The sequence below is a fragment of the Priestia sp. VA7 genome (genome assembly GCF_055710015.1).
The window spans coordinates 806,903-864,573 of sequence record NZ_JBVQPN010000001.1 but is presented as its reverse complement, the minus strand read 5'-3'; the positions used below and the strand labels follow the sequence as shown (position 1 = coordinate 864,573).

Annotated in this window: 57 protein-coding genes and 1 riboswitch; of the genes, 9 read left to right on the top strand and 48 right to left on the bottom strand. The window is 38.7% G+C overall.

What is annotated here, in order from left to right:
- Positions 1-64 precede the first annotated feature (64 nt).
- Positions 65-751, bottom strand: coding sequence for a hypothetical protein (locus AC0C45_RS04470; protein WP_013058721.1), 687 nt, complete (start codon positions 749-751; stop codon positions 65-67).
- Between the two features lie 202 nt (positions 752-953).
- Positions 954-1,169 (bottom strand): YozE family protein, encoded by a 216-nt coding sequence (locus AC0C45_RS04465; RefSeq protein WP_016765310.1) that lies wholly within the window; start codon positions 1,167-1,169, stop codon positions 954-956.
- Positions 1,170-1,577: 408 nt separating this feature from the next.
- Here AC0C45_RS04465 and AC0C45_RS04460 point away from each other — a divergent pair, with 408 nt between their 5' ends.
- The gene (locus tag AC0C45_RS04460) at positions 1,578-2,615 is read left to right on the top strand and encodes an acyltransferase family protein (RefSeq protein ID WP_047930732.1); all 1,038 of its coding nucleotides are present in this window, start codon (positions 1,578-1,580) and stop codon (positions 2,613-2,615) included.
- Between the two features lie 121 nt (positions 2,616-2,736).
- Positions 2,737-3,582 (top strand): D-amino-acid transaminase, encoded by an 846-nt coding sequence (gene dat / locus AC0C45_RS04455; RefSeq protein ID WP_047930733.1) that lies wholly within the window; start codon positions 2,737-2,739, stop codon positions 3,580-3,582.
- 35 nt (positions 3,583-3,617) lie between these two features.
- Here dat and AC0C45_RS04450 read toward each other — a convergent pair whose 3' ends face one another.
- The 13 genes from AC0C45_RS04450 to AC0C45_RS04390 all read right to left on the bottom strand — a co-directional run bounded on the left by AC0C45_RS04450 (position 3,618) and on the right by AC0C45_RS04390 (position 16,607).
- Positions 3,618-3,896, bottom strand: coding sequence for a YokU family protein (locus tag AC0C45_RS04450; RefSeq protein ID WP_013058725.1), 279 nt, complete (start codon positions 3,894-3,896; stop codon positions 3,618-3,620).
- Positions 3,897-3,910: 14 nt separating this feature from the next.
- Positions 3,911-5,323 carry a lysine 2,3-aminomutase gene (gene kamA, locus AC0C45_RS04445; protein ID WP_025750203.1) on the bottom strand — a complete coding sequence of 471 codons (1,413 nt, stop codon included), beginning with the start codon at positions 5,321-5,323 and terminating at the stop codon, positions 3,911-3,913.
- A gap of 67 nt (positions 5,324-5,390) precedes the next feature.
- Positions 5,391-6,239 (bottom strand): putative beta-lysine N-acetyltransferase, encoded by an 849-nt coding sequence (gene ablB, locus AC0C45_RS04440; protein ID WP_047930734.1) that lies wholly within the window; start codon positions 6,237-6,239, stop codon positions 5,391-5,393.
- Between the two features lie 25 nt (positions 6,240-6,264).
- The gene (locus AC0C45_RS04435) at positions 6,265-7,530 is read right to left on the bottom strand and encodes a peptidase (RefSeq protein ID WP_013084685.1); all 1,266 of its coding nucleotides are present in this window, start codon (positions 7,528-7,530) and stop codon (positions 6,265-6,267) included.
- 13 nt (positions 7,531-7,543) lie between these two features.
- A complete protein-coding gene (locus tag AC0C45_RS04430; RefSeq protein ID WP_034649363.1) occupies positions 7,544-8,206 on the bottom strand; it encodes a 3-oxoacid CoA-transferase subunit B in 663 nt (220 codons plus the stop codon).
- A complete protein-coding gene (locus AC0C45_RS04425) occupies positions 8,191-8,892 on the bottom strand; it encodes a CoA transferase subunit A (protein WP_047930735.1) in 702 nt (233 codons plus the stop codon). Before AC0C45_RS04425 ends, AC0C45_RS04430 begins: the two co-directional genes overlap by 16 nt.
- Positions 8,893-10,242: an aspartate aminotransferase family protein gene (locus tag AC0C45_RS04420; protein ID WP_016765316.1), complete on the bottom strand. Its 1,350-nt coding sequence runs from the start codon at positions 10,240-10,242 to the stop codon at positions 8,893-8,895.
- A 108-nt stretch (positions 10,243-10,350) separates the two neighbouring features.
- Complete coding sequence (locus AC0C45_RS04415) at positions 10,351-11,586, bottom strand: dicarboxylate/amino acid:cation symporter (RefSeq protein WP_014458546.1); 1,236 nt, start codon at positions 11,584-11,586, stop codon at positions 10,351-10,353.
- 180 nt (positions 11,587-11,766) lie between these two features.
- A riboswitch (cyclic di-AMP (ydaO/yuaA leader) is annotated at positions 11,767-11,921 on the bottom strand.
- 602 nt (positions 11,922-12,523) lie between these two features.
- Positions 12,524-13,993 (bottom strand): NAD(P)/FAD-dependent oxidoreductase, encoded by a 1,470-nt coding sequence (locus tag AC0C45_RS04410; protein ID WP_013084690.1) that lies wholly within the window; start codon positions 13,991-13,993, stop codon positions 12,524-12,526.
- Positions 13,994-14,211: 218 nt separating this feature from the next.
- Positions 14,212-15,612 (bottom strand): ATP-binding protein, encoded by a 1,401-nt coding sequence (locus AC0C45_RS04405; protein ID WP_013058734.1) that lies wholly within the window; start codon positions 15,610-15,612, stop codon positions 14,212-14,214.
- A gap of 153 nt (positions 15,613-15,765) precedes the next feature.
- A complete protein-coding gene (locus AC0C45_RS04400) occupies positions 15,766-15,939 on the bottom strand; it encodes a YjcZ family sporulation protein (RefSeq protein ID WP_080967524.1) in 174 nt (57 codons plus the stop codon).
- Between the two features lie 91 nt (positions 15,940-16,030).
- Positions 16,031-16,456 (bottom strand): hypothetical protein, encoded by a 426-nt coding sequence (locus AC0C45_RS04395; RefSeq protein WP_016765317.1) that lies wholly within the window; start codon positions 16,454-16,456, stop codon positions 16,031-16,033.
- On the bottom strand, positions 16,446-16,607 hold the full coding sequence (locus tag AC0C45_RS04390; protein ID WP_013084692.1) for a hypothetical protein: 162 nt from the start codon (positions 16,605-16,607) through the stop codon (positions 16,446-16,448). The genes AC0C45_RS04395 and AC0C45_RS04390 overlap by 11 nt, the downstream gene beginning before the upstream one ends.
- A gap of 214 nt (positions 16,608-16,821) precedes the next feature.
- Between AC0C45_RS04390 and AC0C45_RS04385 the strand changes: the two genes are divergently transcribed.
- The gene (locus AC0C45_RS04385; RefSeq protein ID WP_034649350.1) at positions 16,822-17,577 is read left to right on the top strand and encodes a DUF4397 domain-containing protein; all 756 of its coding nucleotides are present in this window, start codon (positions 16,822-16,824) and stop codon (positions 17,575-17,577) included.
- A gap of 31 nt (positions 17,578-17,608) precedes the next feature.
- Here the strand turns inward: AC0C45_RS04385 and AC0C45_RS04380 are convergent, their stop codons facing one another.
- From AC0C45_RS04380 to ilvA, 7 genes are all read right to left on the bottom strand, one after another.
- The gene (locus AC0C45_RS04380; protein ID WP_472927922.1) at positions 17,609-18,181 is read right to left on the bottom strand and encodes a YpmS family protein; all 573 of its coding nucleotides are present in this window, start codon (positions 18,179-18,181) and stop codon (positions 17,609-17,611) included.
- Between the two features lie 12 nt (positions 18,182-18,193).
- A complete protein-coding gene (locus AC0C45_RS04375; protein ID WP_234943464.1) occupies positions 18,194-19,081 on the bottom strand; it encodes an SGNH/GDSL hydrolase family protein in 888 nt (295 codons plus the stop codon).
- Between the two features lie 233 nt (positions 19,082-19,314).
- Positions 19,315-19,893, bottom strand: coding sequence for an SCO family protein (locus tag AC0C45_RS04370; protein ID WP_034649347.1), 579 nt, complete (start codon positions 19,891-19,893; stop codon positions 19,315-19,317).
- Between the two features lie 24 nt (positions 19,894-19,917).
- The gene (locus AC0C45_RS04365) at positions 19,918-21,534 is read right to left on the bottom strand and encodes an ATP-binding protein (protein ID WP_171776677.1); all 1,617 of its coding nucleotides are present in this window, start codon (positions 21,532-21,534) and stop codon (positions 19,918-19,920) included.
- A gap of 150 nt (positions 21,535-21,684) precedes the next feature.
- Positions 21,685-22,527: a DegV family protein gene (locus tag AC0C45_RS04360; protein WP_013058742.1), complete on the bottom strand. Its 843-nt coding sequence runs from the start codon at positions 22,525-22,527 to the stop codon at positions 21,685-21,687.
- Positions 22,528-22,696: 169 nt separating this feature from the next.
- Entirely contained in the window at positions 22,697-22,948 is a 252-nt protein-coding gene (locus AC0C45_RS04355) for a YpmP family protein (protein ID WP_013058743.1), read from the bottom strand.
- Positions 22,949-23,109: 161 nt separating this feature from the next.
- Entirely contained in the window at positions 23,110-24,381 is a 1,272-nt protein-coding gene (ilvA, locus tag AC0C45_RS04350) for a threonine ammonia-lyase IlvA (protein WP_472927920.1), read from the bottom strand.
- 231 nt (positions 24,382-24,612) lie between these two features.
- On the opposite strand from ilvA, the gene AC0C45_RS04345 reads away from it, so the two are divergent.
- Positions 24,613-24,831: a hypothetical protein gene (locus tag AC0C45_RS04345; RefSeq protein ID WP_034649345.1), complete on the top strand. Its 219-nt coding sequence runs from the start codon at positions 24,613-24,615 to the stop codon at positions 24,829-24,831.
- Between the two features lie 276 nt (positions 24,832-25,107).
- On the opposite strand, the gene AC0C45_RS04340 is transcribed toward AC0C45_RS04345, so the two are convergent.
- From AC0C45_RS04340 to AC0C45_RS04280, 13 genes are all read right to left on the bottom strand, one after another.
- On the bottom strand, positions 25,108-25,593 hold the full coding sequence (locus AC0C45_RS04340) for a dihydrofolate reductase (RefSeq protein WP_016765324.1): 486 nt from the start codon (positions 25,591-25,593) through the stop codon (positions 25,108-25,110).
- Positions 25,590-26,384, bottom strand: a complete 795-nt coding sequence (locus tag AC0C45_RS04335) for a thymidylate synthase (protein WP_013058746.1) — start codon at positions 26,382-26,384, stop codon at positions 25,590-25,592. Before AC0C45_RS04335 ends, AC0C45_RS04340 begins: the two co-directional genes overlap by 4 nt.
- A gap of 457 nt (positions 26,385-26,841) precedes the next feature.
- Complete coding sequence (gene purU, locus AC0C45_RS04330) at positions 26,842-27,744, bottom strand: formyltetrahydrofolate deformylase (protein WP_047930741.1); 903 nt, start codon at positions 27,742-27,744, stop codon at positions 26,842-26,844.
- Complete coding sequence (locus AC0C45_RS04325) at positions 27,741-27,899, bottom strand: hypothetical protein (protein ID WP_472927919.1); 159 nt, start codon at positions 27,897-27,899, stop codon at positions 27,741-27,743. Before AC0C45_RS04325 ends, purU begins: the two co-directional genes overlap by 4 nt.
- A 131-nt stretch (positions 27,900-28,030) precedes the next feature.
- Complete coding sequence (locus tag AC0C45_RS04320) at positions 28,031-29,836, bottom strand: IucA/IucC family protein (protein WP_034649342.1); 1,806 nt, start codon at positions 29,834-29,836, stop codon at positions 28,031-28,033.
- Positions 29,833-30,990 (bottom strand): MFS transporter, encoded by a 1,158-nt coding sequence (locus AC0C45_RS04315; protein ID WP_016765327.1) that lies wholly within the window; start codon positions 30,988-30,990, stop codon positions 29,833-29,835. Before AC0C45_RS04315 ends, AC0C45_RS04320 begins: the two co-directional genes overlap by 4 nt.
- A gap of 3 nt (positions 30,991-30,993) precedes the next feature.
- Positions 30,994-32,283, bottom strand: coding sequence for a lysine N(6)-hydroxylase/L-ornithine N(5)-oxygenase family protein (locus AC0C45_RS04310; protein WP_034649331.1), 1,290 nt, complete (start codon positions 32,281-32,283; stop codon positions 30,994-30,996).
- Positions 32,262-32,855 (bottom strand): GNAT family N-acetyltransferase, encoded by a 594-nt coding sequence (locus tag AC0C45_RS04305; RefSeq protein ID WP_472927918.1) that lies wholly within the window; start codon positions 32,853-32,855, stop codon positions 32,262-32,264. The genes AC0C45_RS04310 and AC0C45_RS04305 overlap by 22 nt, the downstream gene beginning before the upstream one ends.
- Positions 32,852-34,606, bottom strand: coding sequence for an IucA/IucC family protein (locus AC0C45_RS04300; protein ID WP_171776674.1), 1,755 nt, complete (start codon positions 34,604-34,606; stop codon positions 32,852-32,854). Before AC0C45_RS04300 ends, AC0C45_RS04305 begins: the two co-directional genes overlap by 4 nt.
- Complete coding sequence (locus AC0C45_RS04295) at positions 34,584-36,104, bottom strand: pyridoxal phosphate-dependent decarboxylase family protein (RefSeq protein ID WP_095378701.1); 1,521 nt, start codon at positions 36,102-36,104, stop codon at positions 34,584-34,586. The genes AC0C45_RS04300 and AC0C45_RS04295 overlap by 23 nt, the downstream gene beginning before the upstream one ends.
- 1 nt (position 36,105) lies before the next feature.
- Positions 36,106-37,470 carry an aspartate aminotransferase family protein gene (locus tag AC0C45_RS04290; protein ID WP_013084707.1) on the bottom strand — a complete coding sequence of 455 codons (1,365 nt, stop codon included), beginning with the start codon at positions 37,468-37,470 and terminating at the stop codon, positions 36,106-36,108.
- 262 nt (positions 37,471-37,732) lie between these two features.
- A complete protein-coding gene (locus AC0C45_RS04285; RefSeq protein WP_472927917.1) occupies positions 37,733-38,425 on the bottom strand; it encodes a copper homeostasis protein CutC in 693 nt (230 codons plus the stop codon).
- 251 nt (positions 38,426-38,676) lie between these two features.
- On the bottom strand, positions 38,677-39,408 hold the full coding sequence (locus tag AC0C45_RS04280; RefSeq protein ID WP_472927916.1) for a hypothetical protein: 732 nt from the start codon (positions 39,406-39,408) through the stop codon (positions 38,677-38,679).
- 165 nt (positions 39,409-39,573) lie between these two features.
- Here AC0C45_RS04280 and AC0C45_RS04275 point away from each other — a divergent pair, with 165 nt between their 5' ends.
- Together AC0C45_RS04275 and AC0C45_RS04270 are read left to right on the top strand one after the other, a co-directional pair.
- A complete protein-coding gene (locus AC0C45_RS04275; protein WP_472927915.1) occupies positions 39,574-41,001 on the top strand; it encodes a cryptochrome/photolyase family protein in 1,428 nt (475 codons plus the stop codon).
- 239 nt (positions 41,002-41,240) lie between these two features.
- Positions 41,241-42,446, top strand: coding sequence for an ATP-binding protein (locus tag AC0C45_RS04270; RefSeq protein WP_237892882.1), 1,206 nt, complete (start codon positions 41,241-41,243; stop codon positions 42,444-42,446).
- Positions 42,447-42,482: 36 nt separating this feature from the next.
- Here AC0C45_RS04270 and AC0C45_RS04265 read toward each other — a convergent pair whose 3' ends face one another.
- Positions 42,483-42,977, bottom strand: a complete 495-nt coding sequence (locus tag AC0C45_RS04265; RefSeq protein ID WP_228459494.1) for a metal-dependent hydrolase — start codon at positions 42,975-42,977, stop codon at positions 42,483-42,485.
- A gap of 107 nt (positions 42,978-43,084) precedes the next feature.
- Positions 43,085-43,252 (bottom strand): hypothetical protein, encoded by a 168-nt coding sequence (locus AC0C45_RS04260; protein WP_162837668.1) that lies wholly within the window; start codon positions 43,250-43,252, stop codon positions 43,085-43,087.
- A gap of 123 nt (positions 43,253-43,375) precedes the next feature.
- Between AC0C45_RS04260 and AC0C45_RS04255 the strand changes: the two genes are divergently transcribed.
- Entirely contained in the window at positions 43,376-43,618 is a 243-nt protein-coding gene (locus AC0C45_RS04255; protein ID WP_047930750.1) for a hypothetical protein, read from the top strand.
- 36 nt (positions 43,619-43,654) lie between these two features.
- Here the strand turns inward: AC0C45_RS04255 and AC0C45_RS04250 are convergent, their stop codons facing one another.
- The 3 genes from AC0C45_RS04250 to gabT all read right to left on the bottom strand — a co-directional run bounded on the left by AC0C45_RS04250 (position 43,655) and on the right by gabT (position 47,985).
- Positions 43,655-45,079 carry an NAD-dependent succinate-semialdehyde dehydrogenase gene (locus AC0C45_RS04250; RefSeq protein ID WP_047930751.1) on the bottom strand — a complete coding sequence of 475 codons (1,425 nt, stop codon included), beginning with the start codon at positions 45,077-45,079 and terminating at the stop codon, positions 43,655-43,657.
- A 31-nt stretch (positions 45,080-45,110) separates the two neighbouring features.
- Positions 45,111-46,481 (bottom strand): sigma-54 interaction domain-containing protein, encoded by a 1,371-nt coding sequence (locus AC0C45_RS04245; RefSeq protein WP_034649314.1) that lies wholly within the window; start codon positions 46,479-46,481, stop codon positions 45,111-45,113.
- 148 nt (positions 46,482-46,629) lie between these two features.
- A complete protein-coding gene (gene gabT, locus AC0C45_RS04240) occupies positions 46,630-47,985 on the bottom strand; it encodes a 4-aminobutyrate--2-oxoglutarate transaminase (protein ID WP_014458523.1) in 1,356 nt (451 codons plus the stop codon).
- A 276-nt stretch (positions 47,986-48,261) separates the two neighbouring features.
- Between gabT and AC0C45_RS04235 the strand changes: the two genes are divergently transcribed.
- The gene (locus AC0C45_RS04235) at positions 48,262-48,687 is read left to right on the top strand and encodes a DUF2621 domain-containing protein (protein ID WP_013058765.1); all 426 of its coding nucleotides are present in this window, start codon (positions 48,262-48,264) and stop codon (positions 48,685-48,687) included.
- Between the two features lie 31 nt (positions 48,688-48,718).
- On the opposite strand, the gene AC0C45_RS04230 is transcribed toward AC0C45_RS04235, so the two are convergent.
- The 3 genes from AC0C45_RS04230 to AC0C45_RS04220 form a co-directional block, all read right to left on the bottom strand.
- A complete protein-coding gene (locus tag AC0C45_RS04230) occupies positions 48,719-49,210 on the bottom strand; it encodes a CcdC family protein (RefSeq protein ID WP_016765340.1) in 492 nt (163 codons plus the stop codon).
- 104 nt (positions 49,211-49,314) lie between these two features.
- Positions 49,315-49,872: a DUF2179 domain-containing protein gene (locus AC0C45_RS04225; RefSeq protein WP_034649310.1), complete on the bottom strand. Its 558-nt coding sequence runs from the start codon at positions 49,870-49,872 to the stop codon at positions 49,315-49,317.
- A gap of 209 nt (positions 49,873-50,081) precedes the next feature.
- Positions 50,082-50,789: a cytochrome c biogenesis CcdA family protein gene (locus tag AC0C45_RS04220; RefSeq protein WP_034649306.1), complete on the bottom strand. Its 708-nt coding sequence runs from the start codon at positions 50,787-50,789 to the stop codon at positions 50,082-50,084.
- 130 nt (positions 50,790-50,919) lie between these two features.
- On the opposite strand from AC0C45_RS04220, the gene AC0C45_RS04215 reads away from it, so the two are divergent.
- Positions 50,920-51,096 (top strand): aspartyl-phosphate phosphatase Spo0E family protein, encoded by a 177-nt coding sequence (locus AC0C45_RS04215; protein ID WP_013084718.1) that lies wholly within the window; start codon positions 50,920-50,922, stop codon positions 51,094-51,096.
- Positions 51,097-51,118: 22 nt separating this feature from the next.
- On the opposite strand, the gene AC0C45_RS04210 is transcribed toward AC0C45_RS04215, so the two are convergent.
- The 5 genes from AC0C45_RS04210 to tkt form a co-directional block, all read right to left on the bottom strand.
- Positions 51,119-52,924, bottom strand: coding sequence for an ABC transporter ATP-binding protein (locus AC0C45_RS04210; protein WP_034649304.1), 1,806 nt, complete (start codon positions 52,922-52,924; stop codon positions 51,119-51,121).
- On the bottom strand, positions 52,914-54,677 hold the full coding sequence (locus AC0C45_RS04205; RefSeq protein WP_472927914.1) for an ABC transporter transmembrane domain-containing protein: 1,764 nt from the start codon (positions 54,675-54,677) through the stop codon (positions 52,914-52,916). Before AC0C45_RS04205 ends, AC0C45_RS04210 begins: the two co-directional genes overlap by 11 nt.
- Before the next feature lie 90 nt (positions 54,678-54,767).
- Positions 54,768-54,980: a YneF family protein gene (locus tag AC0C45_RS04200; protein WP_013058772.1), complete on the bottom strand. Its 213-nt coding sequence runs from the start codon at positions 54,978-54,980 to the stop codon at positions 54,768-54,770.
- A 90-nt stretch (positions 54,981-55,070) separates the two neighbouring features.
- Entirely contained in the window at positions 55,071-55,511 is a 441-nt protein-coding gene (gene sirA, locus AC0C45_RS04195; protein ID WP_013084721.1) for a sporulation inhibitor of replication protein SirA, read from the bottom strand.
- 149 nt (positions 55,512-55,660) lie between these two features.
- Positions 55,661-57,667, bottom strand: coding sequence for a transketolase (gene tkt, locus AC0C45_RS04190; protein ID WP_013058774.1), 2,007 nt, complete (start codon positions 57,665-57,667; stop codon positions 55,661-55,663).
- Positions 57,668-57,671: the final 4 nt, after the last annotated feature.

The window sequence follows — 57,671 nt, the reverse complement described above, 5'->3', positions numbered from 1 at the left end:
AAGATAGCTAAGAGAGATGTAATGATCTATCTCGGCTATCTTTTATTTATTAGGCATCTACCTGCTATTTTCCTTGTTCGGATTTTGCTATCTTTTTTAAATGTTTCAGCACTAAGTTCATGACTTCAGCGTATTCTTCATCTTCAAAAAGCTCATACAAAAATTTATAATCATTGTACACATCTAAAAGACCGTTTATAATCTCATGCTTTTCTTTAGTTAACCTCACTTCTTCTTTTTCAGAACCGTTTTGTTTTTTCATCTTTGGTAGCAACTCCGTCTTTTTAATTTCTTTACCTAAATACAACATATCAACACTCTGAGCGTAATTTTCTGTTTCCTCATGAGGAGTTACGAGAATGAGTTCTTCTTCACTAGCCTCAAGCCATTCTCCATCTGTTACACGTGACAATTCATAGACAATATCTTCCCATGAATCCTCTTTATAACGCCATATTTCTGTTCGAATACCAATGATTTTAAATAACTCTTTTCCATAATTAAAAACCTGGACGATATCGCCGAAGAAAAATTTATATTCAAGCTCTACTCTTTCCTGTACTAATATTTGACCTTCATATTCTTCTAGAAGCTCAATTGTATCTTCTAAAAAAAGACCTTCACTATGGTTGATTTCGTATACAAAAATCCCATCCATCACTTTTATATCGGTAATAGTGCCAACGGTCCCGTATATTGTTACAACGACTGTTTCACCAATTCCGTATTTAGGTTTTTTCTTCCCTGCCATCGTCGCACCTCCTTAGTAAACATACACCTACTGAAAAGTTACAATATTATATGCAGTAACTAAAAAAGGGGAAGTATAACATCTTTAGAACCAAGCCTTTATTATCTATTACCCTCTATCATTTTTACCCCTGCTTATTGCATGAACTAAAGAAAATAAAAAAGCAGGCTGATGGATATCCATCAGCCTGCTTTTTTATTCCTCACGCATTATTTTGATAAAGCTCCCATGCTTCATCAAATACGGTCATACTTGATAAATAATGTCCGTTGAGCTCTAAATAAGAACTCAGTTCGTCATAATCTGTTGAAGATTTCGGGAAGCTGTGATCATCATAAGCATTTCGCGCAAACTCTCCCATTCGATCATGTTTTTTATTTGATCGGAATTTCATTATATAGTGATAAAAGGATTTCATCGTACTCCCCCTCCAGCGGTATGTGTATCTTTTCTATCATTTTTTCAAGAAATCTACAACTTTCTTCTTTGATATGTAGATGTCGAACACTGCAATATAAGTGGTTTACTGGACAAAATATATTAAATTCATGTTACAGTTGCAAAACAAATTTCACTATTAGCGTAACGAATAAATATTGTTATATCAATATTTTTCTTTTTTCAAAAAGACATTTGTAACAAAAACACATCGTTTTTATAACAAAAGCATTGATTCGACAGTTTTCTCAAACCTTTATGTAATTGCAAAAAAGAAGAATTCGTGTTTTAATTCCGTAGTGAAAGGTTATTCTAACAATAATCGCCATTTAAATAAATTTTGTTGGTGGGAGGTTTACATCAGCATATGTTGAGGAAAAATAATACTATGAATACTCGAAATGCTTACTTTGATAATGCTAAATTTGTATTAATTTTTTTGGTTGTATTTGGACACATGATTTCTCCGTACCGAACAGATAGCAGCGGAATGCTGTCCATTTATCACTTTATCTTTATTTTCCATATGCCTGTCTTTATTTTACTAGCAGGTTATTTCTCAAAAAATTTTCATAAAAAAGGCTATTACAAAAAAATATTTACAAAGGTGGCTCTTCCTTACTTAGCTTTCCAAACTATCTATACCCTTTATTATAGTGTGCTTTATACAGATGAAACGTACACGCTTCAATATTTGGTTCCTAGATGGGCAATGTGGTTTCTACTGAGCTTAATTTTTTGGAAATTAATGCTTCCTTTCTTTGCGAAATTCCCCATGTGGATTAGCTTAACTGTCTCTATTTCGCTTGGACTTGCAATGGGCTTCATTGATATTGACGGATTTGATAAAATTCTAAGCATTAGCCGAATGTTTGTCTTCTTCCCGTTTTTCCTTTTAGGCTACTATTTGTCGCAGCGGCAAGAACCTTTTACAAATCTTTTGACAGCGCGAAATCGAATCATTGCATCCATTGTATTGATAGTTACATTAATTGGAAGCTATTCTTTCTTAGACGACACGGCTTACACAGATATGCTGTATGGAACGAACACGTACGACAATGTGGCCGAATTTTTAATGCGCGTTTCTCACTATGGGATTGCTTTTCTTGTATCTTTTGCCTTTATGGCTTTAATTCCAACGCGCGGATTTGCTTTAACAAGCATTGGACAGCGATCCCTATACGTGTATTTATTGCACGGCTTCATTTTAAAATGGTTCTTTACAACTGACTTCTCAAAAAGTCTAGAGCCAACATCATGGGGGATTATCGTCTTAATCGCACTGTCCATTTTAGTAACGATGCTTCTTGGCAGCCGTATCGTCGATTGGTTCATCACAGGTACTAAGCTCATCGTTCAGTTTGTTACACCTAAAAAAGCCATTCAGAAATTTTCATTAGCATTCAAACGTACGTTTTCATAAAAGTCATACTCCTAAAGGAGTATGACTTTTTTCATTTTCTTTGGAGAAACCAAGTAAATAATTTCATTTTGGTGAATTTTATGTTAACGTTTTAATATCTAAAGGAAGGGAGTTTTTCAAGATGGAATTAGCATATTATGCTGGAGAGTTTAGAGATATTAATGAGGCTGTTATTCCTATTGATGAACGCGGTCACCAGTTCGGAGACGGTGTTTATGAATTTATTCGCGTATACAAAGGAGTTCCTTTTTCAATTGAACGTCACTTAGACCGCTTAGAAAGAAGTGCAAAGGCAATCTTTATCGAGCTGCCGGTTTCAAGACAAGAGCTAAAGGACATCATTCATCAAGCAATGGAAAAATCAACGTTAAAAGACGCTGATATTTATATTCAAGTTACGCGCGGGATTTCTCCTCGAAATCATTTATTTCCCGATGTACCTGCACAATTAGCACTCACAATACGGCACCCTCGCCAAACACCTGAAGAAGCCTATGAAAAAGGCATTTCCACGCTTCTTTTGGAAGACGAACGATGGGCTAATTGCTATATCAAATCATTGAACCTACTTCCTAACCTTCTGGCCAAACAAGCTGCGGCTTCTAAAGGATGTAAAGAAGCTATTTTAGTAAAAGACGGATACATAACCGAAGGATCGAGCAGCAATGTATTTGCAATAAAAGACAACGTCTTGTTCACGACTCCTGCCACAAGAAAAATTCTATCCGGTATTACGCGCGCTAACGTGCTGGAATGTGCACAGGAACAAGCCATTCAAATCCGCGAACAAAATATGACTCCTTCCTTTTTAAAAGACGCTGATGAAGTTTTTATTACGAGCACGTCTGTTGGTCTCTTGCCCGTTTCGAAAATAGACGAAGTCGAACTTCCAACTTTCCGTCCTGTTACAGTGGCTTTAAAACACGCCTACAGCCTGCGCACTGCTGGAACAAAGGCTTATCAATAAGCAAAGCCGCCCCTTACAAAATAAGGGGCGGCTTTTTAGAATTTAAAGTAGTTGCGCTTTAATAATCTTGGCACTTTTAATAGCTCATCATACCGAATGGATTCATCAAGTTTTTTTGTATCGACAAGAAGCAGCTGTGTTTCCACTTCTTCTATGATCTCTTCTTCTTGATATGACATCCCGCAACCTGAACAGCTGATACATGGCATATGAGTAATTTCAATACTTCTCGTTCCATCTGGCAATTCCCAGTATGCGGTATTGGTTGTTTCTACCGCTTTTTCTTCTTCGCACCATGCGCATTGAACAGTCATATTACAGGACCTCCTTAAGATGATGGAGCATCGTCGCTTTTAACGTCTTTTTTCAATTGAGCTTTAAACTTTTTATCTTTTAATTCATCTCTTTTTTCACGTTTATCTTTTAGACTTTCGTGAGCACTGTCACTTTCATATGTTTTACGTCTTTTTACTCTCCCTAACCCTTCTGGTACAAGGTTGAATTGAGCATCATTCATAAGACCCGAGATGCCGATGGAAGAATCTTTAGCATCCGATGCTGGATAAACAGCTCGAAAATAATCATCTGCACGCCCAGGCACATAGCTTTCTGGCTCCGGATACGTGGTAATCACTCCTTCAAAGTTTCGCAGAACAACTTTACTTGCGCTTTGACTAATAATATAGTTTGGCTGAACTGCAATCTTTCCTCCTCCTCCTGGCGCATCAATAACAAACGTTGGAACAGCATAGCCAGAAGTATGACCGCGCAGCCCTTCCATAATTTCAAGCCCTTTGGAAACAGGTGCGCGGAAATGCCCAATTCCTTCTGACAAATCACATTGATAAATATAGTAAGGACGAACGCGTATTTTCACTAAATCGTGCATAAGCTTTTTCATGATAGCTACGCTGTCATTAATCCCAGCTAAAATAACCGCTTGATTGCCAACTGGAACGCCTGCATCGACAAGCATTTCACATGCTTTTTTTGTCTCTTCAGTAATTTCAATGGATGTATTAAAGTGAGTATTTAACCATACTGGATGATATTTTCTTAAAATGGCACATAAATTTTCTGTTATTCGCTGTGGAAACACAACGGGTGCTCTTGTGCCAATCCGAATAATTTCCACATGGGGAATAGCTCGTAAATTCTTCAAAATATATTCTAAAATGTTGTCATTAATCAGCAAGCCATCACCGCCTGAAATGAGTACATCTCGTACTTCAGGTGTTTTGGCGATATAAGCAATCGCAGCATCTAACTGCTTTTTTGGAACGCCCATTCCGATTTGTCCTGAAAACCTTCTTCGAGTACAGTACCTGCAGTACATGGAACATTGATTGGTGACTAAGAACAAAACGCGATCAGGATAGCGATGAGTCAACCCTGGCACTGGAGAATCTTCGTCTTCATCTAGGGGATCTTCTAGATCATATTTTGTTTTATGAAGTTCTTTGCCAACCGGAACAGACTGCATACGGACGGGGCAGCGAGGATCATCTGGATTCATCAAAGATGCATAGTAAGGCGTAATATTGAGCGGAATGGTTTTGGTTGAAATGCGTACTCCTTCTTCTTCCTCAGGAGTTAAGTTAATAACCTTTTTTAAATCATCTAATGTTCGAATTGTGTTTGTTAATTGCCAAATCCAGTCATTCCATTTTTCTTCAGGAACATCTTTCCATAACTCAATATCTTTCCAGTGTCGGGACGGCTTATATAAATCATATAACATACAATCGCTCCTTTATGAAGATTTACTATTGTTATATGTTACAGCCCATAAATTGGTTAATTATTTCTCACCCTTTACTTTTTGACAGATCCTTCACCCATACGTTCATATCTTCTAACGATTTATAAATGTAACAATTATTCGTTAACCTTCCCGTATAGGTATAGCCAAGCTGCTGAAAGGCGGCGTTCATCCCGAATGAAAGCGCTCTCGCTATTGTATATGCACAAAAAATATGCCGCTGTTTTAGCTCCGCCTCTAGTGCGTTTAATAAATGCTTCATGAATCCATACTTTCGGTAAGCAGGGAGAGTCGCACAATCCGTTAGTTCAGCATTGTGATAGACATAGTCAATTTCAGCAGAAGCAGCGCTAACGATATCGTTCTTGTCAACTATGATATAAAACAAGCTATCTTCTTGAAGCAAATTAGAGAGATACTCTTCTTCGTAGAGGGGAGTAGGATACACTGTGAAGATTTGACGGTAGAGCTGAGAAAGTTGTTTAGCGTCAGATGAAATGGCTCGGCGCATGATCAGTTGATTCGATAAAGAAGAATAATCAGATGTCGGTAAATTCAACACATCTTGAAGCAGCTCTGTTTCTTTTAACGTCTCCCCGCTGTCTCGGCGGGATTGAGACGTATAGTAGCATAAAAGATACGCGTCGCTTCCGTTAAAATAGTAGGGAACAGTTGCTTCTAAAGAAAATCCCAAGCTTATCCAGTCCAGCAGATGTTCAGCACGTGCTTTTATAATCCACTTTTCGTACGTTTTCTTATCAATTTCTTTATATATATAGCTGTAAATATCGTTCACATTTCCCCGGTAATCATCTATTCTCAGACGCTTGTTACGTTCATCTAAAAAAAGAGTCATAGCAAAGGTTGGTTGACAAATATTTTCTTGTTTCCCCATTTGTTTGTATCCTCTCCTTTTTAGCTTAGTCCGCAATACTGCACCAGTCTGCTACAGTGAGAGCAATAATTTCTGCTGCGTCAAGCATCGTTTGAATACAAATATACTCATTCGGAAAGTGGGCCACTTCTGTTACTCCCGGTCCAAAAACAACTGTTGGAATATCCCCTACTTGTGACAGTATCCCTCCGTCCGTTCCCCAAGGAGATGCTTCAATGATCGGCTGATTCTGTTTCACTTGATAAAAAGAGGACGAAAGAGAGGTCATGAGCGGATGCTCCAATTCAATTTCACCGGGAAGCCAGTGGGCCCCAAACCATTCCAAGTCGACAGGATGCTCAGCAAACCACTCATCACGCTGAGGCAAAAGTTCAAGCCAGGATTTCATTTCTGCTCTGACATTTTTCATTTTTTCATGCGGAGCAACTCCTATCCTGCCTTCTAATATTACTTGATCAGCGACTGAAGAAGGCCACGTTCCGCCTTGTATATTTCCGATATTAATCGGCACAGGAATGGGGATTTTATTATAGAGCGGATCCGTAATTCGGCTGTTTCTCTCTTTTTCAAGACCCTCAATATGTTTAAGCACAACAGCTGCTTTTTCAATCGCACTCACACCTTCATACCGAGTCCCTCCATGTGCTGCTACTCCATGCACGGTCACTCGAAACCACATGGAGCCTTGCTGCTTAGGGAAGATCTTCATGTTGGTTGGTTCTGGAATAATGGCACCATCTGCTTTATACCCTCTAAGTACACAGGAAAGTGTTCCTGCACCTCCGCTTTCCTCTTCTACTACGCTTTGAAAAATAACATCTCCTTTTAGTGAAATATCTAGCTCTTTCAACGCTTGAATAGCTAAAAGTAACGACACATTTCCTCCTTTCATATCCGTTGCTCCGCGTCCATATAAGTTTCCATCTTTTACAACAGCCGTATAAGGGTCTTCCGTCCACTGTGAAAGATCTCCGGGTGGCACTACATCAATGTGCCCATTCAAAATAATGGATTTCCCTCCGCCTTTCCCTTTTAACACGCCTACCACATTCGGACTGTCTCGAAAAGTAGAACGGTTGGAGGCAAAAGCTTCATGGCTGCGAAGTATTTTTTCGTCCGGTTCCCATATATCAATATCTAACTGCAGCTGTCGAAGGCGTTCAATGACAATTGCCTGCGCATGCTTTTCAGAACCTTGTACGCTTGCTTCTTCTACGAAACGCTTGAGTAAACGCACTGCACTTTGACGATGCTCTGTCATCCAGTTATGAATAGATTGCTGTATGTTCATATAATGGTCCTCCTTATGGTATCGTAATCAATTGATCACTCAGGCGAACTGTCGCTTCTGTTGAACTCAAAATATCCTCTACAGTATAAGGAGACATTAACTCTGTTAGAAGAAGCGCATCTTTTTCTACTTTAAAAACCGCCCGATCTGTAATAACTAATCCCACACAGCCCGAAGCAGTCAGAGGTAAAGAGCACGTCTTAACCAGCTTCGGTTCTCCTGTCTTGCTCGTATGATTCATTAGCACAATGACTTTTTTCGCTTTTTGAGCTAATTCCATCGCTCCTCCTATTCCAGGAACTCGCTTACCTGGCACAATCCAATTAGCTAAATCCCCTTTTTCACTCACTTCCAACGCACCAAGAATGGTCATATCGACGTATCCTTTTCGAATCATCGCGAAGGCTGTAGCACTGTCACAGTATGAAGCCCCTTGAACGGTAGTTGTTGGATAGCCTGCTGCATTGCAAACATTCTCATCTTCTTCACCTAAAGGAGGGGAAGATCCTAACCCTAAAATTCCATTTTCAGCATGAAACATCACATGAACAGCGCTTGGTACGTAATTAGGAATAAGAGAAGGAATGCCAATCCCTAAATTAACAATCATGCCGTTTTTGATTTCAGCTGCAGCACGTTTTGCAATACGATGACGAATATCTATTCCCAAACCCATTTCCAATTCACTCCTTTTGAAGGGACAATATAATCCACAAATACACCTGACGTCATCACGTTCTCTGGGTCAATGTCCCCAAGAGGAACAATTTCATCCACTTCAGCGATAGTTATACGACCTGCCATTGCCATTAACGGATTAGTGTTTCGTGCGCTTTTATCATAAAGCAAGTTGCCGAATGGATCTGCTTTTTTTGCATACACAAAAGCAACGTCGGCTGTGAGCGGCTTTTCCACTAAAAATGTCTTGCCGTCTATTTCCACTTTTTCTTTTCCAAATTGAATAATGTCATTTTCTATTCCTATATCAATCAGTACTCCTCCGAGTCCAACTCCTCCCGCTCGAATCCGTTCAGCAAGTGTTCCTTGAGGAGAAAACTCAACTTCCAGCTTTTCTTCTGTCATCAGCGTTCCAGCCACTGGGTTCGATCCAATATGAGAAGCAATGAGCTTTTGAATTCTTCCTTGGCTTACCAATTTTCCCGCACCAATATGAGGAAAGCCTGAATCATTACATATCAATGTAAAATTTGATTTCCCGCTTTCAATCAGACCATCAATGAGAGAAGGCGGGCTGCCTACTCCTCCAAATCCTCCTATCATCAGCGTAGCCGCATGATCCACGTATTCAATCGCTTGTTCCACAGTGGTGATCTTTTGAAATGAGTTTTCGACCTTTGTCACTCATTTCACCTCATTTCTCTGTTTTTCATTTTGCACTTCATGCAATGTTTTCGAAAGCAGATCGACCACTTCATCAAGCTGACGATGAGTAATTGTAAATGGCGGCGCAATAATAATACCGTCTCCTTCTACTCCGTCTGTTCCTGCTTGTGAAGGATAAAGGAGAAGACCATTTTTTTGGGCTTTACTTATCACGCGCGCCGTCATATTTTCCGAAGATGAAAAAGGCTCCTTCGTCTTTGGATTTTGCACAAGCTCAAGACCAACTAGTAAGCCTTTGCCACGTATATCACCAATAATAGGGTAAAGAAGTTGAAGCTTCTTCAATTCCCCTACTAAATAGTCTCCTTTCAGCGCTGCTTCTTGAACAAGATCATGCTTTTCAATATAGGTTAAAACAGCTATCCCTACAGCGGATGACAGCGGATTAGCGCTTAGCGTATGTCCGCTCATAATTAATTTGGATCCGTTCATGATAGGTTCAATCGTTTTGCTGCTAGCCAACGTAACGGCTATTGGCGTATATCCTGCTCCCACTCCTTTTCCAAGCGTCATGATGTCTGGTTTAACTCCCCAGTGCTCATATGCAAACATTACGCCTGTACGCCCAACTCCAGTCATGACTTCATCCGCAATCCATAACACATCATATTTATCGCAAATTTCTCTTATCACTTCATAATAACCGGGAGGAGGTGTAAGCGCTGCTCCGGCTGCTCCTACAATGGGCTCTGTAATAAAAGCAGCAATATGTTCAGGGCCGGTTCGTTTGATAACTGTTTCCAATTCGTTTGCGCAAGCAAGATTACAGGATGGATAGGTTTGATGAAACGGACATCGATAGCAATAAGGAGGCGAAACCGAAGGATAATCTTCAAGCAAAGACGAGAAGCGTTTTCGTCTTCCAACGTGCCCTGACATAGACAGAGCTCCTATTGTAATACCGTGATAGCTCATCCAGCGTGACAAAACCTTTGTTTTGGTTGGCTTCCCTTGCTCTTGAAAATGCTGAATTGCCGTTTTCATAGCCGTTTCAGTCGCTTCTGTCCCGCTGTTAACAAAAAAGCTCCACTGGAAATGATTGCTGCTTAATTCACATAGTTTCTTAGCTAAGGCTTCTGTTGGATCACTTGTAAACTGCGACCGATATACAAACGCAACTTTCTGTGCCTGATCGGTCATCGCATCAATAATTTCTTTTACTCCGTGTCCGATACTTGCTGTAACTGCCCCCGACGAAGCATCTATGTACCTTTTTCCATCTTGGTCGTACAAATAAATTCCTTTTCCATATGAAATAACTGGGTAGTCGTCGTCGAGCAGCGGCTTTATTACATGAGTTTTATTCATTTCCGCACTCTCCTTTCAAACATACACTCTTATTAAACTGTATGCTGAAACGAAGAGTTTCTTGCCAATAAAAAAAGCCCTAGCATATAGCTAGAGCTTTTACGCTTATTAAGCTGATTGCGTTACAGATTTATCGATACGTTTTGCTTCTGACTCAGCCACAATAACGGCACACGCAGCGTCTCCCGTAATATTTACAGATGTACGAAGCATGTCAAGCAAGCGATCAATTCCAATAATCAATCCGATACCTGCTACAGGCAAGCCAACCGAACTCAATACCATTGCTAGCATAATGAGACCAACTCCCGGCACACCTGCTGTACCAATACTAGCAAGCACCGCTGTCAATACAACCGTCACAAGAGCACCCAGCGACAGGTCAACGCCGTATACTTGTGCAATAAAAATAGTCGCTACACCTTGCATAATTGCCGTTCCATCCATGTTAATGGTAGCACCTAATGGCTGGACAAAACTGCTGATGGACTCCGGGACACGAAGATTTTTTTGAGCCACATTCATTGAAATCGGAAGCGTTGCATTACTGCTTGATGTACTGAATCCAACTGTCATCGCAGGAGCAAAACCTTTAAAAAATTCAATAGGATTACGTCTGGCCATAAGAGCGACTGATCCCCCATATGTTACGATCGAATGGATAAACAGTGCGAGCACGACTACAATCATGTACAGCCCCATCGCTTTAATTGCCTCCCAGCCTTGACTTCCAACCGCGGTTGCAAGAAGCCCAAATGTTCCGTAAGGAGCAAACTTCATCACTAGATTTACAAGATACATCATCAATTCATTGCCTTGCTCAAGTAAATTGTAAAGCCCTTTTGTTTTACTTCCAAGCATCGTAATACCAAAACCGATAAAGATAGAGAAAACGATAAGTTGAAGCATATTCCCTTCAGCCATCGCTTGAATTGGGTTGACTGGAATCATATTTAAGAATGTCTCTCCAACCGGCGGTGCTTTTTCGGCTTCAAAAGAAGCGTTTTTTGTATCAAAAGATCCAAACGTACCCGGTTTAATTGCATATGCTAAAATTAAACCAATAATAATCGCAACGGTTGTTGTAACTAGGAAGTAGGAAACTGTTTTAGCCCCGATTCTTCCTAGTTTTTTAGGATCTCCTAAACCTGCTACACCTAACGTGATAGAGAAAAACACAATTGGTACAACAAGCATTTTAATTAAGCTTAAGAAAATTTGGCCAAGCGGTGTAAACAAGTACTTGTCCAGCGGAGCAAAAGCACTTGGAGCAAAAGCATTGATCAACACTCCTACAACAGCACCAGCAATTAGCGCGATAATAATCTTTGTCGATAGCTTCATAGATTTACCTCCCATAAATAAATTATATTAGAATGATTCTAACTACCATACTTATTTTACCATGCATTAAGAGCGATAACACTCAAAATATACAATATATTAAAAATTTTCAGATTAATAGTTTAGGAATATTTTTAGCTATACAAAAAACCATGAGAATATCATGGTTTCATAGACCTGTTATTCCCTCACTGAATGCTTACGGAGTTAGCTGTCGGATTCGGGTACGTGAGTTACCCTACTTGATTTATTCAAGATTCACCCCAAGTACACTACGCACAAATATGGGTCCCCCGTTCTCTTATAAAACAACAGAGATTAAGCAAATAATTTTCTTTAATATTTTTGCATGATAATAATTCTTACTTTAATTAAAATTCATTTTATATGTTTCTGTCAAGTTTTTATTCAAAAATAATGCAGGATTTCATCATAAAAAGTTGAGAATTGTTATATTTTAAAATATTTACATCATATTTCAATAAACCATAAACAGTTATTTAACAAGACTTAAAATCTAATGGATAAAAAATTAATTCAAAAAATAGTTTGTAAAGTGAACTTTCTTCTCATTAAATTACATTCATAAATTTGCATAATTATTCTAACGCTCACGTACTTTACTGCTTTCATAAATATTTTACTCAACAAAAAATAACTCTTTCCAACTGTTGATTTTATCCTTGTATTGCTTGATATACCCTCCCTGAGATTTCACTGAATTTATTGATGCAAAGAAATGGCCATTGTCAATTCGCCTTATTCTATTTAATTCGGCTCACGATAGAAGGATGTATTCCGTCATACTTTTTAAAAAAGAGCGGGTAATTATCATATAAAACTATCGGAGTTTGAGCGGTACAAGTTCTTTACTTTTTACTTAGTCGCTTTCGTTATTTAACACATATAAAAAAAGAGGCCGTGACGGCCTCTTTTTTTATACAGTAACAGGTTCAGAACTTGCTTTGCGATTCTTTAATTTTTCAACAATGTCACGTGCTACCCACACACCGCACGCACTTGCCTGCGCGAGTCCTCGCGTAATACCAGCTCCGTCTCCTCCCACGTATAAACCGGAAATTTCAGTTTCAAACTTATCATTTAACTTCGGACGGGCGGAGTAAAATTTCGCTTCCACACCGTAAAACAGCGTATGTTCAGATGCTAGCCCAGGCGTTACATGATCCAGTGCTTCTGTCATTTCAATTAAGCTTTTCATCGTATTGTAAGGAAGCACTAAGCCTAAGTCACCCGGTACAGCTTCTTTTAACGTTGGTTCTAAAAAGCCCTCTTTAATTCGAGTCGCTGTTGAACGACGTCCTTTTAAAATATCTCCATACTTTTGAACAACTAGGCCCCCGTTTGACAGCATATTAGCTAATCTTGATACTTCATGCGCATATTCGTTCGGCTGATCAAATGGATCCGAAAATTTATGAGAAACAAGCAGCGCAAAGTTCGTATTTTGACTTCCAAGCTTCGGATCTTTGTATGCGTGTCCATTTGCTAACATAATACCTGAATGATTCTCTACTACCACATGTCCTGAAGGATTGCTGCAGAACGTTCTGACTCTTGTACCTACAGACGTATTATAAATGAATTTCCCTTCGTACAAGTGCTTGTTGATTTCTTCCATAACAACGTTAGATGTTTCGACTCGAACTCCGATGTCCACTTGATTGTTAATCATTTTTAAACGGCGTTTTTTTAGTAAGTCGCTCATCCACTTCGAGCCGTCTCGACCTGGTGAAACAACCACTTTATCAGCCGTAATTCTTTCACCATTCTTCAATTCGATACCGCGCACGATATGCTGACCGTCTTCTTTTTCTGTTATTAAATCGGCTACTTCCGTTTTATACTGCATATCAATTTTTTCTTTTAAGTATTCATAAATGCTTTTTAAAATTTCTAAATTTTGCTCTGTTCCTAAATGACGCACCTGGGCACGCAATAGCTTTAATCCTGCTGCGTATCCGCGTTTTTCAATTTCACGAACTTTATCAGTTAACGGATCCGTAATCGTATCGGTTGCTCCGTGTTTTAAATTAATTTCATCTACATATTTAATTAAATCTACCACCTGTGATTCAGACAGATAATCCGTCATCCAACCTCCAAATTCACTGGTGATATTAAATTTCCCGTCTGAATATGCGCCGGCTCCACCGAAACCATTTGTAATAGAACAAGCGGGCAAACAGCCAGCAAACTCTTTTTTGCCAACCGCAGGCGGACATTTTTCAATTTTTTTCTGAAGAATCGGACAATTACGTCGATAGATATCGTGTCCTTTATCGATTAATAAAATAGTTGCTTCCGGTAATTTTAACGTTAACTCATAGCAAGTAAAAATCCCAGCGGGTCCTGCCCCTACCACAATAACATCATAATTTGAGTTCATTGTACATTCTCCCATCATCTTTTTTTCTTTGGGTAAAAGATAAAAGTTATTGACCGAATTTTCTTTTTTTATTATCATTCGGTTATTTTCTAGCCATTTGATAATATATCAAAAACAAACCCTTTAGTCAACAATATACACGAACATTGAAATAAAATATTTAAAAAACATTCGTTTTTATTCCAAGTAAATAAAAACCAGTGAACGAATAGCAAGCGCTATGAAATGTTCACTGGTTCTTTAATGTACGGAAGAGCAATTTCTACTTTTGTTCCTACTCCTACTTTACTCGCAAATGAAATATGCCCTTGATGCTGTTCGATTATTCGGTAGCTAATCATTAACCCTAGCCCCGTTCCTGTTTGTTTAGTGGAATAAAACGGTTCACCTAGTCGAGCTAAAGATTGCTCATCAATTCCACAGCCTTCATCCTCGATAATGACCATGCCGTATTCATTTCTTTTCTCAACGGTGACTTTAACTGTCCCTTTGCTCATTGACTCAAGCGCATTTTGAATTAAATTAATAAAAACTTGTTTAAGCGCATTTTCTTCACAAAAGATTGTAATCTCATCACTAATCTCATTAATAATACGACAGTTTTTATAATTGGCGTGTGTATCTAATAATAATGTCACATGACGTATGATTTGATTGAGACTTTTGGGGTGGTATGAATTTTCAATTTTAGGCTTGGCCAGCGTTAAAAATTCTTGAATAATGGATTCGACGCGATTCAATTCTTCAAGCATAATATCATTGTATTCTTCGTTGTACTGTTTCGATGCTTTTAACAGCTGAATAAATCCTTTAATCGCCGTCATTGGATTACGAATTTCATGTGCTACTCCTGCCGCTAACTTGCTCACCATTGTAAGCTTTTCAGATTTGCTTGCCATTTCATCATATTTTTTTCGATCCGTTACGTCGCGAATAATATACTGAATGGCATCCTGTCCTTCAAACTTAATTTTGGTTGCCGAAGATTCAATAATGACGACTCCTTTTTTAGTTAATAGTTTCACATCAACACGTGGCCTTACGGACATTCCATTCATCAGCTGAACCATTCGTTCTTTTACGATTTCTAAATGTTCGGGGTGAATAAAATGAAGCCAAGGACGCCCGATATACTCTTCTTTTTTCTCGCCGCCAAGAAGTTTAACACCAGCGGGATTCAAATATTGAATTCTGCCTTCTCTTGTTACAATAAATGCATCTTGACTTTGCTGGACAAACTGCTTATATTGCTTCATTTTTCGAATGACTTCCTCTTGCTTTTCAATACTTGAGGAAAACTCTTTCCACTGAACAACTAAGAGCGGAATATCCCCTTCCGTGCGTTGAATATGGATGTGCATCGGAAACTGCTGATCTACTTTTTTCTTAAGTAAAACAACTTCTTCCTCTTGCTTTCTTAACGGTTCCACTTCATGCTTTTCAATAAAAAAGCGATTTGGCTCTTCAAATACATTACAGGAAAGAAGTCGTTCTTCCGTCGTTTTAAAAAGATGGCAGCACGCTTCATTTAAAATTTGAATATCTCCATCCATATTCATTACGAGCATTGGTGTAAATGACATTGAAAATAGCTGTTGAAATACTTTTTCCTTTTCCATATATTCACCTTCGCTTATTGAGTTACTAGCTATAGTATAATATGGTAAATGTTGATTTGGCAAAATTTTTTTATTATTTAAACAATTTATATATAAGTTTGTCCTTTTCTATCTGTTATAAAAAGCTCGCACATGCGAGCAAATGAGGCCTAATCAGCAAAAACAGGTGCAGCCAATGATGATTAATAAAATAAATAGCACAACAATTAATGCAAATGACTGACCCGTTCCGCAATGATGATAACCGCTAATTGGATAGTGGCAAGTATCATATAGGTGGTGATAGCCTCCGTGATGGCATGGGTCGTAACAATCGTAGTTATACATAGCAATCTCTCCTCTTGTTTTTTTTATTCATTTCGTACACTGTACTTTATATGCGTTAGTTGATTGTCCTGTATGTGCATTCGCCCATTTTTTACTTTCTCTTACGCCATATTCGCCTTTTGGGCTGCAGCGTATACGAAAACAACAAAAGTAAAATACTTCCCATTACCAGTAACGTAGTAAAATCTTTCAGAAACTCAATAATGACCCCTATATACGGGAGATGGTATGCGTAGCTTCCAATCACTTTAAAAGAAGCAGGCAAAGAATCTCTTTGAGCTGTAACCAGTACATCAAGCTCTGGATTATGGGCCAGTACAAGTTCATTCTTTGAAGAAGATAATTCGTCTCTAAAGACAACTATATCTCCGCGATGCAGATGGTGATAATCCGTTTCTTGAACGGTCACGGTGAAACCAAATAGGCTTGGAACTGTACTAACAAATAAAAATGTAAAGCAGATAGCATAAAGAACAAGTACATATCGAAACGCAGAAAACATACATTTATTCATCATAGGTAATCAGCTCAATTCGCTCGGTTACTTTATTTAGCGCGGGGGTAATGTGAATAAATGAAGTAGAGCGCTCTGTAAATTGAATTAAAAGTAGCAGCAGTAAAAAACTTAACATAATTAACCGTAGCATCCGAGCATAAAAATCGCGCATGCTCTCACTCCTTTTTTCTATACTAATTTCGGTCGTACAATAAGCCTTCAGTCAATAATTTGATTCAGTATATGCACATAGAGGGCATTTGGCTCATTGTTTCTTCTTGGAGATCTCGGGAGTGATCAGTGATCGGCATAAATTATGAATTTTAGCATATGTTTGGTTACGTATGGAAATGTTTTTATACTCCGACAATAAGGGAGCTGAATATATGGCTAATTATTCCTTTGATCAATATATTAAAAAAGCAATGAAATACGATTTTCTAGCTAACTACTATAAGTATAGTGATCCATCTAAGCATATTCATTATTATCAAAAGCATTTGTACTATATCCAGCAGGCCATCTTAACTTCTTCTGAAAATACGAATCTGCGCGTAAATCCGCCGCAAATTCGTATACTTCACGCTTCTCCAGATTCTCCATCTGTAGATATTTATATTAACAACAAACGAGTGATTCGCAACTTAACTTATAAACAAGAAACAGATTATATTGAATTACAAGAACCTGGAAGATATACAATTTCTATTTATCCCGCTGGAGAAACCGGAAGACCTGTTTTAACGGAATCATTTACATTTGAAGGAAACCAAAATTACACGGTAGCGGCGGTAGATGAACTAAACAAGCTTGATTTATTGTTTATCTATGACAATACGGATGTACCAAGTGGAGAAACAAAGCTTCGGTTTGTGCACCTTTCTCCTGATGCTCCTGCTGTAGATATTGCGGCTAGAGGCGGAGACGTCATTTTTTCCGGAGTGCAGTTTAAAGAAGTCACAAAATATTTGCCTTTGTCCCCCATGCATGTTCAACTTAGCGTACGCATAGCAGGAACCAAAAATGTAGTACTCGAAATCCCTGCACTGAACCTTCGTCCGAATCGAACATATACGGTATATGCCGTCGGATTTGCTAAGAGCCGTCCTGCATTAGAAGCGCTGATCTCCCAAGATCGTTAACAAAAAAAACCTTCCAAATTGGAAGGTTTTTTTATTCACTGCGCGAAATTAAACGTACGCGAATATCATCATTTTTCAAATCAAACTTTTGTACTTTTACAGCAAAATCACTCTCTAACTTCATCTGCTGTAACGCTACGTATACTGATTCATTCTTTGGATCAATCATTACCCATTCTGGTAGCGCAAAGTTATTATTTACGTATCGAAGCACTGTGCGGACAGGAAGCTGCAGCTTTCCAACAGAAAGTGACTGCTGTTCAAGCACAATATCTCCATTTTTTTGTACGATTGGATCAAATGTCATTCGAATATTAATGTCATCGCCGAATACTTGAATCGTACCGTCTACTCTTACTACATCGGTGAGAGTAATTTTGTAGTTAAGCGGCTGATTCTTAAATTCTTTCTTTAAATATTTATCAATCAGTACATTTAAGTCCGCTTTTTTAGCCAAAATAGTTAGTTCTGCGTCTCCTTCTACTTTTTCAGAGGGAGTTGGATTGGCCTTGTCAACCGGTTGAAAAATAAACGCAATAATAAGGATAGCCCCTAGAACATTAATCCCTAATAACGCGATAAATAGGGTTTTCCACTTCTTCATATAACAATCTCCTTACTCGTTCCCACTCTCTTTCGTGTTTTTCTCTTTTTCATCAGATGTAACTTCTTTTACTGTTTCCTTTTTCTGATCTCCAACGAGAGGATCTTCTTCCTCCATTGATTTACTAATGCGTTCAGCCATTAGTTTGTACCCTTTTTTATTAGGGTGAAACTCGTCTTTCCCTAATAAATTTACGTCAGAATCATAAAAAATATCATCAATTTTTACATAACTTACATTATCATATTGAGAAGCAATTTTCTCGCTTGCCGCATTCCATTCATTAATAACGACATTAATTTCTTTCACATCACTTAATGATTTAAAGAATGGATTATAAAAACCAATTAAATAAATATGAGCATTAGGATTAAGCTTACGTATACGTGAAAACACGTCATTTAGACGTCTTTCATATTTTGACTGCTGTGATTCAAACGTTTTAATTGAGATATTGTAAAAGTAATCTCTTACCACTTTCATCACGTCATTGCCGCCAATCGTCAAGAAAACGATGTCTGCTCTTGATACTTCAGCTGCTACTCCCGGCTGATTTAACCTCGCTAATAGCTGATCCGTCCGGTTTCCTCTTTTGCCTAGATTCTCTGTTCGTACATTTTGCACTTCATTTTGTTTAGAAAGGTATTTAGTTAAGTATGGTACATAACCGCCTTTTTTAGACTCATCTCCTACTCCTTCTGTTAATGAGTCACCAATGGCTACAATATCTAAATCTACAGGAAAAAAGCCTTTCGGAATATGCTTTTTAGGTGTTAAATCCACTTCTTTCTGAACGGCTTCTTCTTTATTGTCCGTCGGCAAAAAAGTCGTCGTCGAACAGCTCGCTAACACCACCGCACTCATACTGCTTATCACTATACTTTTCCATTTTCTCATCATAACACCTACTAACTATGCTGTATTCTCGCTGTCACAAGCAATACTGCTTACCGCTCTGAATAACTATATCTTTATATCTTATCATACTATGTCAAGTTGATATTTTACTACGTTTCTTATATATAGTATATGTAAAAAAAAGGATAAGCATGTTTCTTTCATAAAAATATCCGCTAACACATCACTATAAAGATAGCTGTGTTTGGCGGATAGATTTGACGGATTTATAGCTCTTACTGAAGGGTTTTGATATCTTTTATCATATCTTCATAAGGAGGATCAGTCACTCCCTGATAAGATTTTTGAATGACTCCATCTTTGTCAATTAGAAAAAAATCCGTACCGTGAATAACCTGCGGATTTTCTTGTGGCTTTTTCACAATCGTTTTAAATTGGTCCAGAGCAAACTTTTCAATTTCCGCTTGTTTATAACCCGTTAAGAAATCCCAATTCGAAAAATCAGCGCCAAATTTAGTCGCATAGTCCTTCATTTTCGGTGGAGTGTCCACTTCAGGGTCTACGCTAAATGAAACAAAGCGAACGTCCAGCCCTTCATCCTTGGCCATTTTTTGTAATTTAGCCATATGAGCCGTCATTGGGGGACATACGGTTTCACAGCTTGTGAAGATAAAGTTAGCTACCCAAACGTTCCCTTTCAGCTGACTTAGCCCTACTTTCTTTTGATCTTGGTTAACATAAGAAAAAGAGTCCATCTTCCAATTGAGAGGATTTTCTATTTTGGAACCACAGGCTGTTAACATCATACAACTAATGAGCAGTAAAAAAAACAATTTATAAGACCAGCTTTTCATATGTTCCTCCTGCACGGTTAAAGTTTAGTCATAGCTAGGGAAAATCAAGGTAAACGTTGAACCTTTTCCTGGTATGCTTTCCACTTCAATTCTTCCATTCATTTGTTCGACCAGTTGATAAGACACCATCAGACCAATCCCTGTTCCTTTTTCTTTTAAAGAATAAAATGCTGTTCCCAGCCGTTTCACTTGTTCACTGGTCATGCCTATACCAGTATCTTCAATTTGAATATGTACCTGTCCTTCTCGCTTGTAAAGCCCTACTCGAAGCGTTCCTCCAGCTCTCATGGCTTCAATTCCATTTTTCATAATATTAAGCAGAATTTGATTCAATTCGTTTCGGCTGCCGCGAACATACACCTCTTCTTTTGCGTCTAATTCTATGAGTATATTATTTGTTAACAAAGCATAAGAAGATAATAAGTCTACTAAGCTTGTAATACACTCCAAGCAGTTAATAAAACGATGCTGATGAACATCCGGCTTGGCTAAAGATAAATAGTCATGAATAATCGCTTCCGCTCTGTCCATTTCGTTAATCATAAGATGAATGTAACTTAATTCAGTGTTTGAAAGCTTTGTGTTATCTTGAAAAAGCTGTAAAAACCCTTTTACCACCGTCATAGGATTTCGAATTTCATGGGCTACAGAAGCAGCTAATTGACCAATTGCATTCATTTTCTCTGCTCGCTGCAATTCCTTTTGCATTCTCGTTTTTTCCATAATAACTTCCAATTCATCAATCGCTTTAGCAATTCCATCTTTTGAATGACTGAAATTCGTTTCTACGTTCAGCTGTTCTTTTGTTGCTGACACTTGTTGAAAAAGCTGCTGAAGCCGCTCGGTCATTTCATTAAATCTTGTGTGTACATTCCCTAACTCAGAATCATCTTCGTATGTCAGCTTCACATCAAACTTCCCTTGACTTACTGCTTGAATTCCTTCTACTAATTCTCCTAGGGGCGACATTAATCGCCTTAGTCCCCAGTCTTGAATAACAATAATGAAGGTAAACAAAATCGTAAACGCAACGGCCAAAGCCACAATTAAACGTTTTTGGTAGATATAGATAGCGCTTGCATCTATATCTACACCAAGAATAGCCACGACTTTTCCGGAGCTGTTTGTAATAGGCGATAAAACGGTTATCCACGTCCCGAATTCGTCTTTGTATGTAGATGTTACGATATTTTTCTTTTCTTGTTCTGCTTGCTTAAATGATTTGTAAAATTCTTCTCCTCCATAATAAATCATGGATGGCTCTAGTGATTGCTTAATTTTCTTATTCGCTGTTACGATAATCTTATTTCCATGCGACTGGAATTTTTCGGTCGTCATAATATATCCCTGCAAGTACGACGGATGCAATTCGTAAATCTTTCTGAACTGCTTTTCTAGCTCGTCTTTTTCAGGAATCGTCCCGTTCCTTGAATCCACTGCTGCTATTACGTCTTGTTTAGATAAAGACTCCCTCCATAAATCGGCCATAATTAACGCGTGCTGCGTTAGTGTCTCTTTTGCCATCTTTTTTTGAACTTGATAGCTAATGGCTAAAGAAATGACTCCAAGGGCAACTACAATTAAAGTAGAAAATAAAACCGTTTTGTTAAACACACTCAAATTTCGAATATATTTTTTCATCGGTATACTCCGGATTCAAAAGAATAGTAACCAGCACAGCATTCGCTGGTAGAAAGTTGATTCTATTATATCACACGTTGGTCCACTTCTCTTTCCTCTTTTTCCAAAAAAGAGAAAGCCAAAAAAGTGACTTGCAAAAAGCAACCCACTTTATTCAGCAAAATACATAAAACCAATTGCACCAATACCTGTATGCGTTGAAATAATAGGCGTCGTATCTTCAATCGAAAATTGCGTATAGCCCCTTGCCTTCACAATTGATTCTTTTAACTTAGAGGCGAGTCCAAATCCATCTGCATGTACAAGCCCTACTCCTTTAATACTTTTTCCTTCTGTATGCTCTTCGAACTGTTTCGTTAAAAACTTAACAATTTGAGAATGGCTGCGCACTTTAGCAACAGGAGTATATACTCCGTCAGCTAGAGAAGCAATTGGCTTAATATTTAAAAGAGAACCGATCAATCCTTTTCCTCGTCCAATACGTCCACCTTTAACCAAATTTTCAAGTGTATCAACTACGACAAAAAGATTCGTATTTTGACGCACCTCTTCCAAGCGCGTGATAATTTCTTCTACTGTATGCCCATCTTCAATCATTTTCACCGCTTCAAAGACTTGAAACGAAAGAGCTTTTGTAATGTACATAGAATCAACAACGGTGATGTTTCCTTCTACCATTTGAGCCGCGCTTTCAGCTGCTCGAACAGTTCCGCTCATTCCTCCAGTCATATGAATCGAAATGACGTCATACCCTTCACTAACTAATCGTTCATATACTTCAACAAAAGAACCAATAGCTGGCTGAGAGCTTTTTGGTAATTCTTTTGAATTTTTCATTTTTTCAATAAAATCTGTCGGCGTTAATTCTACGCGATCTAAATACGTTTCATTATCAATGTTAATACATAAAGGTATCATCTCAATACCGTATTTTTCAGCTTCTTCCAACGTTAAATCAATTGTTGAATCCGTTACCACTTTAATTTTCGCCATGTGTTCACCCCTATAAGATGCATTGCAGACTAGTATAACATGAACACTTACAACAATATAGTTATAATAGAATGCAAGTTTTGCTAATTCGTAAAACGCATGTTCAACCTTTTATATTAACAAAAAAAGTTGACTCTGCTGAAATATTCAGAAAAGTCAACTTTTACGTTTATGCATTATGTTTTAATACATGAGACTTAAAGAGCTGTTCGTAATCTTTCCATTTCAACACGCGTTTTAAATATTCTTGAAACGAGTAGGTTTGCTTCGGAACTGATTCGTTCGTGATTTGTCTAATAAATAAATCAAGTTTTGCAGATAACATGAACCGAAACGTGCTATTTTCCTCTAAAACTGGAATTTCAGTAATTTTTACTTTTTGACCACTGACATGTTTAAATTCAAGGCTTTTTAATAGCAAGGCGATCAACCCTCTTTTTACCCGTTTATTTTATTATAATGCTTCAGGCACTTTCTGTCTTGATAAAATAAAAAGAAAACACAAATATTTTTTAAAATAAAAATGCTTCATCAACTTATTCGACAGTTGATGAAGCATTCCTTTTTAAAACGACCTTCTATTTAAATAAATAAGTGAAACAAGTTGCTTTCTTTATTAATTTCTGTGTAAGGGAATCCTTTTTTATCCATACGATTAATCAGTGGATAATAATCTTCTTTATGCTTAAGCTCAATTTCCACAAGTGCCGGTCCGCTGTCTTTGTTATTCTTTTTCGTATACTCAAAGCGCGAAATATCGTCTGTCGGTCCAAGCACTTCGTCTAGAAACTCACGAAGAGCTCCTGCGCGCTGAGGAAAATTAACGATAAAATAATGCTGTAATCCTTCATAAATCATTGAACGTTCTTTGATTTCTTGCATACGTCCAATGTCATTGTTTCCTCCGCTGATGACGCAAACAACCGTTTTCCCTTTAATTTGCTCACGGTATGAGTCAAGAGCAGCAATCGAAAGAGCTCCTGCTGGTTCTGCTACAATCGCATTTTCATTGTATAGAGATAAAATGGTTGTACAAACCTTGCCTTCAGGAACAACTACAATATCGTCCACAAGTTCTTTACTGATGTCATACGGAAGCGTTCCAACTGTTTTAACAGCTGCTCCGTCTACAAATGGATCGATTGCCGGTAGCGTCACTACATTTCCATTTGCTAAAGATGTCTGCATACCAGGCGCGCCTGCTGGTTCTACCCCAATCACAGCTGTTTGAGGCGAGATGCTTTTTACGTATGTGCCGACACCGGAAATTAATCCGCCCCCGCCGATACCCGCAAATACGTAGTCAATTTCATCTTCACAGTCATTGAACATTTCAACGGCTACTGTACCCTGTCCTGCAATAACGTCTACATCATTAAATGGGTGAATAAATGTTCGATGTTCCTCTTCACTGCATGCAATAGCTTGTTCATAAGAATCATCAAACGTATCTCCGATTAGTACGACCTTTACGTTATCTTTGCCTAAAAATTTCACTTGATTAATTTTTTGGCGCGGCGTTGTGCTCGGCATAAAGATTTTACCATCGATGTTTAAATGACGGCACGCATATGCTACACCTTGTGCGTGGTTTCCTGCACTTGCACAGGCAATTCCATTTTCTAATTCTTCTGGGGATAACTTTTTGATTCGATTGTACGCACCGCGAATTTTAAATGAGCGCACCACCTGTAAATCCTCACGTTTTAAATAGATATTACATTCATATCGTTCAGACAAAACGTCATTACGCTGTAGTGGTGTATGCACAACAACATCTTTAATCAATTGATTTGCAATCATGATGTCCTCTAAATGTACGTGTTTTGTTCGATTATCTACTTGTTGTTTCATAACCAACTTCCTTCCTCTTCTACCATTATTAATTTGTACATTATATCACAAAAAATTTAGAAAAATCATTATTTTTCATTAATAATAACTAAAAAAACTTTTCCAACTATTTTACTGTCCACATACTTTACATATGTTTAGCAAACGCTAAATAGACTTACAAAATTGCCCATACTTTCTACATGCAGCTGATGCGATAACAGGTATAAATTAAGAAAGGTTGTGGAATAAATGGAGTTTTCACTTCAAAGTCTTGAAAGTGCCGTTCCGTGCGAAATAGTTGCAGATGAAGAAAACGATAGATACATGCTTCGCAAAGCAGATACGAGCGGAGAAATTTTTAATACACCAAGCGAGCTGATTCAATGGATTGAAGCTAACTGGAGCCCTGAACAGTTTGTGAGCCCAGCGGCTTTTCACGAAATGATGAAGCAATTAAAATCAATATAAAAAGAGATTGAAACATAACGAAATCAATCTAAAGACGAATAAATGGAGTATAGAAGCTAGCTAGTAGGGGGTGCTTGTTACACCGCATTTGATTTCCATGCGAGACTTTGCTTTCCGCGGGCGGCCGGTGAGCCTCCACTCAACTGCTAAAAGCACCTACATACATGAAATCTACCTTCATCCTTATAATGAAAAGATCCGAACGATTCAACGTTCGGATCTTTCTTCGACTAACATACTTTGTCCCAGACTCGCGTTTTTTATAAACAAAAGAGATCAGCTTCGCTCGTATACGGTAAAATAATACGTGTAGGGATTTTTTTCATCTTTAATTCCTTGCTGCTTCGAAATAACTTTCCATTCGCTCAGATCAATCGCAGGAAAATGTGTATCTCCTTCAAAGGATTCTTCAATATGCGTAATATAAAGTCGGTTTGCAACGTCTAATGTTTGTTCATACAGAGTAGCTCCGCCAATCACGAAGAGCTCGTCTTCTTTTTCAGCATCTAATGCTTCTAGTTCCTCAACTGAATGAATAACGGTTGCTCCTTCTTGCTGATAATCTTTTTGACGCGTAAGAACCACATTTTCGCGATTAGGAAGCGGTCGTCCAATTGATTCAAATGTTTTTCTTCCCATTACAATCGTATGACTCGTTGTGATGCGCTTGAAATACTTTAAATCTTCCGGAAGACGCCATGGCAAATCATTCTCTTTACCGATCAGCCTGTTTTGATCCATTGCGACAATGAGGGAAATCATACGCTCACAGCTCCTTTGATGTGAGGATGCGCATTATAGTCTACTAACTCAAAGTCTTCAAATTTAAAGTCAAAAATTGATTTTACGTCTGGATTGATTTTCATTTTTGGCAAAGCATGAGGCTCACGCGTCAACTGCAGGTTTACTTGTTCAATGTGATTGCTGTAAATATGCGCATCGCCAAACGTATGAACAAAATCACCCGGCTCTAAATCACACACTTGTGCCACCATCATTGTAAGCAGCGCATATGAAGCAATGTTAAACGGTACGCCTAGGAAAATATCAGCTGAACGCTGATACAATTGACAAGACAATTTGCCGTCCGCTACGTAAAACTGAAATAAGCAGTGACACGGCGGTAAAGCCATATTGTCTACATCAGACACATTCCAGGCGCTTACCATTAAGCGGCGAGAATCAGGGTTGTTTTTAATTTGATTGATAACATTGGTAATCTGATCAATTTTTTCTCCGTCCGGCGTTGGCCATGAACGCCACTGATGCCCATACACAGGGCCAAGCTCGCCGTTTTCATCCGCCCATTCATTCCAAATGCGCACGCCGTTATCTTGTAAATACTTAACGTTTGTATCTCCTTGTAAAAACCAAAGCAGTTCATGAATAATTGATTTTAAATGAAGTTTTTTTGTCGTTAATACCGGGAAACCTTCTTGTAAATTAAAACGCATTTGATAGCCAAATGTGCTAATTGTACCTGTTCCTGTCCGATCTTCTTTTTTTGTTCCATTTGCTAACACATGCTCGCAAAGTTCAAGATATTGTTTCACTTCCGACACTTCCTTTATTAAAAAGTCCTTTTCTATTGTATAAGTGTTCACGAGCTAAGTAAACAACTAAATCTCAGCTCATGCAGAAAAGTTTTTTATCATTTAGATACGCAATTCCCCCTAAAAAAACGAGAATGAGACCTAACAAAATCAATTAAATAATCGAGTATGAATCGCTTATGACACCGCGGTTGCTCTCCGTGCAAGGCTTTGCTTTCCGCGGGCGGCTGATGAGCCTACTCGTCGCTTACACTTGGGGGATCTCATCTGTTCCGCTTTCCCCGCAGGAGTCTTCGCCTTGCCCTCCAATCAACCGCTAAAAGCAACTAAATAGATTAAATCTACGTTCACTATCAAAATAAAAAGATCCGAACGAGTTAGATTCTCTGCCAAGAATCTCGATTCATCGTTCGGATCTTCCTTCGGCTAAACTACTTTTTTAACAGCTTAGTCTTTGTTAATTAAATACAATTGTGCGGTTTTCATGCACTAAAATGCGGTCTTCTAAATGCCATTTTACAGCACGTGCGAGCACCGTACGTTCAATTAAGCGGCCTTTTTTCTTTAAGTCATCCGCATCATCACGGTGGTTCACGCGTTCAATATCTTGTTCAATAATTGGTCCTTCATCCAAGTCGTCTGTTACATAGTGAGACGTAGCACCAATTAACTTTACACCTCGTTGATATGCGCGTTCATATGGACGTGCTCCAATGAATGCCGGTAAGAATGAATGGTGAATATTAATGATACGATACGGATTTTCAGCCACAAAAGTCGGCGTTAAAATTTGCATATAACGCGCCAAGATAATTACGTCAATATTATAATCTTTTAATACCTGCAGCTGTTTGGCTTCTGCTTCTTGGCGAATGTCTTTTGTCGCAGGTATATGCTTAAACGGTATACCGAATGATTCAACCACTTCGCGCGCATCTTCGTGATTGCTCACAACGACAGCAATGTCTGTCATCAAATCTCCGCTTTCCCATGCCCACAGCAGCTCTAGCAGACAATGAGGCTCTTTTGACACAAAAATAGCTGTTTTTTTCAAATTATGAGCATATGTAAACTGCCAGTTCATTGAAAATGTATTGGCAATTTTTTTGAAATTTTCTTCTAGTTTTGCTTCTTTAGCTAATAAATCCTCACATTCAAATTCGAAACGGATAAAAAACATCCCCCCTTCGTGGTTCGTTGAATGTTGACTTGATTCTACAATATTTGCACCGTGCTCATGTAAAAACGTAGATACTGCCGATACAATACCCGGTTTGTCCGGACAGCTAATTAGCAGCCGACCGCGATTTTTATATTTCTCTTTATATGAAGTTAAATGTTTTTGAATATGCGATTTCATGTAATTCCCTCTCTTTTTTTAAATATACAGACAATTGTACCATTATCCTTGTAGCGATGCGACATTGAAATAGTGCTTTGACAAAAGAAAGCCCAAACGTTTGCTTCAGCTTGTGTACTTGTTGTTTTAACATCCACTCCCATTAAATCGTTCATTCACTCACCTTTACGTTCTACACATACCTAAAATGAGTGTTTCCTAAAGTGCTACAGCTCATCCCCTTCGCTTCCTGCTTTTGAATTAACCATAAAAAAGCCGCTGGCACAACACCAGCGGCTTTTCCTTATTATTGAACAGCTTTTTCACTAACTTCATGCAAGGCATTCCGTACCTTTCCATATTCACTTGCGTGAGGACGATCTCCGTCGTCTTCGTATCCGTAATCAAACATTCGATTTCGATTTAACGTTAACTTAGTAATAGTTGGACGCAATAAATCAAATAATTCAAATCTTTTCTGTAAATGTGGAAATGATGCCTGATAATGTAAAATTTCTGCTCGTACACTTTTCCAAAAGTCCTCTTCTTCTACACCTTCATGCTCTTCTAAAATAGTCGCTAAATAGCGGAAGTGACAAATAAATAACCCTGTTAAAATAAACTGCGTCAATCCTTCTGGCTCTTCGCTGCGCAGCACTTCTTTTAATTCAAAAGATAACTGCTGCAGTTCTTCAAACGGCTGATCACTAATATTCACGTCGTCTACAAAATCTTTCATAATAATTCGAACCGGCTTGTTATTTTTGAGAACCAGTACCGTATTTTGCCCGTGCGGGGAGAATACAGTTCCGTATTGATACAAGTAGTGAAGTAGCGGCGGCAAAACAGCGCTGGTTAGCGCATCAATCCACTCGTTAGGAGTCAGGCCCGACCTTTTTATATATGACGAAACTAAAGCTTGTCCTTCACTGTCAACATGTAATAACGCAGCTAGCGTAATCGCACGCTCGCCTTCTTCTAACTCTTGATAAATGCTTTCACGCCAAACGACTCCAAGCATTTCTAAATACTGATAAGGTGCGTTTTTAATAGAAGCAAACGTTGGCTGAGATACGTTTAACGTAGCCACTTCGCCTAAAAGCCCTACTTTGCACGTATCTTTTAAAAACGTGTCGCGATCTCTTATGCCTTTTATATGCTGAGTGACTTGAGGAGCAATTACCGTCCGCTCACTTGGAAGGCCTCTGTACACAAGCGTATTTAATATACTCATGGGAAGCTTCACGTGATACTTATCTCGATTTGTTGTATTCACAAATGTCCGAATCGACTGCTGAGGCAAGTATTGATCTTCACCTTCTCCTAACGGAACAATTAAATCATTTGCAATGTATTCAGCGAATAAAGGAACAATCACGTTCATCCACTGCCATTCATGGACGGGAATATAGTAATAGTCTGCTGCTAAAAGGTCTTGGCTTGTTAATTCTTTTTCAAATTCAGCTAGCGTCTCACCGCTTATCTCCTGTTTCATAACATCATCAAAGCCGAGGGTATCTAATGAATGAAAAGAAGCAATTTGCTTCGCTACAGCAATCCATGAAAGCTGAATTTTTTGTTTTTGCTCGGGCGCAAACCGAAGATAGTCATCATAGCCAAACCCAATGCGCCCTTTATTATACGTAATCCAAGGATGTCCCGTCATTTCACCTTCTAGCTCTGCATAATCCATATCTGCTAATTCATCCGCTGATTTTCGATTTTGCAAATGCAAATCTGCTACTAGTGTATGAAAATATTCTTTTGCTAAGTGACCTGCAGTTGAGCTAGACATTCCTTTGTCTTCAGATAAGCTAATTAACAGCTGCAGCGCTTCTGAAAATGTAGGCGTTGACGCTTTAGATGTCAGCTTAATACTTTCTGGCAGTACAGAAAAACTGTCAAACAATCGCTGTTTCGCTTGATATGTATACGTAACGCCTCGGTGGTCTTCCCATCGATACGTGGCAAGCGCACCCTGCTTTTGCAGCTGTTTTGGCTCAATAATATTTTCATACATGAATTCCCGCAGCATTTTAGCTAAAAGCTGGCGATTTGCTTTTTCCCATGATTGCTTATTAAATACGGAAAGATTCGTTTCTTTGATTTTCATCCTTCATTCTCCTTTACTTGTCTTAGAATAGGGATTGTTTTATTACGCAACGGCATTACAGCGCTAGCAGCTAGCAAAGCAGCGGCACCAACTGCTAAAGGAAGCGCTAAATTTACTTTGCTGATTTCTAGTGCTAAAAGCGGTGCAATCAGCAGGGCAATATTTTGAACAGCAATAAGCCAGCTGTAATAGTAAGCAGCTCCTTCTTTGCTTTTTTGAAATAAGTAGATATCAAGTATAACCATGCTGAGATAAAACCCGGCTCCATATAAAATTCGACTTATAATAAACATGCTGAGATGATCGGCATATGCTTGCAAACATAGCAGTAAAGCACTAGCACCCGTTACGCTATAAAAAAGCGGTATAACTTTTCCATTAAATAGCTTTGTAGGTACCGCAAGCTTTAAGACGATCGCCATAATACTCGGCATCACATATAACAAAGCGCTGCCTTGACTGCTCATGCCATATGTGTCACTTGTAAACAATGTAAAATAAGGGCGAATGACATTGTGTCCAAGGTGAAAAAAGAAAATAGCCAGCAAATAGAAAAAAATAGGCTCGTTTATACTTTGAGTGTATGCTGGTGTTTTTTCTTTTTTTAAAGATGAAGCTTTTCTTGTTACGAGCCATACGGCCAGTACCATATCAGCTAAAGCAAAGTATTGATATACTTTAAGCGGCATTTCCCATGCAATAATCGCACTTCCAAACAAGCTAGCGACAATAATAGCCGTATGAACAATAAATACATAGGTTGTTGCAGCACCTGCCTTTTTCTGTCCATTTTTCATGCCGCCTACTAAATATGGGTATAAAAGATATAAACTGCTTTGAAACACAAGTAATACTAACGAAGTGGCTAAAAACCCATAAAAAGTAGAAACTTCACTCAGAATGACTTTAACTAAGGCTGTCATTAGAAGTGACGCTACGATTATATGTTTTACTTTCCACTTCTTAAGCAGCATTCCCCATAAAGGAGTCATAACAATGACCACAATCCGGCAGCAAATAATAAAAAAAGACGTCATTGCAACTCCATCCACATGGAAAGCACTTGTAAAATACTGCGGATAAAATGGTGATAATAACACTTCCGACGTCATGGTCATAAATAAACAGATAAAAACAAAGCGCGGAGAAATCATCTCTTAAAACCCAAACTTTTGGAAAACAGTATTTTTATATATTTTATACACGTTTTTACCTGCAATTTGATTAATCAAGACAGCATTGCGATAAGCGCCTAAACCTAAGTCTGGTGCTCCAACCCCGTGTGTATGAAGTTCTCGGTTTTGAACGAATAGCGGGGCGCCTTTTTTCTTCATCTCAACTTGATAGAGTTCGTTAATTTTCAGCTGTCCTTTTTCATCAAACAGCAAATGTTCTTTTAAACCTTCCATAAAAGAAGGCTCTTTTGCATGATAGCCCGTGGCCATAATGACAATTTCACTTTCTTCTTTTTCAAACGAGTCCTGCTCGTATTGGTGAAGAGTAAGAAGATGTGTATCGTTTGTCTTTTCAACGCCTGCAAGTTCCGTAAGCGCGCGCATCGTTAGTGGCACTTCTTTTCCTCCAATTGTTCGTTCGTAAATCAAATCATAAATATCACCGATCGTTTCAAAGCTTATTCCTTTGTATAAAAGAGCTTGATTTCGTAAAACGCTCTCTTTTTTCTCTTGGGGCAATCTGTAAAAATAGCGGGTATAATCAGGCGAAAAATGTTCAAGGCCAAGCTTTGAATATTCCATCGGATAAAACCCTTTTGAGCGCGTATACCAATTCAGCTTATAGTCAAACTGAGGCTGCTGTTGAAGTAAGTCATAGACAATTTCAGCTGCGCTTTGACCAGAGCCAATTACGGTAATACTTTTAGCCTTCAGCGTTTGTTCACGATTCATTTTGTACTGAGCGGAGTGATAGAACGTATCGCTGGCTACTGATTGAAAGTCTCTTGGCACTACGGGCTGTGTACCTACTCCGGTTACAAGATGATAGCTGTAATAGGTATGAAGCTTTCCTTCTTTTTCAACCGTTACTTCATAAAAAGGTTTAGCGTCTTCATGCATTTTTACTTCTTTTACTGTGCTGTTAAATTCAAGCCCACTCAGCTGGCTCGCTACCCAGCGGCAATAATGATTGTATTCATTTCTCGGAATGTGAAACTTCTCAAAGAAATAAAACTGATACAAGCGCTCATGCTCATGCAAATAATTTAAGAACGTGTACGGACTCTTCGGATCCACCATCGTGACCACGTCTGCCATAAACGGAACTTGAAGAGTTGTCCCTTCTAAAAGCATTCCTGGATGCCAATTAAACTCCTTTTTTTGTTCAAAACATTTATATGTACAATCTGTTTTATCAATTAAAGCTGCTAATCCTAAATTAAATGGACCAACTCCTACTCCAATTACGTCTAAAATGTCCCGTTGTTCCATTCGCTCCACCTTCTTTCAAATACTGTTCTTTCACATTTCAGCAGTACGCCTGTTTTATCAGGCAGCGACACTTCTTTCATAAATTGAAACCCGCATTTTTTAAATACTGCAATCATCTTTTCATTTCGTATATCTGGTTCCGCTATTACTTTAGCAGTATCTGCTACCTCGAACTTGTGCTTTAGTAAACTAAGAAGGAGCGGATAAATATAGCCTTTTCCTAAAAAAGCAGGGTCTCCAATTAATAAATGAATCCCTTGGTCTCCTTTTTCATAAGGGTAATAGTTACTGATAATATCGCCGTTAACCGTATAAGATTCCCAATAGCTCATAGGCACACCGTCAATTTCTCCAATTAGCAGTTTTTGATGGGAATCAGCTAGAAATGTTTTTAAATGCTGCTCATACGCCTGTTTTGAAATATTTAAATTCCAATACGGAATAACATGCGGTTCATGCATCCACTTGTACAGCCGTTCGAAATCTTTTGCAAAAGAAACAGAGCGAAAGGTGATGCTCTGCTCCTTTTGCTGCATCATAAATGGATACTGCGTTTGTAATGCCGATTTCATACCCGTACACCTGCAGATTCGTACAGAGGATTTTCAACATTTACATAAACAGACTGCGTTTCAAGAGAGCCTACCAGCTCATCCATATCATGAACGCGCGTTAAGAAATTGGCTTTGCAAGGAAGCACTTTCTCTTCTAACATCGATGAAACAAGCCCCGTATGATCTTTTTCTTTGTACCTCTCTATTTCTTGTCGCAGAATCAATAGCAGATCTGACTCTTGAACGAGGCCAGCTGCACCAAAAGCATTAACTAATCCTAAAATATGATTAAAAAATACGTAATAACGAAATCTTTCTTCTGCTACAGCATCATCACATACCGTATCGCTTTCTCCGTTTAAGGAAGGAAGCAGCTTGCGAAGCTCTTGTTCCTTTGATTTCATAAAGTAATAGCCTTGGTTGTCACGGTAGTAAAACACCGATGGATATCCATTTTCATCAAGTTTAATAACGGAATTTTGCTGATGAGCTTCCAGCGCAATTCCTTTTTGAGTGTAAAGCCACATCATAGGATGAAAAGAGACATCTAAATAGCGTTTAAACCAGCGCTTGCTTATGTCTTCATTCGTACTATTTTCACTTGAAACAATATGATTAATAATATTTTCAATTTGAGAAGCTTTCCCAAACACATGATCTTGACACAAACTTGCTAGGAGTGTTGTACGGTTCCCTTGCTCACCTTGAAAAGGGTTGCTTCGAATCATGACTTCAAACCCAAACTCCTTTTTTCCGATCGTGATGTAAGCAGGATCTTCAATCACTTGAAAAGCCGGATGATTTTCTTGAAGCTCCGCCTGTAATCCTTCTTGCAATAAACGACTCACTTCTACACCTCTGCTTAATTCTTTGCGTTTATTCACTCTCAGTGAATTCGTAATCTTCACCGGAATAGAAAATTTGTACATCACATCTGCATCTTCACTGTATACGGTTCGAACAGACGAAGTCGGATAAAACGGCTGACCGTGTGGCCCTAGATAAGCAAGCCGGCCTTTTTGAATCCATCCACACACTTCTTCTTTTCCTAAAAGATAACGAGCTTGCAGCGGATGCATAGGTATAAGTGAATAATCATCCGCTTGGCAATACGACTGTATGAATTCTTCAGAAACCTTCTTATCTTTTTTCAACTGCTCTTTAATAAGCTGTGAAGCGGTTTGACTCTCGGCGGACTGTTCTGCAACAAGCGATTTATGTGCTCTAAAATAATGAAGCTGAAATTTGCCGTTCACTTCAGGCCCAAACACCTCTTCTTCTTCAGGTAATATCCCTTGACGGCTTTTAGGTGTCGGATGCAGCTGGTGGCCAATAAGCAATGACTGCTCAGATTCTAAGAACGTTTTGTCCCATTTATAGCACGTTTCTAACTCTTTCTGTCTTTTTTCAATGAACAATTTCATATTTTCGTAGCTTAATAGCACACGTACAATCAGCTCATTCACCTGTAGTAAATGATCTGTTACTTCTTTTAAAAGAAAGGCTAAAAGAGTGACGACATCTAACTCCTTGAGCTCCTCTTTCTGAATGCGATAATAAAAGACCGGAAAGAACAAGTGACGTCCGGTAGCTGAACGGTACTTTACTGGAAAGTAAAGAGTTACCGGCTGTTTTTCTAGCCTAAGAACGAGCGTTTCTTCGCTTTTCATTTCTGAAACGGACTGCCATACTCCCTTACCTGTTTCTCGAATATAGCAATTAATAATATTTTGCATTGTAATAAAATTAGCCGATAACTGAGCGTTCACGTAATCGCTCCTCCTTTTTCTCCAACTCTTTTCCTAAAGCCACGACTTCCTCTAACTGAGTGGCAACAGAATCAACTGTAATCATAGGATTTAACATCGTTAGCTTTAAATAAGCTTGCTCTTTATGCTTTGTTTTTGCCATGATAAAAGTGCCTTTTTCATATAAATGCTGCTGAATACGCTGATTTAACTTATTTTCATAGTGCTGCTGTTTTTGACAATCACTATATAAAGTATCTGGCACATAGCGAAATACAACCGCGTTCATATAAGGATCATTTAACACCGTAATATTCCTCTGCTTTCGTAAATGTTCAGCTGTCTGCTTAGCCGTTTCAATCGTATGATCAACCATTTTTCCATACTCATTTGTACCTACTGCACGGAAAGTCAGCCATAGCTTCAAGGCGTCAAATCGTTTGGTCGTTTGAATACTGCGATCTACCAAATGTACATGCTCATCTTCTTCAGGATTTAAATAATCTGCATGAAGCTGAATGTGTTTGAACATAGCTGAATTCTTCACTAGAAATGCCCCGCAGCTTACCGGCTGATAAAACCACTTATGAAAATCCATCGTAATAGAATCTGCCCGTTCAAGAGCTTTTAAGCGTTCACGATATTTATGTGAAAATAGCAGCGCTCCTCCATAAGCGGCGTCAGCATGAAGCCAAAGTCCTTCTTTTTTAGCTAGCTTACTCATTTCAAAAAGAGGATCTACGCTTCCAAAATCCGTCGTGCCTGCCGTTGCTACAACAGCAAAGGGAAGGTTTCCCTCTGCTTTAACTTCCCGTATTGCTTCTTCTAAATTTTCTATATCCATCTCGTGCCTTTCATTGCACTTTACACTCACCACTGCATTCATGCCCAGCCCAAGCTGAGCTGCAGATTGCTGCACCGTAAAGTGGGCTTTTTCGGAGCAGAAAATCCGCAGTTTTTTAGCTTGGAGCGGTAAACCTTCTTCACTAACATCAATTGAAAATGCAGCATGACAATATTCATTACGAGCAAGCAGAAGGCCCATATAATTCGACTGAGTCCCTCCGCTTGTAAAAACGCCGGAAGAAGAGCTTGGATAACCAATTTGTTGTGTTAACTCATCAATCACTTGATCTTCTATATACGTAGCTGCCGGACTTTGATCCCACGAGTCCATAGATTGATTCAAAGCAGAAATCATCACTTCCGCAGCAAGGGCCGGTATAATCGGAGGACAATGCAAGTGTGCCATTGCCCCGGGATGCGAAACATGAAGCGAATGATCCATCACTACGGCTTGTACGTCATCAAACAGATCTTCTAGCGGCTGTTCGTGTTCGCTAAAATAGACCGCACGATTGACTAAGTTCGATAGTTCGTCAACGTCTATGTGAGTATAAGGGGATTTTAGTGTATGGTAGTGACGTTTAATCATCTCTGTCATTCCGCCCATCATGGCTTCATAATTCTCGAGGCTTTCTTTGGATGATGATAAAAACCACTTTTCAAACGGCGCCATTTTATTTATTCACCCACTTCTCTTCTGCTGCTTTTATCGCTTCTTCAAATCTTGTCAACACTTCGTCGGTTTGTTGTTTCGTTAAAATTAATGGAGGAAGCAGACGAATAACAGCACCATGTCTTCCACCCACTTCTAAAATGACGCCTCTGTCGAAACATTCTTTTTGAATCAGCTTAGCTAACTCACCGTTTGCAGGATGACTGCCGATTTTATTAGCCGGCTTTGTTGCGTCTATGATTTCAACGCCCAGCATCAAACCTCTTCCGCGTACATCACCAATTGAGAATACTTGCTTTTGAATATGTTTTAGCTGACTCTGAATATAAGCTCCTAATTCATGAGCATGTGCAGGTAAGTTTTCTTGTTTTATAAATTGCAGAGTGGCTTGTCCTGTAGCCATCGCAAGCTGATTTCCTCTAAAGGTGCCGATATGTGCACCCGCTTCCCATTGATCCAGCTTTTTATCATATAGAACGACTGATAAAGGAAGGCTGCCTCCAATTGCTTTAGATAGCACTAATACATCCGGTTGAATATCAGCGTGCTCGAATGCATACAGCTTTCCTGTTCGTCCAATTCCAGTTTGAACTTCATCGACAATAAGCGGAATGTTTCGTTCTTTTGTGATTCTGCGAAGCTCTTTTAACCATGGAATCGGCGCTGGAACAGAGCCTCCTTCTCCTTGCACAATTTCTACTACAACACCCGCCGGAGTAACAATTCCGCTTTCAGGATCATCCAGCATATTTTCAATGTATGTACTAATGTAAGTGTGACCTTCAGCACCTACGCCAAACGGGCAGCGGTATTCATATGGATAAGGTAGAAAATGTGTATCGGGCACTAGCGCATGAATGTGCTTTTTGGGACTCGTTGTACCGCTGATGCTTAACGTTCCGTGCGTGGAGCCGTGATATCCCCCTTGAAAAGATAAAATCGTTCGGTTGCCGGTTGCTGTTTTTACAAGCTTCAAAGCCGCTTCAATTGCGTCTCCTCCAGTTGGACCGCAAAACTGTATTTTCGCTTTGTTTGCAAATTGTTCTGGCAAACTAGCAAATACTTCATCGATAAAAGCTTCTTTCACAGGCGTTGTTAAATCTAATGTATGTAAAGGAATAGATTTTGCTAAAACGTCTTGTATTGCTTCATGGACTACGTAATGGTTATGACCAAGAGCAAGCGTGCCGGCTCCTGCTAAACAATCAATATACTCTTTTCCATCCATATCCGTGATTACGGCGCCTTTTGCTTGTTTAATTGCAATAGGAAGGCGTCTAGGATAAGACCTTGCATTGGATTCACGTTCATTTTGCATAGCAAGCAGCATTTCGTTTGATGTAAGTTGTTTCGTTGACGTTGACATATCATATCCTCCTGTTTATTCAATTGATAATGATTTTCATTAACAATTACAACAATAAATGATAATGATTATCACTGTCAATAATTATTCTGAAAATATGAAATTATTCCTATTTCACTCTAAAGTCGAAAAAACACAGCATTTCTCTTATGTATCAAGGATTCACAGGGTTTTATGATGTTTTCCATTTAGGGAAAACTATGTAATAAGTCCCTTTCTGTTTCCAAATAAAAAAGTGCTACAATTCCTTGTAGCACTTCTGTTACTTTTGCTTATTCATCGTTTCTTTTGCAGCTTTTACACTCCTTGAGTCAAGCGGTTTCGTATATTGACAATTCACTCGAACCCCTGAACCGATACGAATTTCTTTCACGGGAGTAACGGATAAGAACGCTTGAAGATTTTCAGGTTTCAGCCCTTTTGTCCCGATTAAAATAATATCTTTATCTTTCATTCTTCTTAACAGTTTTTTAATATGAGGAATACCGTTTAGTGCACTTTTATCCGCTCCTGAAGTCATGACACGCTGAATTTGCTTATAGCTTAAAAGCGTTTCAAGCGCCTTTTCTTGATCACTGATTTCATCAAATGCTAAGTGGAACGTTACGTTCATTTCTCCTGCCGCATCCAGCAGTCGCTTTAAAGCTTGCTCATCGATAATTTTGTCCTCTGTTAAACAGCCAATTTCAATTCCATCAATGCCAATTTCTCTTGCATAGTGAATATCTTCAATCATTGTTTGCAAATCGTCTTCATCATATTGAAAAGATTGATTATGTGGACGAATCATCACAAATATTGGGATATGTATCGTTTCTTTCGCTTTTTTCATCAAACCGTAGCTTGGGGTTAAGCCGCCTTCTCCGATTCCAGTTACAAGACTTATACGATCGGCACCATGTTCCTGGGCAACTTTAGCATCATGTAAGGTTGCAGCTGTGACTTCTAATATCATTCTAAAAACACCCTTTCCCCTTTAATATAGAGCTTTTGCCTTCTTTTCCCTGTATTTATACTTAAAAAACTCTACCAAACTCTCTTATGTAAGAAAACACCCAAAAGATGTGATTAATATTTGCAAAAAATTGAATGTCATGGAAAAAGAGTAAGAACTATTCTTTTTCTCATGACGTTTCAATTAATAAAATTCTATATTTATACTAAAGATCCAAAAATACATCCCTTTTATCTAGGGTAAAGGATTTATTAAAAAGAGCGTGGATTTGTTTGTTGCATGAACATCCACTCATTTAAAGAATGAGGCTGCTGATGACCAACGGGTGTTGAGAAATCGCGACATCCGCAATCATGCATCGGCATTTTACCCATTCCTCCTTGCATTGGCGGCATTCCTCCGTACATTGGCGGCATTCCTCCTTGCATCGGCATCTGACCCATTCCTCCTTGCATTGGCGGCATTCCTCCTTGCATCGGCATTTGGCCCATCCCTCCGTGCATTGGCGGCATTCCTCCTTGCATCGGCATTTGGCCCATCCCTCCTTGCATTGGCGGCATTCCTCCTTGCATCGGCATCTGGTCCATTCCTCCGTGCATTGGCGGCATTCCTCCTTGCATCGGCATCTGGTCCATTCCTCCGTGCATTGGCGGCATTCCTCCTTGCATCGGCATCTGGTCCATTCCTCCGTGCATTGGCGGTAGCTCTCCGTACATTGGCATTTGAGCCATATCTTTTTGCATCGGTGGCATTTCGCCTTGCATCGGCATTTGATTCATTCCTCCATGCATCGGCGGCATTACATCTTTCATCGGCGGCATTTCTCCGTACATTGGCATTTGTTTTGTGCCTTCTTGCACCGGCATTGCCTGCATTTCTTTTGCAGAAGGCATAGGCGGCATTTTAGCAGGTTTAGGTGCTGCTTGCATATATGGATTGGATATCGGTTGTCCGGTTTGTTTCATTCCATACGAATTTCTCATTTTTAAGGGCTCCTTCCCATTCTCTTACTCCGTTTACGTTATTCTTTTTACCATCAATCTGAAATTCGTCCATAAGAAAATAGGCTTTCTACACATTCAAAATTGTAGAACGTATAAGAAAAAAGCTATAATCGAGGCAAATTGCAGATAGAAAGGTGGCACATGATGAATAAAACCATTATCGTATGGATTCGAAAAGATTTTCGGCTGGTTGATAACCCAGCTCTATTTCACGCAGCTAAAGAAGGAATGGTTGTACCTGTTTATATCCATGATGACTATGAAGAAAGCTCAATGGGAAGTGCAAGTAAATGGTGGCTTCACCATGCGCTGAATGACTTTAAAAACTCGATCGAAAAAATACAAGGAACGCTGATTGTACAAAAAGGAAACCCTAAAGATGTGTTACAAAAACTACTCCATGAAACGAATGCCCAAGATATTTATTGGAATAGACGCTATGAACCACATGTGCTAAAAAGAGATAAAGAGCTTCAAGCTTTTTTTTCAGAGCAACAAATAAATATTCGCACATTTGAGGGGTTTCTCCTTCATGAACCTTGGAAAATCACAAAAGAAAATGGAGATCCTTATAAAGTGTTTACAGCTTACTATAAAGCTTCTCAAAAACATTCCGTATCTTCTGCTGTAAAAAAAGTTACTTCCATACAGGCTTCCTCTAAACCCGTTGAATCTCTTTCAGTCTCAGATCTCGATTTGCTTCCAAGCATACCGTGGGATAAAACGATTAAGTCGACGTGGGAAGCTACGGAAAAAGGCGCTATTGATGTGTTCAAAACGTTTTTAAAGAATAAGCTGCTTCATTATGAAAAAGGACGAGATTTTCCTGCTGAAGCATTAAATTCATGTCTATCTCCTTATTTCGCTGCAGGACAGCTCTCAGCTCGAGTTCTTTATCATTATTTGAGAACTAAAGCAGAAAAAGTACGTTCTGATGCTTTTGAACAGCAAGCTGAAATGTTTATTCGTCAACTTATATGGAGAGATTTTGCTTATCAGCTGCTTTATCATTTCCCGCACACTACAACTGAACCGCTTAATGAAAAATTCAAGCAATTTCAGTGGGCTGACGGCAATGAAGAGCTTCAAGCTTGGAAAAATGGAAAAACCGGCTATCCCCTTGTCGATGCCGGAATGCGGGAGCTGTGGGAAACAGGTTTTATGCACAATCGAGTTCGAATGGTAGCTGCTTCCTTTTTAGTAAAGCACCTTTTAATTCATTGGAAACACGGAGCAAATTGGTTTTTTGATACCTTAGTAGACGCAGATTTAGCTAATAACACAATGGGCTGGCAGTGGGTTGCAGGCTCGGGAGCAGACGCCGCGCCATATTTTCGTATTTTTAATCCAATTACTCAATCAGAAAAATTTGATAGAGAAGGAGAATATATTAAAAAGTGGCTTCCAGAGCTTAAGCATATTCCTTCTTCTTATATTCATAAACCTTGGGAGGCCCCAGCAGACGTATTAGAAAAAGCAAACGTTACGCTTAATAAAACATATCCGACTCCAATTGTCGATCATAAAGCAGCTAGAGAGCGAGCGCTAGAGCATTATCAGCCTATCAAATAAGAGGTAAATCACGCCTCTTATTTGATAGGCTGAATTTTTTAAATGTTTAAAAATTCCATTTCGCATCTATTTGCAACTAAAAACATGTATTTGAAATCTATTTATAGGGTTTTCAAGCCCAGTTTCCCTCTCTATAGCACATTTGATTTTTCATATTTTTTCCTATAATTTGAATATATAATAATGATTATATATGCTTGAGAACTCTCTCATTGCATAGATCTGATTGGAGTGATTCGATGCCCGTTTGTCCTTCTTGTAACTATAAGGAAGATTATAATTTTTGCAGAATGTGCGGCACTCAAGTTCGGCACACCTTCACGAACCAAGAAGATCAGCTTTTTTATCCATTAAAAGATCGAATCATGACGGATGACAATGAACCAAAGCATCAAGCTATTTTATCTCATACCCATGATTTAGTATGTGCTATTACTGAAGATGGCATTTATGAATACGCTTCTCCTTCTTACGCTAAAACTTTAGGCGTTTATCCTGATGAGCTTATTGGACAACATGTGCTTATCAATGCGTATCCTGAAGACAAACACCTAATCTCGACTATTTTAGCTAACATGAGCAAAACAAAAGATGCCTCCACATTTGAATACCGAAAGTTTCACGTGAATGGCACCATCGTTTTATTAGAATGTAAAGGCGCTCCAATTATCACATCCACTGGAGAAATCGAAGGGTTTGTATTTGTCTCACGAGACGTAACAGAAAAAAGACAAGCAGAGAAAAAGATCCGAAATTCAGAAAAACTTTCTGTCATTGGTCACCTTGCTGCAAGTATCGCACACGAGGTTAGAAATCCTTTGACAACCATTAAAGGGTTTATACAACTGTTCAGTGAGACACAGCAGCCGAAAAAAACAATGATTTATCGAGATCTCATTCAGCATGAGCTCTCGCAAATTGAACATATTATCGCAGAATTTATGAGTTTAGCTAAACGAGAGTACGCATATACAGAAAGCCTTGTTATGACAGACTTGCTAGATGAGGTATTAAAGCAATTTGAACCGGTTACTGGAGTCAAAAATATCCACATCATTCGCCATTATCCAAAAGAACATCCCCTGCTCATTAGTGGGCAAAAAACACAGCTAACCCAAGCATTTATTCATATTATACAAAATGCCATTGATTCGATGGAAAGTGGCGGCAAGCTGACTGTATCGATTAAAAAATCAGCTAGAGAAACGCTATGTATTGTGATAAAAGATAGCGGATGTGGAATTGACTCAAAGCGTATCTCTCATATAGGAGAGCCTTTTTATACAACAAAAGAACGAGGAGTAGGCCTGGGACTAACCATTTGTAACAAAATTATTAATGAGCATAATGGTTTTTTTCACGTATCAAGTGAAGAAAATGACGGCACAAGCATTACCATTACCCTGCCTATGAAAACGCCTGAACTTTATGTGGTAGAAGTGTAAAAGAAGCCATCTGAGTAAATCAGATGGCTTCTTTCTTTAAAACAGCTGGGTGTACAGCTGATACTTATAAAGCATATAAAAACTTCCTATCACTGCCAGGTAAAAGATGAGAGTCTCTGCTCCACCACCTGTTTCATATGTTAAAGGAGGCTTAAACTTCTTCTTGCTAAGAGGAGAGAAAAAAGGTACCCCTCGTTTAGAAAAGAAATCTCCAAGAATATGAAAAGCGTATCCATAGGCTATCCCTAATGTAAAATCGTTGTTATACATCGTATGTAAATAAAAAATAAGTCCACTTGCAAGAATAGAATGCGTAATACCTCGGTGTCCAAAAATAGATTTAATGACTTTTGCGAGACCAAGAGATCTTCTACCAATATATGAATTTGGTTCATCAATATCAGGAAGCAGCGCTCCAATCGCAATGCCTACAACATAAGGAAATGTAAACGAAGCGTCTCCTGTTATAGCCACACCGGCACCGGCAGCAATCGATGTTGCAATATGTGTGTGATATCTCAAATATGCCACCTTCTTTCTTTTTCAACTTAAGGCAAGCACCGTGACCAAAATCATACATATGTTCGCCCAACGTTAACTATAAGTGAAGGTGGTAAAAATGTCAAAATAATCTATAGTTACGTAAACTGCAGACCGACTAACCCGATAAGCATCACAAGAAAACTAATAAGAGTACCCTTTCCATTTTTCTTTGCTTTTCCATCTTTTTTGACAATGGAATAAATCCACGTACTCGAATACACGGCGAATCCAAGAAAACCAAATAACGTGATATATGTAAACATGCCGAAACTCCTTTGCTTGTCATTACTATTAACTATACGAGATTTTATAAAAAAAACAAAGTAGTATGACGGCTTGTTTAATATCTCTTTCTTTTTCTTATACTAAAAAGAGGAGGGATGGCTATGCACCAAAAGCAGTTGGAAGATATATTTGACTTTTATGGACTGAGCGAGGTTTATCGAGGCAAATTTGAAGATGTTGAACACCACTGGTTATTTAAAGACGCCGAGCCAACTATACTAGAAGATTTTTTTAATTCTCACGATTGCGAAGACCTTGAATGCTGTACTCTAGAAGAATTTTGTTTTTTATTCATGAATTTTCAATCAATCCATGCACAAATTCCCAACGTGTACTATTACTAAAAAAGTGATTTCGCAGGAAAGCGAAATCACTTTTTATTAAAAGCCTAAAGAAATATATTTTACTTCCAAATATTCTTCAATTCCGTAATGTCCGCCTTCACGTCCAAGTCCACTTTCTTTAAAGCCGCCAAACGGCGCTTGTGGTGTAGAAGGTAGGCCATCATTTAACCCTACAATACCATATTCTAAAGCTTCAGCAATACGAATAGCTTCTGAAATATTTTCAGTGAACACATAGGCTGCTAATCCGTAAGGAGAGTTATTTGCACGGCGAATAACTTCTTCTTCTGTTTGATACGTCGCAATTGGAGCAATTGGTCCGAATGTTTCTTCGTACATACAAAGCATGTCGTCTGTTGCACCATCTACAACCGTAGGCTCAACAAAAAGCCCGCTTCCCTCTTCGCGTACAGCCCCTCCAGTTAAGACATTTCCACCCTTTGCTACAACATCATCTAAGTGGCGCTTTACTTTTTCTAACGCTTTTTCATCGATTAAAGGTCCGATATCCGTACCTTCTTCTAAACCGTTTCCGACTTTCAGCTGACTAACAGCCGCTGCAAACTGCTCTGCGAACGGTTTAGCAATAGACTCGTGCACGTAGATGCGGTTTGTACATACGCATGTTTGACCAGCGTTACGGAATTTAGAAGCAATTGCATTTGTTACTGCTTTGTCTAAATCAGCATTTGCTGTTACGATAAACGGAGCGTGTCCGCCTAACTCTAAAGACACTTTTTTAACCGTATCAGCTGCTCCGCGCATTAACAGTTTACCTACTTCTGTAGAGCCCGTAAACGATAGTTTACGTACGCGTCCATCTTGAAGCCACGCTTCTCCAATCGCTTTTGCATCTCCCGTAACTACATTAATTACGCCTTTTGGAATACCCGCTTCTTGTGCAAGCTCTGCTAGTCGAAGAGCCGTTAGTGGCGTTTGTTCTGCGGGTTTAATAACCGCTGTACATCCAGCTGCTAAAGCTGGGGCTACTTTACGCGTAATCATAGCTGCCGGGAAGTTCCAAGGTGTAATAGCTGCCATGACTCCCACAGGCTGCTTATGAGCAAATAATCGTTTATTAGGAGAAGAAGCTGGAATTGTTTCTCCGTAAATGCGTTTGCCTTCTTCTGCGTACCATGAAACAAATCCGTTGGCATAGCCAATTTCACCTTTTGCTTCTTTAAGAGGCTTACCTTGCTCAACTGTCATTATTTCAGCAAGTTCATCCGTGTGTTCTTCGATCAGCTGATGCCATTTAAATAATAATTTACCGCGCTCTTCTGCTGTTTTTTTAGACCATGTTTGAAACGCTTCATAGGCAGCATCTGCTGCTAGCTTCGCTTCTTTTTCTCCACCTTTTGCAACAGTAGCCACTACTTCATTTGTTGCTGGATTTACCACTTCATATGTATCATTTGCTGAAACAAATTCTCCGTTAATATATAAGTTTGCTTGCTTCATATTTCTTCACTCCCTGCTTAAATTTATCTACTCAATATTCTGTGCTGTCCGAAACGTACTTTCGAATTTTACGACTGGCTTGCGATTGGCTAATACCAAGCTGTTCTGCTACTTTGTAAGACGACCTATGCTGTTCAAACGCCTTGATGACCATTTCTTTTTCCACATGTTCAATCATTTCAGGAAGCGTATGCACAGGTGGGTCGATAGCAAACTCTTTTGCAAATGGCAAGTCTTTAAGCGTAATCATTTCTTCTCCTGTAACAACCAGGCGCTCAATGATATTTTCCACTTCGCGAACGTTTCCTTTCCATTCCTGTCCTAAAAATGCATCTAATGCCTTTGGTGATAAGCGTACATTACGTTCATATACCGTATTAAAATGATGAAGAAACTGATAGACAAGAGGCAGAATATCTTCTTTTCGCTCTCGTAAAGGTGGAATCGTAATTGGCACCACGTTAAGTCGATAGTACAAATCACGTCTAAACTTTCCTTCTTCGACCATTTGTTCCAGATTTTGATTCGTAGCAGCAATAATTCGTACGTCTATTGATACTGCTCTTGTTGAACCCACGGGACGAATTGTACGGTCTTGCAGCACATGGAGCAACTTACTTTGTGCTGAAAGAGAAAGTTCACCAATCTCATCTAGAAAAAGCGTGCCTTCGTTCGAAAGCTCAATGATCCCTTTTTTCCCTTCTCGAAATGCTCCAGTGAACGTACCCCCTTCATAGCCAAATAGCTCTGATTCAATAAGCTGTTCAGGAAGCGCTGCACAATTAAGCTCATGATACGGCTGCTGTTTTCTTGTACTAAGCTGGTGAAGCAGTTTTGCCACTCTGCTTTTTCCTACCCCTGTTTCTCCAAGTAAAAGAACGGTTGTATTTACAGAAGCAACTCGTTGAATGGTTGAAAAAACTTTTTTCATCGCTTCACTTTTTGTCACGATGCCTTCTAAATCCACGGCTTCGTTTAACTCTTTTTTATAGTTTTCAAGCTGTTCTTCCATCTCTTCTACTTTTCGTTTTAATTCCATTAAGTCTGTGAGATCCCGAGAATAGCTAATAACGCTTTTTAAATGCCCGTCGTTTGTAAATACCGGCCTTGTCCGCACATGAAGATACCGGCCGGAGTTTGTTTTTTGAACCAATTCAATTGCTTGATTAGATTCAATCACTTTTAGCGTGGCCGAAGGATAAAAAATTCCCATTTCCTGCAGTTCTTTTACGTGCTTTCCAATAAAATCTTCCACTTTCAAAGCATAGTTTTTTTCACACTCTGAATTTACAACTAACACATATCCATTTGCATCAGTTACAAAGATTTCATCAAATGATGACTCAAATATATCGTAAAGTTCGTCGTTAATTTGCTGAATATGCTTTTTATGAATGGTCATTTGAATCACCTTTTCGTCAAAAAATAATTATTATTTTATTTTATCAGAAAATGAAAAATCTATAAATAGAGTGTCCAAACATACCTATTCTTTGCGATTCATGAAGAATGAGTGAAGAGTTCTCTCTTCACTCATGTCTCAATTTCACTTACACTTCAACCGTTTGCTGTACGCTTGCTTCTAGTGCTGCTTCAAAAATAGCTAAGCCTTCTTCCAGCTGCTCATCTGTAATAACAATCGGCATTAAGATACGAAGAACGTTTCCAAATACTCCTGCGCTAAGCAGTAATAATCCACGTTTGTTTGCTTCTTTTACGATACGCTGTGTGAGCTCTTTGTCTGCTTCTTTTGTTTCACGGTCTTTCACAAGCTCAATCGCAGACATCGCTCCTAATCCGCGGATATCACCGATACAGTCATATTTTTCTGCTAGTTTTTCAAATCGTGATGTTACCACTTTTCCAAGGTACTCACCGCGTTCGTTTAGCTTTTCTTCTTCAATGATATCAAGTACAGCTAAAGCTGCTTCACATCCAAGAGGACTTCCGCAATACGTTCCGCCAAGCTCACCAGGATTAGATTCATCCATGATTTCAGCACGGCCAATGACACCGCTGATTGGTACGCCAGCTCCTAATGATTTTGATACCGTAATTAAATCAGGCTCAACGTCAAAATGTTCAATACCGAAGTAGCGGCCTGTACGTGCAAATCCTGCTTGAATTTCATCTGATACAAATAAAATTCCGTGCTCTTTACATAATTGATACACTTCTTGCACAAAGCGTTTACCTGGAACAATGAAACCACCTTCGCCTTGAATCGGCTCCATTACAACAGCTGCAATCGTTTCCGGTGCTACTTCTGTATTTAAGAAGTTTTTGAATTCTGTAATCATGAAATCTTCGTATGCTTCAACTGATAACCCTTGTGGACGGCGATACTCATAAGGATATGGAGCTTTGTATACTTCAGGAGCAAACGGTCCAAATTCATATTTATATGGTTTTACTTTACTTGTCATTGTCATTGTCATTAATGTACGGCCATGGAAACCGCGGTTAAAGGAAATAATTCCTTGGCGCTTTGTATATTTACGAGCAATTTTCACTGCGTTTTCTACAGCTTCTGCTCCGCTATTTAAAAGTAATACTTTCTTATCAAATTCACCCGGTGCAATTGCTGCTAATCTTTCTGCAAGCTCTACGTATGACTCATACATCATTACGTTAAATCCCGTGTGAATAAAACGGTCTACTTGTTTGTGAAGCGCTTCTTTTACTTTTGGATGACTGTGCCCTACATTGATTGTGCCAATTGCGCCTACGAAATCAATAAACGTATTGCCATCGACATCTTTAACGATCGCCCCTTCAGCCGTATCAGCAAATGTCGGAATGCCATAACTTACACCTTTCGGAATGGCACGGTGTCTTCTATCTAATAATTGCTTTGCATTTTCTCCCGGTAAATTTGTTGCTACTTTGCTAAAAGTTTGACTCATTTTTTATCTTCCTCTCATATTAAATAATTCTTCAATTAGTTTATATGCAAAAAACGTGCCAACTTTTAAAAAGCTGAAAAATAAGCATTTTTAGATAATTCTAACGATATTTTACTCATCGATAAGTCTATATAAACTTATTGATGAGTCAATAAAGACTTTCCTCTCGCATAAAGTACAGGAATTTTATATTGCCATAAAAGGAACAAGGCTTTTATAATAAATGTATAAATATAGTAATGTTAGGATTGACCTCTTTATAAAGGAGTGAAAAATATGCTAGAGGGCTGGTTTTTATGGGTTATTTTATTTTGGGTGGTCTTTTTAATGAGCATGTTTGCTATCGGCGGATTTTTTATGTTCAGGAAATTTTTAAAGCGCTTACCAAAAGAAGACGGCATGTCTGAGCTTGATTGGCAAGATCACTATCTTTCCAAAACCGTCCACCTTTGGTCAGCGGATCAAAAGCAGCTATTAAACGTTCTTGTTGAACCAGTACCTGAACTATTTCGCGATGTAGCCAAACAAAAAATCGCGGGAAAAATTGGGGAACTCGCAATTGAGGAACAAGCAGCCTCTATAACGGAAGACTTAATCGTACGTGGATACATTTTAGCTACGCCTAAACGTGATCATAAATTTTTATTAAAAACATTAAAAAAGCAAAAAATAGATGCCGTCCCTTATCAGCATTTATTTTAAACTAAAAAAGGTGGCTGCGCAGCCACCTTTTTTAGTTTAATATCGTTGTATTCCCAAGACGATCATTATGCAGCTTTCGTTCGAGCTTTTTGTACGATGTGTACATAGCAATGCGCCACGGTACAATCATACCAAATGCTAAAATCCAGAACATACCGCCAAGCTGGCCAACATCAATTGAAGAACTTAAATATATTTTCATTGCAATCCGAATAATAAGCAAACCAATAATAATGAATGCAAAAGCTTTTGAACGCTTCAAGTAAATATGATCGTCACGAATTTCAAATTTAGACGTTTTAATTAACAGGATTGAGAAAATCATGCCTGCTATTAACGCCTCAAGCAGTTCTGCACCCGTTACTCGAAACATTGGAAAGATAAACATTAATGCTCCCGTACTCATAAAAAAAGGCGGAAGTATAATTTTTTTTGCATTCGTTGGTTTATCAGCAGCTTTCATTCGAATAACTAATATGAAAGAAGCCATAAAAATTGCGACAAGTGTTGAAGCAATAACCAATGAAATCCTTCCTTTACTATAGTTTAGTGTTTGCTTATATTATAATCCAAAAAACAGCAGAAGTAAAAGTGCAACAAAAAAACAAAAGAGTGTCTCTCCTGTTTTTATTTAGTAGAGGTAAGATCCGCTTTTGCTTTTTGCTTTTGTTTTTGCTTTTTCATTGATTTTAGTAAGAACCCGCCTTTAAATTTACGCGGCTCGTACGAAATAATGAAAGCACGAGGCTCATATTCTTCAATGAATGCTAATAGCTCTTCTTCTCTACTTCTTTTTGTTAAAATGTCCAATCTATAGCGTGCACTGTCTCTTCCTTCTCCTTGGTAAACAGTAACACCAAAACCTTCCTGTCGAAGGCGGTTAATTAACTCTTCATTTTTGGTCATAAGGTTAACTAAGAATGTTGTATATCCGATAGCAAGTCTAGATTCGATATAACTTCCAAGAATAATTCCCACTCCAAACCCAACTGCATATACAACCATAGCAAGCGTGCTTTGATCTCCTGAAAATACAAGAGATAAGCCGAATACATAAATTAACGCTTCAACAAATCCAAAAACCGAGGCATACATACTCATACCTTTGACTAAAAAAATTGTGCGCAGCGTCAAGATCGGTACATAGATCAGTTGCAAAAGCAAGATTAACAAAATATCTTTCAATTTATACACCTCTTTTTAACAATTAAAAATATGACGATTTCATTGTATCACTCCGTATTTATAGAAGATATAGTAAAAAAATTTTTTTCTATATATTTTTTACATCATATTCTTGTATATTTCCTAAGAGCAAAAGTAACTATTTTATCTTTTGAAAAATAAAAAGAATCTGCCAATTATCAGATTCTTTTTTTTATCATCTTCCCTTTTTAAAAGCCCGTAAACCCTCCAAATACGCTCGTTGTATAAATAATAATTTTTGTCATCCAGTCAAAATACAAAATAAATCCCATACCAATCATTGCATATCCGCCAACTTTCATCATAGAATTCATATGTTTTTTTAACCAGTTCATTTTCCCGATAAAAAACGTCATAATAAAAAATGGAATAGAAAACCCAAGTGAATAAGCTATCATATACAAAAGACCGGAGCCTGGGTTTGTCGCTGCAAGGGCCATAACTGATACTAAAATAGGGCCCGTACACGGAGTCCAACCGGCAGCAAAAGCCATACCAATAAAAGAAGAACCTAAGAGTCCAGCCGGCTTATTTGCGAATTTAAGCTTGTGTTCCTGCATAAGAATTCGAGGCTTAAAAATTCCTAGTACAACTAGACCAAAGAAAATAATAAGAATAGCGCCAATCTGCCGAATTAAATCCTTATAGTTAAAAAACCACTGACCAATAAAAGAAGTAGCAAAGCCAATCATAATGAAAATAACAGAAAACCCCAATAGAAAAAATGCTGTGTGAATAAAAGCTTTGCGCTGATGTGACTTAGCGCCTTCCTTTAGCTCGCTAACTGACACTCCCGTTATGTACGATAAAAAAGCTGGGTACAAAGGCAAACAGCAGGGTGAAATAAACGATAAAAACCCCGCGCCAAATGCCAAAAACAAATTTAAATCTCCCACATTTCCCACTTCCCTTTTTTGTTCTTTTTCGTTACCATTTTGTAACCAAATTGTCTTATCTCACTTCTTTCAAATAGTACCATTATCTTGTATAATTAGGTAAACGACTTGTTAGAAGGGATACATAGCATTGGCCAAAAAAGATATTCTATTAGCGATTGAAAAGAAACGAGAAGAACTCATCCGCATAGTCCGAGTAAGTGGATTAAACTCTCCACCTGCTATTAAACATAGTCAAGAATTAGATCATTTATTAAACGTTTACAATGAATTCCCTGCTCAAACAACAGAAACAACCTCTTCATGAAGGTTGTTTCTTTTTTTTACCTTCACTCTATCAATTCTGTATAAATCTCTTTTACTCCTGTTTCTTTGCTGAAATTCTCTTCTTTTTCACTGTGCTGAAGCTGATACATATTATAGTACAAACCGCCTTTGTTTAGCAGTTCAGTATGTGTGCCTTTTTCGACGATTTTTCCTTTATGCAGTACTAAAATACAGTCGGCGTGTTGAATAGTGGATAAACGATGGGCAATCGCAATTGTTGTACGGCCTTTTCCCATATCTCTTAACACTTCTTGAATCGCTTCTTCTGTTTGTGTATCAATGTGTGCTGTTGCTTCATCAAGAATAAGGATTTTAGGATTCCGGATGACCGTTCTTGCAAATGCTAAGAGCTGACGCTGGCCGCTTGATAAAGTGGAACCTCTTTCGACTAGCACTTCATTATACTTATTTGGAAGAGCTTCGATAAATGCATGAGCTTGCACAAATTCCGCCGCTGCTTTTACTTGTTCATCAGAAAAATGGTCTTCGTGCAGCGTAATATTTCGTTTCACGGTATCTGCAAATAAAAAGGCATCTTGAAGCACTAGCCCTACCTCATCTCGAAGCTGTTTATTTGAAAAAGACGATAGCGGTTTATTATCGATCAAAATGTCTCCTTTTTGCTGCTCATAAAAACGCATTAATAAATTAATGATGGAGCTTTTCCCGCTTCCCGTATGGCCTACTAAAGCCACTGTTTCTCCTTCGTTTACCGTAAACGATATATCAGAAAGTACATCTCGAACACCATCATAGGAAAACGTTACGTTTCTGAATTCTACCGTTCCTTTTTGTACCCCCTGCTTTTGTTCTCCTGTCATGACTGGATTTTTTTCTTTTTCATCCATCAAGTCAAATACCCGAGAGGCTGATACCATCGCTTGCTGATACATAGAGAGACGCTGCATCATTTCATTAACTGGCTCAAAAAAACGATCCAAGTAGTTGATAAACGCGTAAAGAACACCAATTTTAACAGGACTGTCAGCTACGGAAATACCAAAATAACTGAGCACAAGAATAACGGCTAAAATGTAAAGAATTTCGACTGCCGGCCTTAGCAGCAAACCATCTAACTTAATATTGCGCATCCCCGCTTTGTAATGTTCATCATTGATTTCTTCAAATTCCGAGCGCAGCCGCTTTTCTTGACGAAATAGCTGAATAATAGACATGCCTTGCAAAGACTCATGAAGCTTGGCATTTAACTGGCTTAGTTTCTCTCGAAGCTGTCCGTAGTAAATAGCGCTGTAATGCTGATAAAGCTTCATAAGTCCCCAAATGAACGGGAGAAGAACTAAACAATAAAAAGCCAGCTTCATATCTAGCATAAACATGGCTATAAAAATACCGACCAAAAATACCCCATTTTGAATAAAAACCGCGATGACTTCCACAAACATTTCTTTCATGGCTTCCGTGTCATTTGTAATTCGAGATACCAGGCTTCCCGTGGGCGTGTTGTCAAAAAAGCGAAGAGCCAAGCGATGAACATGAGAAAAAACGTCAATTCGAATCTGCTGAATAATTTGAAGCGCAATTTTTTGGAACTGCAGAAGCTGAAAGTATTGAACGACAATTTTTAAAAGCTGTAAAAGCAAATAACTGCTAGCCAGCCACACAAGAGGCTGAAGAGGCAAATACTTAGGAGTTAAATAATCGTCAATGAAAATTTTAATCAAAATGGGCCCTAATAAATCCGCAGCCGTAGCAATTAATAATAGTGTGAACGCTAAAAAAAATGATTTTTTATGCGGAATTGTATAGCGAAACAGACGTTTATGTACCGAAGAATGCTCAATTTTCATTTTTCGTCTCTCCTTCTTCTACCGCACGTTCAAGCTGCTGTCTATCGTACATATCCTGGTACCAGCCGCTCACGCTAAGCAGTTCCTCATGAGTTCCTCGCTGAATAATTTTCCCTTTATCAAATACAAGAATCAGGTCTGCATGAGTAACCGAGCTCAGCCGATGCGCTGTAATAATCGTTGTTCGATTTTGACGTTTCTGCTTCAGCGCTTGTAAAATACCCGCTTCCGTTTTTCCATCTACCGCTGATAGCGAGTCGTCTAAAATTAAAAGCTCAGGATCTAATAGAAGAGCTCTTGCAATCGAGATACGCTGTTTTTGTCCACCCGATAATGAAACGCCTTTTTCGCCTACTATTGTTTGATAGCCATCTGTAAAATCGAGAATGTCTCTATGTACATTGGCAACCTTAGCCGCTTCTTTAATCTCTTGATTGCTTGCTTCTCTTTTTCCAAAAGCGATATTATCAGCAACTGTTGTTGAAAACAAAAAGTGATCTTGAGGAACATATCCAATGCTTTTGTACAATGAATCAAAAGCATAGTCTTTAATGTCTTTTCCTCCCCATAAAACAGCTCCGTCTCTTACATCAAATTCACGAAGCAGCAGCTTTAAAATCGTGGTTTTCCCAGCACCCGTCTTTCCGACAATCCCTAACGTTTGACCGCGAGAAAGTGTAAAATAAATTTCGTTTAACGTATATGCGTCTTCTTTACCATACGAAAACCTATGAATAACAGCTTCAATATTTCCTGTTGGCATTTCAACGCTAGGATGCGCTGCTTCTTCAATCGGATTTTCTTCTTTTAATAAAGAAAATACCCTATCATATGATGCTCTTCCTCGTTCTACAATGTTAAATAGCCAGCCAAACGCGAGCATCGGCCAAATAAGAAGGCCCAAATAAGTTGTAAAGGTAACAAGCTGACCCAGTGTTAACTCTTCACTAATAACCATCTTGCTGCCAAAAATAAGAGCAAGTAAAAAAGAAAGTGCTACAATAATCGAAATGGTCGGATCAAACAATGCCTCTACTCGGGCTACTTTCATGTTCTTTTGCACAACATCTGCAGACTTAATGCGAAATTCTTCGACATCAGCTGCTTCTTCCCCAAACGTCTTAATGACTTTAATTCCGCTAATGCTTTCTTGAACCTTATCATTTAAAGTAGAAAATGCTGCTTGTGCGTGATGAAACCGCGCATGAAGCAATGTACCATAGTAACTTGTTAAAACGGCCATAAGCGGCATAGGAATAAGGCAAATAAGCGTTAATTTCCAGCTGATTGTGAGGGCCATTGTGCATAGAACAAGCCCTCCTGTGACAATGGAATCCACGAGTGTCAAAACGCCCGAACCTGCAGTTTGTTGAATAGCTTGAATATCGTTTGTTGCATGGGCCATCAGATCCCCAATTCGCCGCCGTTGATAAAAGGCCTGATTCATCTTGGTAAAATGAGTGTAGAGGGTATTTCTCAGCTGCTTGGCTAGTTTAACAGATGAACCAAATATCATAATACGCCATATGTATCTTGTGAAATAGGCCACAACAGCAGCTCCTAGCAAAATGCCAACCATCTGCATTAAGCGCTTTCCATTCAGCGCCCCTTCTTTAATGCCATCTACCGTTAAACCAATAATTTTAGGCGGGAGAAGTTCTAATGCTGCCACAATAATGAGCAGCGCTATCCCCGTTATGTAAGACTTTTTTTCCTGTTTGAAAAACCACCATAACTCTCGAAAAATTTTCATCGTATCCCCCTAGCCCCACAACTATTTTCTTATCTCTATCATAAAACAAAAGACACCCTTCTGAATAGAGAGTGTCTGTCCAATTAACCATTATTTAATTTGGCCGTTCATTGCTTTCATCATTTGGTTAATTTTTTTCTGCGATGGTTTCATGCCCATTTGCATCATCATCATTTTTAACATTTGTTCATTAATTGGTGGATTTTTCTTCAGATAGCTCATCATATACTTACGAGCAATGAAAAATCCTAGCGCTATCCCAACAATTAATGCTAGAACACCAACTAGAATATACATTCCCATGGTATTACTTCCTCCTTCGTGTTGTCTAACTTACAGTGTACTAGACCATACGCTATTATACAATATTTCCGTTCCAATTTCCTTAAATAATTACACAAATTTTCTTGTTTTCACAGGCCTCAGCCAGCCGTATTCATCCGTTCCATAATTCACTGCTAAAAAACAAGGATCTAGCTTGCGTAATACTTCAAAAAAAGCTGTCTCAGCATCAACATTGCCATCTCCTTCAATTGTTATACAGCGATTCGTTAATTTTATAGATGCTCGACTTTTTTTATGAGGATATTCCAGCACAAACGTCTCTTGATGAGTAAAAAAATGAGGATAATGAGAAAACGCCTGAAGCAATTCTCGTTGAATAAATGAAATGGGCAGTTGGCGAGTAATGTAATGAACTTGTTTTTGTAAGTGCGTTTCCTGCAAGTGACGTTTCATTCTATATTCAATCAGCAGCTGATAAATGAGCTTTTCTCTTCGAAAATAGGATGATGCAACTTCTTCCTCCATTAGATATACTTCATACGTTCTCACGATTCATCCTCCCTTTCGGCTCGTTCTTTTTTGTACCATTATACCGAATGGTGTACGCAATGCTTGTCTATCGATGAAAAAATTCCTTTGTTTTTTTGTCGAAAAAAAAGAGCAGACCACAGGAGTCCGCTCTTTCTTATGAAAAAGAATTATGCATTAAGCAAGCTTTTCACTTTTGCTACTACATTTTCAACTGTAAAACCAAATTCTTTCATGATTGTTTCACCAGGAGCAGATGCACCGAAGTGATTAATACCAAGAACTTGTCCTTCGTCTCCAACATAGCGTTCCCAGCCAAGTGTAGAAGCCATTTCAATACCTAAACGTTTTTTCACTGATTTAGGGATAACACTTTCTTTGTACTCAGCAGATTGCTCTTCGAAACGGTCCCATGCAGGCATACTTACTACAGATACGTCAATGCCTTCTGCAGCTAATGCTTTTTGTGCTTCTACTGCTAGGCTTACTTCAGAGCCTGTTGCAAGTATTAATGCATCCGCTTGGTCTTTACCAGCTTTAGATACAACGTATGCACCTTTAGACACGCCTTCGTATGCATTTTCTTTTGTACCTTCAAGCGTTGGCAAGTTTTGACGAGTCAATACAAGCGCCGTTGGGCGGTCAGTTGATTCTAATGCTAGGCGCCATGCAGCAGCTGTTTCATTTGCATCTGCAGGACGAACCACTGAAAGACCTGGCATTGCACGAAGTGATGGTAATTGTTCAATTGGCTCATGTGTTGGGCCGTCTTCTCCAACTGCGATACTGTCATGTGTGAATACATATGTTACAGGAAGCTTCATTAAAGCTGCTAAGCGAATTGCTGGGCGAAGATAATCAGAGAATACAAAGAATGTTCCTCCGAATACTTTTACACCGCCGTGTAGAGCCATACCGTTTAATGCAGCTCCCATTGCAAATTCACGTACACCAAACCAGATATTACGTCCGCTGTAATCAGCTGCAGTGAAGTCTTCTGAACCTTTAATCATTGTTTTATTTGAGCCAGCTAAGTCAGCTGAACCGCCGAAGAATTGAGGTACAGCTTGTGCTACTGCGTTTAATACTTCTCCAGAAGAAGCACGGCTAGCTAGGCTTGAACCCGTTTCGTATGCTGGAAGCGTTTCTTCCCAGCCTTCCGGTAACTTTCCTTCTACTGCTAGTTCAAATTGACGACCTAGTTCAGGGTATTTTTCTTTATACTGTGCAAATACATCGTTCCATTCGTTTTCTTTCTTTTGGCCATCTTCAGCAATTGTAGCTTTGAAGTGAGCATACACTTCTTCTGGCACATAGAAATCTTCTTCAAATGTCCATGCATAAGCTTCTTTTGTTAATTTTGTTTCATCGGAACCTAATGGAGAACCGTGCACGCCAGAAGTACCCGCGTGGTTTGGAGACCCAAATCCAATTGTTGTTTTTACTTCAATTAGCGTTGGGCGTGTTAAATCGCCTTTTGCTTCTTCAATTGCGTTTGCAATCGCTGTCAAGTCATTGCCGTCTTCAACGCGGATTACTTGCCATCCGTAAGCTTTGAAACGATCTTCTACGTTTTCAGAGAACGAGCGATCTAAATCTCCGTCTAAAGAAATATCATTTGAATCGTATAAAACAACTAAACGTCCTAATTTTAAATGTGCTGCTAATGAAGCTGCTTCAGCAGATACACCTTCCATTAAGTCTCCGTCACCACAAATACCATACGTAAAGTGGTCTACAATTTCTAAACCTTCTTTGTTGTATGTTTCAGCTAAATGACGTTCTGCCATTGCTTTACCAACAGCCATTGCAATACCTTGTCCTAGTGGGCCAGTTGTTGCATCAACACCTGCTGTATGACCGAACTCTGGATGACCTGGTGTTTTACTTCCCCATTGACGGAAGTTTTTAAGGTCTTCAATTGATAAGTCATATCCAGCTAAATGAAGCAAGCTGTATAATAGTGCCGATCCGTGTCCTGCTGATAATACAAAGCGGTCACGGTTGAACCAGTTTGGATTCTTTGGATTGATGTTCATAAATTTTGTCCACAATGTATATGCCATTGGAGCAGCTCCCATTGGCATACCTGGGTGACCTGAATTTGCTTTTTCAATCGCATCGATTGATAAAGTACGAATTGTTGCAATCGAAAGATCTTCAATACGTTGTGTCATACTC

Bases quoted from the DNA above. Each gene is read 5' to 3' on its own strand.
- AC0C45_RS04245 (WP_034649314.1), bottom strand. From the start codon at position 46,481: ATGACCATTCATAAAAAGCATATTCAGCAAATTAACGACGAACTTTAC.
- AC0C45_RS04415 (WP_014458546.1), bottom strand. From the start codon at position 11,586: ATGAAGCTATCGACAAAGATTATTATCGCGCTAATTGCTGGTGCTGTT.
- AC0C45_RS04385 (WP_034649350.1), top strand. From the start codon at position 16,822: ATGGCTAATTATTCCTTTGATCAATATATTAAAAAAGCAATGAAATAC.
- AC0C45_RS04295 (WP_095378701.1), bottom strand. From the start codon at position 36,104: ATGGCGCCGTTTGAAAAGTGGTTTTTATCATCATCCAAAGAAAGCCTC.
- ilvA (WP_472927920.1), bottom strand. From the start codon at position 24,381: ATGAAACAACAAGTAGATAATCGAACAAAACACGTACATTTAGAGGAC.
- gabT (WP_014458523.1), bottom strand. From the start codon at position 47,985: ATGAGTCAAACTTTTAGCAAAGTAGCAACAAATTTACCGGGAGAAAAT.
- AC0C45_RS04205 (WP_472927914.1), bottom strand. From the start codon at position 54,677: ATGAAAATTTTTCGAGAGTTATGGTGGTTTTTCAAACAGGAAAAAAAG.
- AC0C45_RS04260 (WP_162837668.1), bottom strand. From the start codon at position 43,252: ATGTTTACATATATCACGTTATTTGGTTTTCTTGGATTCGCCGTGTAT.
- AC0C45_RS04200 (WP_013058772.1), bottom strand. From the start codon at position 54,980: ATGGGAATGTATATTCTAGTTGGTGTTCTAGCATTAATTGTTGGGATA.
- AC0C45_RS04345 (WP_034649345.1), top strand. From the start codon at position 24,613: ATGGAGTTTTCACTTCAAAGTCTTGAAAGTGCCGTTCCGTGCGAAATA.
- AC0C45_RS04290 (WP_013084707.1), bottom strand. From the start codon at position 37,470: ATGTCAACGTCAACGAAACAACTTACATCAAACGAAATGCTGCTTGCT.
- AC0C45_RS04250 (WP_047930751.1), bottom strand. From the start codon at position 45,079: ATGAAGCAAGCAAACTTATATATTAACGGAGAATTTGTTTCAGCAAAT.
- AC0C45_RS04310 (WP_034649331.1), bottom strand. From the start codon at position 32,283: ATGGAACAACGGGACATTTTAGACGTAATTGGAGTAGGAGTTGGTCCA.
- AC0C45_RS04390 (WP_013084692.1), bottom strand. From the start codon at position 16,607: ATGCGCGATTTTTATGCTCGGATGCTACGGTTAATTATGTTAAGTTTT.
- AC0C45_RS04270 (WP_237892882.1), top strand. From the start codon at position 41,241: ATGCCCGTTTGTCCTTCTTGTAACTATAAGGAAGATTATAATTTTTGC.
- AC0C45_RS04435 (WP_013084685.1), bottom strand. From the start codon at position 7,530: ATGAACATACAGCAATCTATTCATAACTGGATGACAGAGCATCGTCAA.
- AC0C45_RS04430 (WP_034649363.1), bottom strand. From the start codon at position 8,206: ATGGGTTTGGGAATAGATATTCGTCATCGTATTGCAAAACGTGCTGCA.
- AC0C45_RS04235 (WP_013058765.1), top strand. From the start codon at position 48,262: ATGCTAGAGGGCTGGTTTTTATGGGTTATTTTATTTTGGGTGGTCTTT.
- AC0C45_RS04340 (WP_016765324.1), bottom strand. From the start codon at position 25,593: ATGATTTCCCTCATTGTCGCAATGGATCAAAACAGGCTGATCGGTAAA.
- AC0C45_RS04380 (WP_472927922.1), bottom strand. From the start codon at position 18,181: ATGAAGAAGTGGAAAACCCTATTTATCGCGTTATTAGGGATTAATGTT.
- AC0C45_RS04420 (WP_016765316.1), bottom strand. From the start codon at position 10,242: ATGAATAAAACTCATGTAATAAAGCCGCTGCTCGACGACGACTACCCA.
- AC0C45_RS04450 (WP_013058725.1), bottom strand. From the start codon at position 3,896: ATGACTGTTCAATGCGCATGGTGCGAAGAAGAAAAAGCGGTAGAAACA.
- AC0C45_RS04285 (WP_472927917.1), bottom strand. From the start codon at position 38,425: ATGATATTAGAAGTCACAGCTGCAACCTTACATGATGCTAAAGTTGCC.
- kamA (WP_025750203.1), bottom strand. From the start codon at position 5,323: ATGTTATATGATTTATATAAGCCGTCCCGACACTGGAAAGATATTGAG.
- AC0C45_RS04465 (WP_016765310.1), bottom strand. From the start codon at position 1,169: ATGAAATCCTTTTATCACTATATAATGAAATTCCGATCAAATAAAAAA.
- AC0C45_RS04315 (WP_016765327.1), bottom strand. From the start codon at position 30,990: ATGATTTCTCCGCGCTTTGTTTTTATCTGTTTATTTATGACCATGACG.
- AC0C45_RS04410 (WP_013084690.1), bottom strand. From the start codon at position 13,993: ATGAACTCAAATTATGATGTTATTGTGGTAGGGGCAGGACCCGCTGGG.
- AC0C45_RS04365 (WP_171776677.1), bottom strand. From the start codon at position 21,534: ATGAAAAAATATATTCGAAATTTGAGTGTGTTTAACAAAACGGTTTTA.
- AC0C45_RS04370 (WP_034649347.1), bottom strand. From the start codon at position 19,893: ATGAAAAGCTGGTCTTATAAATTGTTTTTTTTACTGCTCATTAGTTGT.
- AC0C45_RS04210 (WP_034649304.1), bottom strand. From the start codon at position 52,924: ATGAAAATTGAGCATTCTTCGGTACATAAACGTCTGTTTCGCTATACA.
- AC0C45_RS04280 (WP_472927916.1), bottom strand. From the start codon at position 39,408: ATGAGAAATTCGTATGGAATGAAACAAACCGGACAACCGATATCCAAT.
- ablB (WP_047930734.1), bottom strand. From the start codon at position 6,239: ATGGGGAAACAAGAAAATATTTGTCAACCAACCTTTGCTATGACTCTT.
- AC0C45_RS04400 (WP_080967524.1), bottom strand. From the start codon at position 15,939: ATGTATAACTACGATTGTTACGACCCATGCCATCACGGAGGCTATCAC.
- tkt (WP_013058774.1), bottom strand. From the start codon at position 57,667: ATGACACAACGTATTGAAGATCTTTCGATTGCAACAATTCGTACTTTA.
- AC0C45_RS04325 (WP_472927919.1), bottom strand. From the start codon at position 27,899: ATGAACGATTTAATGGGAGTGGATGTTAAAACAACAAGTACACAAGCT.
- AC0C45_RS04305 (WP_472927918.1), bottom strand. From the start codon at position 32,855: ATGAAATCGGCATTACAAACGCAGTATCCATTTATGATGCAGCAAAAG.
- AC0C45_RS04395 (WP_016765317.1), bottom strand. From the start codon at position 16,456: ATGATGAATAAATGTATGTTTTCTGCGTTTCGATATGTACTTGTTCTT.
- AC0C45_RS04460 (WP_047930732.1), top strand. From the start codon at position 1,578: ATGAATACTCGAAATGCTTACTTTGATAATGCTAAATTTGTATTAATT.
- purU (WP_047930741.1), bottom strand. From the start codon at position 27,744: ATGAAATCGCATATTCAAAAACATTTAACTTCATATAAAGAGAAATAT.
- dat (WP_047930733.1), top strand. From the start codon at position 2,737: ATGGAATTAGCATATTATGCTGGAGAGTTTAGAGATATTAATGAGGCT.
- AC0C45_RS04470 (WP_013058721.1), bottom strand. From the start codon at position 751: ATGGCAGGGAAGAAAAAACCTAAATACGGAATTGGTGAAACAGTCGTT.
- AC0C45_RS04255 (WP_047930750.1), top strand. From the start codon at position 43,376: ATGCACCAAAAGCAGTTGGAAGATATATTTGACTTTTATGGACTGAGC.
- AC0C45_RS04405 (WP_013058734.1), bottom strand. From the start codon at position 15,612: ATGGAAAAGGAAAAAGTATTTCAACAGCTATTTTCAATGTCATTTACA.
- AC0C45_RS04360 (WP_013058742.1), bottom strand. From the start codon at position 22,527: ATGGCGAAAATTAAAGTGGTAACGGATTCAACAATTGATTTAACGTTG.
- AC0C45_RS04320 (WP_034649342.1), bottom strand. From the start codon at position 29,836: ATGAAAATCAAAGAAACGAATCTTTCCGTATTTAATAAGCAATCATGG.
- AC0C45_RS04375 (WP_234943464.1), bottom strand. From the start codon at position 19,081: ATGATGAGAAAATGGAAAAGTATAGTGATAAGCAGTATGAGTGCGGTG.
- AC0C45_RS04275 (WP_472927915.1), top strand. From the start codon at position 39,574: ATGAATAAAACCATTATCGTATGGATTCGAAAAGATTTTCGGCTGGTT.